We start from the raw sequence: 41,654 nt of genomic DNA on the forward strand, positions 1-41,654 counted from the left end.
GCGCCTGCTCGGCGAGGCGCTGGCCGAGGTGGCCGAGCAGTTCGGCGACTGGCGGTGGAACCACGTCAAGGCGGTGCAGCGGGCGATGGGCGCCAAGGTCGGCAGCGGCGGCTCGGCCGGCCTCGCCTGGTTGCAGCGCAGCATGGCCCGGGTGGTCTTCCCGGAGCTGTGGTCGGCCCGGACGGCGATGTGAACGAGGAGCACGACATGAACACGCAGGACCGGGCCGCGACGCGCCCCTCGGAGCAGGAGGCGCACCGCCTCGACCAGGCCGATCCCGGGCACCGGCAGCTGTTCCACGTGCCGCCGGCCGACGGCGGGCGCTACCCGGAGGCCGCGTACCTGGCCGGCAACTCGCTCGGCCTGCAACCCCGGGCCACCCGGGACGAGCTGCTCGCCGACCTGGACGCGTGGGGCCGGCTCGGCGTCGAGGGGCACCTGGAGGCGGACCGGCCCTGGCTGCCGTACCACGAGCTGTTGACCGGGCCGGTCGCGCGACTGGTCGGCGCCCGGCCCGCGGAGGCCGTGGTGATGAACTCCCTCACGGTCAACCTGCACCTGCTGATGGTCGGCTTCTACCGGCCGGCGGGCAGGCGGACCCGGATCGTCATCGAGGACAGCGCCTTTCCCTCGGACAGCTACGCGGTGCGCAGCCAGGCCCGCCTCCACGGCCTCGACCCCGACACCGCCGTGGTCCGCCTGCGCCCGCGCGACGGCGAGGAGACCCTGCGCACCGCCGACGTGCTGGACTTCCTGGCCGCCGAGGGCGACACCGTCGCGCTGGTGCTGCTCGGTGGGGTCAACTACCTCACCGGCGAGCTGATGGACATCCCCGCGATCACCGCCGCGGGCCGGGCCGCCGGGGCGGTGGTCGGCTGGGACCTGGCGCACGCGGCCGGAAACGTCCCACTGGCGCTGCACGACTGGGACGTCGACTTCGCGGCCTGGTGCTCCTACAAGTACCTCAACTCCGGCCCGGGGGCGCTGGCCGGCGTCTTCGTCCACGAGCGCCACCTCGGCCGGGCCGACCTGATCCGCTTCGAGGGCTGGTGGAGCACCGAGGCGGCCACCCGGTTCGAGATGGCCCCGGTGTCCCGGCCGCCGGCCACCGCGGAGGCGTGGCAGGTCTCCAACCCGCCGATCTTCGCGATGGGCCCGGTGCGGACCTCGCTGGAGCTGTTCGACTCGGTCGGCATGCCGGCGCTGCGGGAGCGCAGCGTGCGGCTCACCGGATACCTGGAGCGGCTGCTCGACGAGGTCACCGCCGACCGGCCGCTGCGGGTGGTCACCCCGCGCGAGCCGGAGCGCCGGGGCTGCCAGCTCTCGGTCCGTATCGGCGCGGGCAGTGCGGGCGAGCTGACCAAGCGGCTGCGGCACGAGCACGGCGTGATCGCCGACGCCCGGGAGCCGGACGTCGTCCGGTTCGCCCCGGTGCCGCTGTATTCGACGTACCACGACTGCTGGCGGGTCGCCGACGCGCTGGCCGCGACCGTGGAGAGGCACACCGGTGAGCGCGAGGAGTGAGCCGGGGTTGCGAGCCCCGCAGTCGCGAACGAAAGGCGGGCTGAGCATGAACGCGGAACGGGACGAGATCGCCGTCGTCGGGGCCGGGCTCGCCGGCTGCCTGCTGGCCTGCTTCCTGGCCCGGCGCGGGTACCGGGTGGCGCTCTACGAGCGGCGGCCCGACCCGCGCACCGGGAAGGCCGAGCGGGGCCGCTCGATCAACCTGGCGCTGTCCGAGCGCGGGCTCGACGCGCTGCGCCGGATCGGCCTGGACGGCCAGGTGATGGCGGACGCGCTGCCGATGCGCGGCCGGATGATCCACCCGGTCGCGGGGGAGCCGCAGTTCCAGTCGTACAGCGCCGCGGGGGACCTGGCGATCAACTCGATCAGCCGGGGCGCGCTGAACAACGCCCTGCTCACCGCCGCCACCACGCTGCCCGGGGTGCGTGTCGCGTTCGACCACCGGCTCGTCGGGCTCGACCCGATCACCGGGGAGATGGCCTTCGAGACGCCGCAGGGCAAGGTCACGGCCACCGCGCCGGTCGTCCTCGGCGCCGACGGGGCCGGCTCGGCGGTGCGCGGGCAACTCCTCGCGTACGGGGCGCTGAGTGAGAGCCTCGACTTCCTCGACTACGGCTACAAGGAGCTGACCATCCCGGCGCTCGGCGGCGAGTTCGCCCTCGACCCGGCGGCGCTGCACATCTGGCCGCGCGGCACCTCGATGATGATCGCCCTGCCCAACCCGGACCGCTCCTTCACCTGCACGCTGTTCTGGCCCACCCACGGCACCGCGAGCTTCGCCTCGCTGAGCAGCCCGGCGGCGATCGAGCGGCACTTCGCCACCCACTACCCGGACCTGGTCCCGCTCGCCCCCAACCTGGTCGACGACTACCAGCACAACCCGATCGGGGTGCTCGGCACGGTCCGCTGCGCCCCGTGGCAGGCGAACGGGCGGGTCGGCCTCGTCGGCGACGCCGCGCACGCCATCGTGCCCTTCTACGGCCAGGGCGCGAACTGCGCCTTCGAGGACGTGGTGGTGCTCGACCGCTGCCTCGACGAGTGCGGCGACGACTGGGCGGCGGCGCTGCCGCTGTTCCAGGCGCGGCGGCAGGACGACACGGAGGCGATCGCCCGGATGGCGCTGACCAACTTCGTGGAGATGCGCGACAAGGTGGCCTCCCCGGTGTTCCAGGCCCGGCGCGGGCTGGACCACACGCTGGAGCGGGCCCTGCCCGGCCGGTACGTCTCGCAGTACGAGCTGGTCTCCTTCTCCACCACCCCGTACGCGCAGGTGCGGCGGCGGGTCCGCCGCCAGCAGGCGGTGCTCGGCGCGGTGGCCGCCACGGCGGCGACGCTGCTGGTCGGCGCGGTCGGCGCGGCACTCGCCCGGGGGTGGCGGCGATGAGCGTGACCTGGGATCCCGGCCTGATGGCCGGGCGGGCGACCCGCGGGCCGGGGCTGCTGCGGCACTTCGTGGGCGGGGAGTTCGTCGCCGCCGGCCGGCGGTTCACCAAGCGGAGTCCCGTGACAGGGGAGCCGGTGTTCGAGGTGGTGGAGGCCGATCGGTCGACGGTGGACGACGCGGTGGCCGCCGCCCGGGCGGCGCTGCGTGGGCCGTGGGGCCGGATGGGTGAGCGGGAGCGCGCCGAGGTGCTGCGTCGGGTCGCCGACGAGTTGGAGCGCCGGTTCGACGACCTGGTGACGGCCGAGGTGGCGGACACGGGTAAGTCGATCTCGCAGGCCCGGACGCTGGACGTTCCGCGTGGGGCGGCGAACTTCCGGGCGTTCGCGGAGATCGTGGCGACGGCGCCGACGGAGTCGTTCACCACGGTCACCCCGTCCGGCGGGCGGGCGTTGAACTACGCGGTGCGAAAGCCGGTGGGTGTGGTCGCGGTGGTGGTGCCGTGGAACCTGCCGCTGCTGTTGCTGACGTGGAAGGTCGCTCCGGCGTTGGCCTGCGGCAACGCGGTGGTGGTCAAGCCGAGTGAGGAGACGCCCGCTTCGGCGACCCTGCTGGCCGAGGTGATGGCGGCGGCTGGGGTGCCGGACGGGGTGTTCAACCTGGTGCACGGGTTCGGCCCGGATTCGGCGGGGGAGTTCCTGACCCGGCACCCGGGGGTGGACGCCATCACCTTCACTGGTGAGTCGTCGACCGGCGGGGCGATCATGCGGGCGGCGGCGGACGGGGTGAAGGCGGTCTCGTTCGAGCTGGGCGGGAAGAACGCCGGCCTGGTCTTCGCCGACGCCGACCTGGACGCGGCGGTCGCGGGTTCGGTGCGGTCGAGCTTCACCAACGGCGGTCAGGTCTGCCTGTGCACGGAACGGATCTACGTGCAGCGCCCGGTGTTCGACGAGTTCGTCGAGCGGTTGGCGAAGGCCGCCGACGGCCTGGCGTACGGGTGGCCGGCGGACGAGGCGACCGTGAACATGCCACTGATCTCCCAACAGCACCGCAGGAAGGTGCTCGGCTACCACGACCTGGCCCGCGCCGAGGGCGCGCAGGTGCTCGCAGGGGGCGGCCGGCCCACGTTCGGCGACGCCCGCGACGGTGGCGCGTACGTGCGGCCGACCGTGCTCACCGGCCTCGGTCCGGATGCCCGGACCAACCGGGAGGAGATCTTCGGGCCGGTGGTGCACGTGGCTCCGTTCGACGTCGAGGAGGAGGCGTACGCGCTGGCCAACGGCTCGGAGTACGGCCTGGCGGCGACGGTGTGGACCCGGGACGTGGGTCGGGCGCACCGGGCGGGGGCACGGCTGGACGCCGGGATCGTCTGGGTCAACACGTGGTTCCTGCGGGACCTGCGCACCCCGTTCGGCGGGGTGAAGGCGTCCGGCATCGGTCGGGAGGGCGGCGTGCACTCCCTGGACTTCTACTCCGAACTCACCAACGTCTGCGTGGACCTGACATGACCGACATCGAGTTGGCCGCCGGCGAGCTGCTCCAGGCACGCGAGTCCGGCAAACCCTGCCCGCCGCTGCGCGGCCGGCTGCTGCCCGAGGGGGACGTCGCCTCGGCGTACCGGGTGCAGCAGCACCAGGTCCGGCGGTGGCTGGACGCCGGGCACCGCCGGACCGGCGCGAAGATCGGCCTGACCTCTCGGGCGGTGCAGGAGAACCTCGGGGTGCACCAGCCCGACTTCGGGGTGCTGCTGGACAGCATGGCGGTGCCCGACGGTGACGAGATCGCGACGGACCGGCTGCTCCAGCCCCGGGTCGAGGCGGAGATCGCCTTCGTGCTCGGTGCGGACCTGCCCGAGGAGCGGGTCACCACCGTCGACGTCATTCGGGCGGTCGACCACCTGCTGCCGGCCATCGAGATCGTCGACTCCCGGGTCGCCGGCTGGGACATCTCCATCGTGGACACCGTCGCCGACAACGCCTCCAGCGGCCTGTTCGTGCTCGGCACCACGCCCCGCCGGCTGGCCGACGTGGACCTGCGGCTGGCCGGCATGGTCCTCGAACACGCCGGGGAACCGGTCTCGGTCGGCGCCGCGGCGGCCTGCATGGGCAACCCGCTGCACGCGGTGGCCTGGCTCGCGCAGACCATGGCCCGATCCGGTGATTCGCTGCGGACCGGGGACGTGGTGCTCTCCGGAGCGCTCGGCCCGATGGTGCCGGTCACTCCCGGCGCCTCGTACGAGGCGCGGATCTCCGGGCTCGGTTCGGTCCGGGCCTGTTTCTCGAAGGGGGACGCGGCATGAGCGTCGGGGTGGCGGTGCTCGGTTCCGGCAACATCGGGACCGACTTGATGATCAAGGTGTTGCGGCGCAGCGGCAGCCCTGACGGGCCGCTGCGGGACTCCGCTTCGCCGCGTTCCGCGCCCTCCCCGGGGAGCCTGCGGATGGTGGCGATGGCCGGTATCGACCCGGACTCCGAGGGGCTGGCCCGGGCCCGCCGGCTCGGCGTGGCGACCACCGCCGAGGGCGTCGACGGCCTGGTGGCGCTGCCCGGGTTCGCGGACGTGGAGTTGGTCTTCGACGCCACGTCGGCCGGCGCGCACCGGCGCCACGACGAGGTGCTGCGCGCCCTCGGCCGGACGGTGGTGGACCTGACCCCGGCGGCGATCGGCCCGTACGTGGTGCCGCCGGTCAACCTGGACGAGCACCTGCACGAACCCAACGTGAACATGGTGACCTGCGGCGGTCAGGCCACCGTGCCGATCGTGGCCGCGGTCGGTCGGGTGACGGCGGTGGCGTACGGCGAGATCGTCGCCTCGATCGCCTCGAAGTCGGCCGGACCGGGCACCCGGGCCAACATCGACGAGTTCACCGAGACGACCGCGCGGGCGATCGAGGTGGTCGGTGGCGCGGGGCGGGGGAAGGCGATCATCGTGCTGAATCCGGCCGACCCGCCGCTGATGATGCGGGACACGGTCTACTGCCTGTGCCCGGACGCCGACGCCGACCGGGATGCGATCGCCGGATCGGTGGCGCAGATGGTGGCGACGGTGCAGGAGTACGTCCCGGGGTACCGGCTCAAGCAGGACGTGCAGTTCGACCCGGTCGACGCGTACGTGCCGGCGCTGGGCCGGCACCTCACCGGGCTCCAGGTGTCGGTGTTCCTGGAGGTGTCCGGGGCCGGGCACCACCTTCCGGCGTACGCCGGGAACCTGGACATCATGACCTCGGCCGCGCTGCGTACCGCCGAGCGGCTGGTCGCCCTGCGCAAGGCGGTGACCGCATGACCGACCTGTACGTGCAGGACGTGACGTTGCGCGACGGCATGCACGCCGTCGCCCACCGGTACACCGTCGACCAGGTGCGCACCATCGCCGCCGCGCTCGACGCGGCCGGGGTGGCCGCGATCGAGGTGGCGCACGGCGACGGGCTGGCCGGGTCCAGCGTCAACTACGGCCACGGCGCGGCCAGCGACGCCGACTGGATCTCCGCCGCCGCCGAGGTGCTGACCAGCGCGCGGCTGACCACCCTGCTGCTGCCCGGGATCGGCACCATCGCCGACCTGAGGGCGGCGAAGGCGCTGGGGGTGACCAGCGTCCGGATCGCCACCCACTGCACCGAGGCCGACATCTCCGCCCAGCACATCTCCTGGGCCCGGGAGAACGGCATGGACGTGTCCGGGTTCCTGATGATGTCGCACATGAACGACCCGGCCGGGCTGGCCGCCCAGGCCAGGCTGATGGAGTCGTACGGCGCGCACTGCGTCTACGTGACCGACTCCGGCGGCCGGTTGCTGATGTCCGACGTGGCCGAGCGGATCGACGCGTACCGGCAGGTCCTCGAACCGGAGACGCAGATCGGCATCCACGCCCACCACAACCTGTCGTTGGGGGTGGCCAACAGCGTGGTCGCCGTCGAGCACGGCCGGATCGCCGGTGCCGCCCCGGCTGGCCCGGACGCCCCGCACGGGCGCACGGTGCGGGTGGACGCGTCCCTGGCCGGGATGGGCGCCGGGGCCGGCAACGCGCCGCTGGAGGTGTTCGTCGCGGTCGCCGAGCTGCACGGCTGGAAGCACGGCTGCGACGTGTTCGCGTTGATGGACGCGGCCGACGAGATCGTCCGGCCGCTCCAGGACCGGCCGGTCCAGGTCGACCGGGAGACGCTCTCCCTCGGGTACGCGGGGGTCTACTCCAGCTTCCTGCGGCACGCCGAGCGTGCCTCGGCGAAGTACGGGGTGGACGTCCGGTCGATCCTGGTGGAGTTGGGCCGGCGGCGGATGGTCGGCGGCCAGGAGGACATGATCGTGGACGTGGCGTTGGACCTCGCGGGCCGGCGTGGGCAGGAGGAGGTCGCGTGATCGGGGTGGACACCGCCGGCGTCGCCGGCCGGCTGGGGACGGCGGCCGACACGGCCACCGCGATACCGCAGCTCGCCGCCGAGATCGGCCTGGACGCCGACGGCGCGTACGCGGTGCAGACCGCGCTCGTGCAGCGCCGGCTGGACCGGGGCGAGCGCCTGGTGGGGCTGAAGATGGGGCTGACCAGCCGGGCGAAGATGGCCCAGGTCGGGGTGGACGAGGTGATCTGGGGCCGGCTCACCGACGTGATGCGGGTCCCCGACGGCGGCGCCGTCGACGTCGCCGACTTCATCCACCCCCGGGTCGAGCCGGAGGTGGCGTTCCTGCTGGACCGGCTGCCCGAGCCGGGCGAGCCGGTCGGCGCGTTCACCGACGCGGTACGCGCGGTGGCCCCGGCGATCGAGCTGATCGACTCCCGGTACGCCGACTTCACCTTCTCCCTGCCCGACGTCATCGCCGACAACGCCTCCGCCGCCGCGTTCACCGTCGGAGCCTGGTCGCCGGTCCCGGACGGGCTGGACAACCTCGGCGTGCTCCTTGAGATCGACGGCCGGGTCGCCCAGGTCGGCTCGACCGCCGCGATCCTCGGCGACCCCCGCCGGACCCTCGACGAGGGGCTCCGCCTCGCCGGCCGGCACGGCGTGCGGCTCCGCTCCGGCTGGGTCTTCCTGGCCGGAGCCGCCACCGCCGCCGTGCCGCTACGCCCCGGCGCCCACGTCCGCGCCGTGGTGGAGAAGCTCGGCACCGCGTCGCTGCGGGCGTCGTCGTGACCGCCCGCGTGGTCGCCGGCAAGGCCGTGCCGCGCGGGGCGTTTCCGCACGTCAAGGTCGCGGGCGGGTTCGTCTTCGTCTCCGGTACGTCGTCCCGGCGGCCGGACAACACCTTCGCCGGCGTGTCGGTGGACGAGTTCGGCACGACCGACCTCGACATCCGGGCGCAGACCCGGGCCGTGATCGGGAACATCCGGGACGTGCTGCGGTCGGTCGGCGCCGACCTGCCCGACCTGGTGCAGGTGACGTCGTACCTGGTCAACATGAACGACTTCGGTGGCTACAACGAGGTGTGGGCGGAGTTCTTCGACGCCACGGGGCCGACCCGGACGACCGTCGCGGTGCACCAGCTTCCGCACCCACACCTGCTCGTCGAGATGCAAGCCGTGGCACTTCTTCCGCCGGGAGGTCAGTCGTGAGTGAGATCGCCGAGCCGTTCAGCTTCCCCGGGTGGGTCGCCGAGAACCAGCACCTGCTGAAGCCGCCGGTGGGCAACCGGGAGATGTTCCCCGGCGGGGACGACTTCATCGTGATGGTGGTGGGCGGGCCGAACCAGCGCACCGACTTCCACGTCGACCCGTACGAGGAGTTCTTCTACCAGGTCAAGGGCAACATGCACATCAACCTGATGACCCCGCAGGGGCCGCGTACGGTGCACGTGCGCGAGGGCCAGATGTGGATGCTGCCGCGCGACACCCCGCACTCGCCGCAGCGTCCCGAGGCCGGCTCGATCGGCGTGGTGGTCGAACGGGTCCGCGAGGAGGGCACGCTGGAGAAGTTCCAGTGGTACTGCCCGGAGTGCGGGCACAAGGTGCACGAGGTGGAGTTGCAGGTCCGCGACATCGCCGCCGACCTGCCCCCGGTGTTCGGCGCGTTCTACGCCGACGAGGCCGCCCGCACCTGCGGCGAGTGCGGCACGCTGCACCCGGGCAAGGGCTGATGGGGGCGTCCGCCGGGCGGCCGGTGGTGGACGTGCACACGCACGTCGTACCGAAGGGGTGGCCGGACCTCGGCGCGGCGTGCGGCGGGTCCGGCTGGCCCTGGCTGCGGGTCGACTCCGAGCGGGCCGCCATGATCATGGTGGGGGAGACGGAGTTCCGGCCGGTCGGCGCGCAGTGCTGGGACGCGCCGACCCGGCTGGCCGACATGGCCGCCGACGGGATCGACGTGCAGGTGGTGTCCCCGACCCCGGTCTTCTTCAGCTACGACCGCCCCGCCGACCAGGCGGTGAAGGTGGCCCGGATCTTCAACGACCTCACCCTGGAGGTCACCGCCGCCGGCGGCGACCGGCTGGTGCCGTTCTGCCAGGTGCCGTTGCAGGACCCGGACGCGGCCTGCGCCGAACTGGACCGCTGTCTCGCGGCCGGGCACGTCGGGGTGGAGATCGGCAACCACGTCGGCGACCGGGACCTCGACGACGCGGGCGTGGTCACCTTCCTCCAGCACTGCGCCGAGGTCGGCGCGCCGGTCTTCGTGCACCCGTGGGACATGCCGGGCGGGCCCCGGCTGGACCGGTGGATGGCCCGCTGGCTGACCGGGATGCCCGCCGAGACGCACCTGTCGGTGCTGGCGCTGATCCTCGGCGGCGTGTTCGACCGGGTGCCGGAGTCGCTGCGGATCTGCTTCGCGCACGGTGGCGGGAGCTTCCCGTTCTGGCTGGGTCGTGCCGACAACGCCTGGCACCGCCGGGGCGACCTGGTCCGGGGCGCGTCCGCCGCGCCGCCCAGCGGGTACGTCGACCGGTTCTGTGTGGACTCGGTGGTGTTCGAACCGGCGGCGCTGCGGCTGCTGGTGGACACCATGGGCGAGGACCGGGTGCTGGTCGGCAGCGACTACCCGTACCCGCTGGGGGAGCGCCCGGCCGGGCGGGTGGTCCGCGAGGCGGACTTCCTCACGGCGCGGCAGCGCGACAAGCTGCTGTCCGCCAACGCCCTGCGCTTCCTCGGCATCGACCGGCGGGTGGCCGCCCGGGAGCTGCCGCCGGTCGGCCGCGACCGGGCCGGCGCGCCCGACGACGACCGGTCCCCGGCGCGCTGACCGGCCGTGTCGGACGGCGCCCGGTGCCCGGACAGGGCAGGATGGCGGGGTGGCTGAGCTGCACGACCTGACCGCGCTGGAGCAGGGCGCCGCGATCGCGCGCGGCGAGCTTTCCAGCCTGGAGCTCGTCGCGCACCACCTCGCCCGGGTCGACGCGCTCGGCGACACCGTCGGCGCGTTCGTCACCGTCACGCCCGAGCTGGCCCGGGACGCGGCGCGGGCCGCCGACGCGGCGCCCGTCGAGGGGCGGGGCCCGCTGCACGGGGTGCCCACGGCGGTCAAGGACCTGACCCTCACCGCCGGGGTGCGTACCACCTTCGGCTCGGCGGCCTTCGCCGACCTGGTGCCCCCGCTCGACGCCGACGTGGTCCGGCTGATGCGCGCCGCCGGGCTGGTCAGCCTCGGTAAGACCACCACCAGCGAGCTGGGCTGCTCGCTGTACTCCGAGGGGCTGGTCGCGCCGCCGGCCCGCAACCCGTGGGACCTGGCGTACACGGCCGGCGGGTCCAGCGGCGGCGCGGCGGCGGCGGTGGCCGCCGGGCTGGTCCCGGTGGCCCAGGGCTCCGACGGCGGCGGCTCCCTGCGCATCCCCGCCTCCCTGTGCGGGCTGGTGGGCTACAAGCCCAGCCGGGGCGCGGTGCCCGGCGGGCCGCTCGGCTTCGGCGCGTTCGGCCTGCCGGTCAACGGGCCGCTGGGGCGCACCGTCGCCGACGTCGCCGCGCTGCTCGACGTCATGGCGGCGCCGGTGCCCGGCGAGCCGTACCTGCCGCCGGCCGCGCCCGACGGCGGCTACCTCGGCGTGGCCCGGCGGGCCGCGCCCGGCCCGCTGCGGATCGGGCGGTTCACCACCCCGATGCTCGCCGACGAGCCGGTGCATCCCGACTGCGTGGCCGCGGTCGACCGGGCCGCCGCGCTGCTCGCCGGGGCCGGCCACGAGGTGGTCGAGGTCCCCGCGCCGTTCGGCCCCGAGGCGTGGCCACTGTTCGAGACCGTCTGGTACGTCCTGGCGCTCACCCCGGTGACGCCGGAGCTGGAGAGTCGACTGCTGCCGCTGACCCGGTTCCTGCGGGCCCGGGGCGCGGCCGTCTCCGCCGGTGCGCTGATGGGCGCCCTCGGCGAGCTACAGGCCCAGGTGCGCCGGGGTGCCCGCCGCACCGCCGGGTGCGACCTGTTGCTCTGCCCGACCCTGGCCGCGCCGCAGGCGCCGGTCGGCTGGTTCACCGCCGACGGCGACCCGGAGCGCGACTTCGACCGGCAGCGGCGGTTCTCGCCGTACTGCGCCGTGTTCAACGTCACGGGCGAACCGTCGGTTTCCCTGCCGCTCGGTCGCACCGCCGGGGGCCTGCCGGTGGGTGTCCTGCTCACCGGCCGGTACGGTGCCGACGCCACTCTGATCGAGGCCGCCGCGCAGCTTGAGCACGCCAGTGACGGGTGGGATCGCCACCCCGCAATCTGGCTGGCCGTCGACTCCGCTAACGTGAATACGAGCGGAGTCGGGCGGTCGGTGTCATGATCGTCCACCCGACCCGGAATTCCTGGTCTCTCTTTCCGCCTGGGGGCGTTGGGATTGTCTGTTACCGAGACGTTGCTGATCTTCGTCGGCATCCCGGCGGCCGTGGTGCTGGTGATCACCGCGCTGGCGTTCGCCGGCGGCCCGGGCAGGGGCGGCGCCGTCCGGCGCTACCGGCCGGGCCGGCCCTTCGACTTCACTCCGGTCTGGTTCCTGGGCCGTCCGGAGCAGCTGGCCGACTCGGCCGGCGCCGTGCTGACCGCGGGCGCGCAGGCGCCGGCGCTGACCAGCCACAAGCTTGAGAAAGCCGGCATCGAGGCGCCGGCCGGGGGAACCGGAGGCGCAAGTGACCGTTGGTGAGATGCAGGCCGGCACGGGAACACCACCCGAGGTGCTCGACGGGCCCTTCTCGACCCGTCAGCTGCTGCGCATCGACGAGGCGCTCCGCCTGGCCGACCAGGGGACCGGGCTGGTCTTCTCGGTCTACGTCGGCGGCCTCGACGAGCCGATCCGCGAGCACGCCCAGCGGCTGCACGGGCAGCTCGCCGACCCCGACCGGTCGGTCCTGATCGCGGTGTCGCCCAACCAGCGCCAGCTGGAGGTCGTCACCGGCCGGCACGCCCGCAAGCGCATCCCCGACACGTACGCCAAGCTGGCCGCGCTCTCCATGGTGGCGGCCTTCGGCGGCGGCGACCTGGCCGGCGGCATCATCAACGGCCTCGACCAGCTCGCCAGCCACGCCGGCAAGGGCTGAGCCGCCGGCCGGGGGCTGAGCGGCAGGGCCGACGCCTGCGCCGCAGGAGCCTGCCCGCACGACGACGACACCCGGTCCGCGACTGGCGGCCCGGGTGTCGGTGCGTTCGGGGGCGGGTCGACCGGAGGGCGCGCTCAGCGCGGCCAGGCGCTCGGGTCGAGCGTCATCGGCCAAGGCTTCGTGAACCGGTCGTGCCGTCGGCTGCTGGGCGACTCCACCTCGACGACGAGCGCCACGTCGGACGGCTCGATCCACATGCCGTCCGCCGGAGCGCCCGGCTTCAACACCGTCAGGTCTGGGATCAGGTTGCTGCCCGGCGCCCTGAGCCCGGCTTCACGGATCACCCGCCACCCCTTCGGGGCCGCGGCGCGCAGTGTCAGCCGGATCTCGTCCGCCAGCTCGTGGTGGGCGTAACCAGCCGGTGGCGTCACGTGCAGGCTCCCGTCGATGATCTCGTAGCGGTTCCCGTCCTCGGGTAGGTCGAACAGGTCCTGCTCGCGCCAACCCCGCTCCGGTGGGTGCCACTCGTACGTCGGCTGTGCCATCACGTCCACCTCCCTGCCCAACCATAACGACCGGGGCCGGCGGGACGGTTCGCCCACGCCGGCCCCGGGCCGGGTAACACTCGCCTCAGGCGCTGTGGGCGTCCCTGGCGCGGGCCCGCAGCGCGCGGACGACGGCGTCGCGGCCCTCGGCGACCAGCCGGCGCAGCGGCGCCGGCTGCCCGCCGGCGGCCAGCCACGCGTCGGTGGCGGCGACGGTCTCCTCGGAGACCTGCTGGTCCGGGTACGCCAGCTGGACGAACTCCTGCGCCGGCTCGCTGTCCCGCTGCGCCCAGATCTGGTCCACCACGGCGAAGTACTTCTCCCCGTACGGGGCGACCAGCTCCGCCTGCACGGACGGGGCGAAGCCCTGCAACAGCGCCCGGTTGCGCCAGTTCGACAGCGCGTCCGGACCGGTGAGCTGGGCCCAGACGGCGGCCTTGTTCTCCTCCGTCGGCACCAGCGCGTGCGCGTACGCGGCCTCCCGCTCGCCGCTGGCGGTGCGGTCGCCGGCCAGCTCGGCCTCGATCTCCTCGGGGCCGGCGGCCCCGTTCGCCACGAGCTGCTGGAGGATCGTCCAGCGCAGCTCGGTGTCGACGGTCAGCCCGGCCGGCACGTCGGTGCCGGACAGCCAGCCCCGCAGCGTCGCCAGGCCCTCGTCGGAGCGGGCCGCCGAGGTGACGGCGCGGGCCCAGGCGAGCTGGAACCCGCTGCCCGGCTCGGCGGCGGCCAGCGTGGCCCTCGCCGTCCGGTACAGCTCGGCCCAGCCGGTCGGCGCCCAGGCCGGGTCGGCGTAGTAGACCAGCGTGGTGGTGGCCTGGCGGAGGGTGGCGGTGACCAGGTTGATGTCGGTCTCCGCGGGCAGCCCGGCCAGCACCAGCGACACGTAGTCGCGGGCCGACAGCTCGGCGTCGCGGACCATGTCCCACGCGGCCGTCCAGCACAGGGCGCGCGACAGCGACGACTCGAAGCCGGCGATGTGCTGCACCACCGTGGCCATCGACCGCTCGTCCAGGCGCAGCTTCGTGTACGTCAGGTCGTCGTCGTTGAGCAGCAGCACGTCGGCCGCCCGCACGCCGTGCAGGTCGGTCAGCTCGGTCAGCTCGCCGGTCACGTCGACCTCGATCCGCTCCCGGCGGACCAGCCGGCCGTCGGTCAGGTCGTACAGGCCCACGCCGATGCGGTGGGTGCGCAGGGTCGGGTGCCCGGCTGGCGCCTCCTGCCGCACCACCACCCGCTGGTAGCCGCCGTCGGCGGCGATCGTCACCTCGGGGCGCAGGGTGTTGACCTGGGCGGTCTCCAGCCACTGGGCGGCGAACTTGCGCAGCTCCCGGCCGGAGGCCGTCTCCAGCTCCGACAGCAGGTCGTCGAAGGTGGCGTTGCCCCAGGCGTGCTTGCCGAAGTAGGCCCGCAGCCCGGCCAGGAACGGCTCCTCGCCGACGTACGCGACGAGCTGCTTGAGCACGCTCGCGCCCTTGGCGTACGTGATGCCGTCGAAGTTGACCTCGACCGCCTCCAGGTCCGGCATCTCGCAGTACACCGGGTGGGTGGAGGAGAGCTGGTCCTGCCGGTAGCCCCAGTTCTTCCGGATGGACAGGAAGGTCGTCCAGGCGTCGGAGAACCGGGTGGCGTTGGCGTTGCACCAGTGGCTGGCCCACTCGGCGAACGACTCGTTCAGCCACAGGTCGTTCCACCAGCGCATGGTGACCAGGTCACCGAACCACATGTGGGCCAGCTCGTGCAGGATCGTGTTGGCCCGCTGCTCGTACTCGAAGTCGGTGACCTGGGAGCGGAAGATGTAGTGCGACTCGGCGTGGGTGACGCAGCCGAAGTTCTCCATCGCGCCGGCGTTGAAGTCCGGCACCCAGAGCTGGTCGTACTTGGGCAGCGGGTAGCGCACCCCGAACTGCTGGTGGAAGAAGTCGAAGCCCTGCTTGGTGATCAGGAACAGGTCGTCCGAGTCGAGGTACTGCGCCATCGAGGCCCGGCAGTAGACGCCCAGGTCGATGCCGTCGTGGCTGTCCCGCACCTCGTGGTACGGGCCGGCGCAGAGCGCGGTGATGTAGGTGCTCATCCGCGCCGAGGGGACGAAGTGGACGGTCTTGAACCCCTCGCCGGCCGGCTCCTCGCGCTCGACCGGCATGTTGGACACCACCCGCCAGTGCTCCGCGACGGTGGCGTGCCAGGTGTAGACGCTCTTCAGGTCGGGCTGGTCGAAGCAGGCGAAGACCTTCTGGGCGTCCGCCGTCTCGAACTGGCTGTAGAGGTAGGTCTCCCCGTCGACCGGGTCGACCGTGCGGTGCAGCCCCTGCCCGCTGTTCGAGTACGCGAAGTCGGCGTCGACCACGAGGATGTTCTCCGCGGCCAGCCCGGTCAGCGTCAGCCCGCGGTCCGCCGACCAGCCGGAGATGTCGACCGGGACGCCGTTGAGCGTCGCCGAGCGCACCGACTCGGCGGCGGCCTCGATGAAGGTGGACGTGCCCGGTTCGGCGCAGCGGAACCGGACCTCGGTCACCGACCGGAAGGTCCGGGCGTCGGCGGCCTGGACGGCGGTCGACAGGTCCAGACTGATGTCGTACCCGGCGATCTCGAGCAGGCGAGCCCGCTCGGTGGCCTCGACCTGGGTCAGGTTGCGCACTCCCGGCACTGTTCGTCTCCATCCCACTCTCGCCCTGCGCCGCCGCGGCGCCAGCCCACCGTCCGCTCGTGACGGCCGGTCGGATCCGAGTCTTCCACGGGCGGGCCCCTCTCGGTGGCCGAGGTCACGCTCTCATTCCGGTACCGGTCGATGCCGGGTGGGGTGGAGGATCGGGGGACGAGGTGCCGGCTTCCCGGCCCTCCCGTCGCGAAGGGAACCGCACCGTGACCGACCGTGCCACCGTCGACATGTGGTTCGACCCGATCTGTCCGTGGGCGTGGATCACCTCCCGTTGGCTGCTGGAGGTGGAGCAGGTCCGCGACGTGACCATCCGCTTCCACGTGATGAGCCTGACGGTGCTCAACGAGGGGCGTGACCTGCCCGAGGAGTACCAGGAACTGATGCGGACCGGCTGGGGCCCGGTGCGGGTCTGCGTCGCGGCCGAGCAGAAGTACGGCCAGGACGCCGTCCGCACGTTGTACACCGCGCTGGGCACCCGGATCCACCTCGGCAAGGAGAACCTGGGCCCGGAACTGTACGCGGCGGCGCTCACCGACGCCGGGCTGGACCCGGAACTGGCCGCCGCCGCCGAGAGCACCGCGTACGACGAGGCCCTGCGGGCCAGCCACGAGGCCGGCATGCGGCCGGTCGGCACCGACGTGGGCACCCCGGTCGTCCACGCCCCCGGCCCGGACGGCACGCCGGTGGCCTTCTTCGGCCCGGTGGTCACCCCGCGCCCGAGGGGGGAGGCCGCCGGCCGGCTCTGGGACGGCGTGCTGCTCGTCGCCGGCACGCCCGGCTTCTACGAGCTGAAGCGCTCCCGCGAGATCGGCCCCACCTTCGACTGAGGGTGGGGAAGGGCCCGCGTCACGCCTGCGACGGACCGGGTTCCCTGCCCGCCGCGCCGCCGGGACCCACGCGGGCCCCGGCGGCGCGCCGTGGGGGCGTCACCGGGCGGCGCGGGAGTCGTTCCACCGGATGTCCCGCCTACGGCCCGCGGGGCCGCACCCGGCAGCTCGTGGAGGCATCCGATGGGTAAGCACCGCCGTACGTCCGACGAGGCGACCGGGGATCCCGGTGCGACGTACTGGTCCGTGGCGGACGCCGGCTGGCCGGCGGTCCGGCCGACGCTGCCGGCCGAGATGGTCGACCTGCTGGCGCCGCCGATCGTGGTCGGCGTCGCCCGGGTGGTGGCCACCTCCCGGGCGACCCCGCCGGGTGCCGCCTTTCAACTGGTGGACCGGGTACGGGGCCCGCTGCGCGGGGTCACCGGGCGGCGGTAGCGTCAGCGGACATGACGGTCGTACATCCGATCGCCCGGGCCTGGATCACCACTGGCGGCACCGGCGCGCAGAACTACGACGAGTTCGCCGACGACGCGGAGATCACCGCGATCATCGGGGCGAACCCGCACAGTGCCCTCGGCATCGAGATGCCGCACCGGGCGCCGGAGAGCCTCGGGAAGTCCTTCCTCGACGCGCTTCCCGACGCCGTGGCCCGTCTCGCCGAGGCCAAGGCCGACGGCAGCTACACCCCGGCCGAGCAGGTGGTGGTCCTCTACCGGATCAGCGCGCCGGGGGAGGAGACCGCGTACGGGCTGTTCGCCATGGTCGACACCGACCAGATCTCCACCAGCGCCGACGAGCCGGGCCTGGTCATCCGCAACGAGGACGTCTTCATCGCGAAGGTCCGCGAGCGGGTCGCCCTCGCCGGGGCGCTCGGCCACCTGCTCTCGCCCGTGCTGCTGCTCCAGACCGGCCGGGGTGACGAACTGCACGCCGCGCTCGCCGCGGCGACCGAGTCGGCCGGGGCGCCCGCCGCGACCGACACCGACCAGGCCGGGCGCACGCACGCCGTCTGGCTGCTCGGCCCCGGCCCGGAGCAGGACGCGCTGACCGCGCTGGCCGGCGGCGGCGAGCTGGTGGTCGCCGACGGCAACCACCGCAGCCTCGCCGCCCAGACCGGTGGCCTGCCCCGCTTCCTGGCCGTGGTGACCACCCCCGCCTCGGTCGCCATCCAGCCGTACAACCGGCTGGTCAGCGAGTTGACCGTCACCCCGGCGGAGCTGGTCGACCGGCTCCGCGCCGCGGGCGCCGAGGTCACCGAGGTCGACGGCCCGGTCGAGGTCCCGACGACCGGCGGCACCGTCGCGCTCCGGCTCCCCGGCCAGGGGTACGTGGTACGCCTGCCGCACGTCGACGGCGGCCGGCTGGAGAACCTCGACCACGCGCTGGTCGAGCGGGTGCTGCTGCGCGACGCGCTCGGCCTCGACCCGGGCGACAAGCGGATCACCTATGTCGGCGGGGACTACCCGGCGAGCTGGCTGACCGGCGAGGTCGAGGCGGGCCGGGCCGAGCTGGCGGTGCTGATCGCCCCGGTGACCGTGGACGACTTCGTCGCGGTCAACCTGGCCCGGGAGAAGATGCCGCGCAAGAGCACCTGGTTCACCCCGAAGGCCCGCGGCGGCCTGGTGGTGGCCGAACTGTCCCGCTGAGCGGCCCGACGCGCCGGCCCGACGCGCCGGGCACCCGCGTGACCTGCATTCCTGTGACGAATCCGGCTCCGCGCCGCCGCCGGCTCGGCGGCGCGGACGGCGGCCTGACAGACTGCGCGGTATGCGCGTCTACCTGGGATCCGACCACGCCGGTTTCGAGCTGAAGGTGCACCTGGCCAGCCACCTCGCCAAGCAGGGGTACGAGGTGGCCGACGTCGGCCCGCACGCCTTCGACCCGGACGACGACTACCCGGCGTTCTGCCTGCACACCGGGGCCCGGGTGGTGGCCGACCCCGGCAGCCTCGGCGTGGTCATCGGCGGCTCCGGCAACGGCGAGCAGATCGCCGCCAACAAGGTCGCGGGGGTCCGGGCGGCGCTGGCCTGGAGCATCGACACCGCCCAGCTCGGCCGGGAGCACAACGACGCCAACGTGGTGGCCGTCGGCGCCCGCCAGCACACCCTGGACGAGGCCACCGCCATCGTCGAGGCGTTCCTGACCACCTCGTTCTCCGGCAACCCCCGGCACGCCCGCCGGATCGACCAGGTCACCGCGTACGAGCAGAGCCGGGAACTGCCCGAGCTGCCCTGAGCCGGCGCGCCGGGGGTCGGCGGGCCGGCCGGGTCAGCGGCCGGAGCGGGGCAGGTCCTCGCGGGGCACCCAGTTGCGCCGGACGACGACCACCCGGGCCTCCGCCTCGGCCAGGTCCTCCTCGGTCGGGCGGGCCGCGTCCCGGGCCCGCAGCGCCGCCAGGGGCCCCACCTGGGAGGAGCCGGGGCCGACCAGGCTGCGCAGGCCCCGCTCGCCGTCGCGCTCCTCGCCCGCCGGACCGCTCCGGCGGCGGGGCGGCGGCTCGGCCACGTCCTGCACCCCGGCCGTGGCCACCGTGGGCACCTCGGCGTCGGGGTGGTGCCTCAGCCGGCGTCGCCGTCGATCCGCGTCACCCATCAGCCGACCGTACCGCCCGCCCCGCCGCCGCGCCCGCCCGGTTACGGATGCCGGCCGGCGGGGCGGGGGCGCTCAGAAGACGCCCATCCCCGCCGGGGCCCGGTGCCAGGCGAAGGCGGGACCGGCGGCGGCCAGCGCGCCGGGGCGCCGCTCGTGGACCCGCCCGGCGTCGGCCAGCGCCGCCAGCCCCGTCCCGCCCAGGTACAGCTCACCGAGCGCCCGCACGTCGCAGGCCAGGTCGGCCGGCCGGTCGGTGCGTCCGCACCGGGCGTCGTCCGGCCCGCCGGTCAGCCGCCAGCGCCCCGAGTTCTCCGGCAGCAACTCGTCGGTGACCTCGACGACGACGTCCACGTCGACGGCGTACCGGCGGGCGGCCAGCGCGGCCGGCACGTCCACCACCCGCACCCAGAGCGCGTCGGAGAGCCGGGCCACCAGCCGGCGCGGCTCGTCGACCAGGCGCAGCAGCGGATCGTCCACCGGCCCCCGGTAGGAGAGCCGGCGGGTCAGGTCGAGCGAGAGCAACAGCCGCCACAGCGCCAGCCGGGCCGCCGGGTCCGCGGCCACCAGCTCCTCGACGATCGTCACGCCGCGCGGGCCGGCGGCGTCGGAGTCCCGGCGCGAGCGCCACAACGCGTACCCGTCGACCTCGCCGTCCGGGCCCTCGTGCAGCACCACCCGGCGCTCGGTCGCGCCGGCGCGCTCGTCGGCCGGGTCAGCCAGCACGTACCGCCACCACCGGTCGTCCCGGTCGGACCAGCCGGGGCGCTCGGCGCGCAGCCGGTCGTACAGCCGGGCCAGGTCGGCCCGCCGCGCCACGGGCCGGTCCAGGCACAGCCGGCCCTCGGCGGCGGTCGGGGCGGGCAGCCGCAACTCGGTGGTGGCGCACTCGACGGCGTACTCCTGTGCGGCGAGGCCGTAGCCGAACCGGGGGTAGATCCGGCCCTCGCTGGCCCAGAGCACGGCCACCGGCTCCCGGCCGGCGTCCCGGACGTCGCGCAACTGCCGGCGCACGAGCCGGGTGAGCAGGCCGCGGCGGCGGTGCGTCGGCAGCACCCCGACCATGGTCACGTGGGCGGCCGGCAGCGTGGCGCCCGGCACGGTCAGCTCCCGGGTGAACGCCGAGACGTGCGCCACGAGATCCGCGCCGTCCCGGATCAGCAGGCTCCGGTCCGGCTCCCAGATGCCCCGTTCGGCCTCGCGGGTCTCCTCGCCGAAGGTGGTGTGGAACGTGATCTCGATCATTCGGGCCATGTCGTCGAAGTCGTCGGGCCGGCCGACCCGGATCGGCGGCGGAGGATTCGTCATCGCCCGTGTCTACCGGACGCGACACGGGCGGGGCGACCGATTTGCCGGCTCGTTACCCTCGGAGATGGGGACCGGCCGGTGCCGGCGCCGACGTCATGGGGAGGACACGAGATGGCAGACCAGACACAGCCGTGGGCGGAGCGGACCGTCGAGGTGTCGCCGCAACCGGGTGTCGGGGTGCCGCCGCAGCGCGACGCCTTCCGCCGGGGAGTGGCCTCCGTGGGGCAGCCGCGCACCCCGCGTACCGAGCAGTTCCCCACCGTCGACCAGGGCGGGCACGACGGGCTCTGGTCCGGCGACGTGCCGGCGCCGCGCCGTCCGCTGAGCTGGCACCTGGCCCGGTTGCGGGTCGGCGGGGAGTGGAGCGCCGCCGGGGGCCTCTTCGCCTTCGTCTGCTGGGGCATCTGGGCCATCTCGGGGCGGGGGGACCTCGGCGCGCCGCTGCTCACCTTCGTGCTGAGCCTGCTGGTGGCGGCCGGCCTGTTCGGGCTGTCCCGGCTGCTCGGCCGGGTGATCTGGGAGCGGCAGCTCGGGCGGGTCCGGCGCAGCGCGCGGGGCGCCCACATCGTGACGGCGATCTTCCTGGTGGGCCTGGGGGTCGCCTACCTCCAGCAGACCGAGTGGGTAATGTCCGCCTGGAACTGGGTCACCGGCAACTGACCCCGGTCGGGCCGGGACCGCACCGGTGCGACGGTGATGCGCCCGGGCGGGGCGGCTCGCCGTCCCGCCCGGGCGTCGGAGTCGCGGTCCGCCGCGACGCCGGCCGTTCCTCACCAGGCGGCTCTGCTTACCCGCCCCGCGGACCTTCATCCGTGGCGGACGCGGGCGTTCGCCAGTCCGGCCCACCGTTCGGCGACCCGGCAGGTGCGTCCGGCGCACCGGAGCGGTCCGGCCGTTCTGCCCGCCGGGCAACACGACGCACCATGGCGGGATGGGCGCGTATCGAGCAGCGTACGAGCGGAGCATCGCCGACCCGACCGCCTTCTGGCGGGACGCGGCGGCGGACATCGACTGGCACCGGCCGCCGGAACGGATCCTCGACGACGGCCGGGCCCCGCTGTACCGCTGGTTCCCCGACGGGGAGCTGAACACCTGCCACAACGCCCTGGACCGGCACGTGGCGGCGGGCCGCGGCGACCAGGCCGCGTTGATCCACGACAGCCCGGTCACCGGCACGACCCGCACGTACACGTACGCCGAGCTGCGCGACGCGACCGCCCGGTTCGCCGGGGCCCTGCGCCGGCTCGGGGTCGGCCGGGGCGACCGGGTGCTGCTCTACCTGGCGATGGTCCCCGAGGCGGTGGTCGCCATGCTGGCCTGCGCCCGGATCGGCGCGGTGCACTCCGTGGTGTTCGGCGGCTTCGCCGCCCACGAGCTGGCGGTCCGCGTCGACGACGCCCGGCCGAAGGTGGTGGTGGCCACCTCGTGCGGGATCGAGGCGGACCGGGTCGTGCCCTACCACCCGATCCTCGACGCGGCGCTGGCGGAGGCCGAGCACGCCCCGGAGCGCTGCGTCATCGTGCAGCGCCCCCAGCACCCCGCGCCGCTCACCCCCGGCCGGGACCTGACCTGGGACGAGGCCCTCGACGGCGCCGAGCCGGCCGACTGCGTCCCGGTCGCCGCCACCGACCCGCTGTACGTCCTCTACACCTCCGGCACGACGGGCCGGCCGAAGGGCGTGGTCCGGGACAACGGCGGCCACGCGGTGGCGCTGCGTTGGTCGATGACCAACGTCTTCGGCATCGGGCCCGGCGACGTGTTCTGGGCCGCCTCCGACGTCGGCTGGGTGGTCGGCCACTCCTACATCGTGTACGGCCCGCTGCTCACCGGGGCGACGACGGTGCTCTACGAGGGCAAGCCGGTCGGCACCCCGGACGCGGGCGCGTTCTGGCGGGTCGTGTCGCAGCACCGGGTCGCCGCCCTGTTCACCGCCCCCACCGCCATCCGGGCGATCCGCCGGCAGGACCCGGACGGCACCCGGATCGGCCGGTACGACCTGTCCAGCCTCCGGACGCTGTTCCTGGCCGGCGAGCGCCTCGACCCGGACACCTTCGCCTGGGCCGGTGCCCGGCTGGGCGTGCCCGTGGTGGACAACTGGTGGCAGACCGAGACCGGCTGGCCGGTGGCGGCGAACCCGCGCGGGCTGGAGCCGCTGCCGATCAAGGCCGGCTCGCCGTCGGTGCCCGTCCCCGGGTACGACGTGCGGGTGGTCGACCCGCGGGGCGCGCAGGTGCCGGCGGGCGTCGACGGCTCGATCGTGATCAGGTTGCCGCTGCCCCCGGGCTGCCTGCCCACCCTCTGGGGCGACGACGAGCGCTACGTCCGGTCCTACCTGAGCACCTTCCCCGGCCACTACCTGACCGGCGACGGCGGCCGGTTCGACGACGACGGCTACCTGTACGTGATGGGCCGCACCGACGACGTGATCAACGTGGCCGGGCACCGGCTCTCCACCGGGGCGATGGAGGAGGTGCTGGCCGGCCACCCGGCGGTGGCCGAGTGCGCCGTCATCGGCGTGTCGGACCAGCTCAAGGGCCAGGTGCCCAGCGGCTACGTGGTGCTCAAGGCGGGCGTCGAGGTGGAGCCGGCCGCCCTCGCCGCCGAACTGGTCGCCCGGGTTCGGGAGCGGATCGGCCCGGTCGCCGCGTTCCGCCGGGTCACCGTCGTGCCGGCCCTGCCGAAGACCCGGTCCGGCAAGATCCTGCGGCGGACGATGCGCGGGCTGGTGGAGGGGCGCGACGAGCCGGTCCCGGCCACCATCGACGACCCCGCGACACTCGGCGTCTTCCGGGACCTGGCCGCCGCCGACTGACGTCCGCCCGGCCCCGACCGCACCGCACCGACGGTCGGGGCCGGGCGGCGCTCGCCGGCCGTGGCGGCTGGGGCAGGGTGTCCGGACCGGTCGGGCGAGAATGGCCGGTCGGGGAGAATGGCCGGTCAGGGCGTGGGGCCGGTCAGGGCGTGGGGGCGAAGCGGTACAGCACGAAGTCCTTCGCCGCGCCGCAGAACAGCACGCTGGTGTTCCACGAGCAGGACTCCCCGCGCACGTCCTTGGCCCGGCCCAGCTCGGCCGGCTCGGGGGAGCCGACCGCCATCCCGGCGACGCTGGGGTCCGACTCGCTGCCGCTCATCCTGTCGGCGAAGACCAGGATGTTGCCGGCGTCCAGCCGGACCGCCACCCCGTCCCGGTCCCGCAGCACCGCCCTGCCCTCCGGGTCGAACAGGGTCGACGTCGGCTCCGGGTACTGGCGCCGCACGAGCAGGTGCTCGCCGACCGGCACCAGGTCCTTCGCCCCCGGTGCCGCCCAGCGCCGGGGGCTCGCGCCCTCGGCGGCCACCACCACCTCCGCGCGGTCCGCGTCGCCGGTCGGCACCTCCAGCACGCACGCCCGATGCTCGCCGCAGGCCACCAGCGCCTCCGCCCGCCGCCCGTCGTCCGTGGCGCTGTGCAGGACCGTCGGCTGGGCCACCCGGGTCAGGTCGTAACCGAGCAGCCGGTACCGGCCGACGGTGGAGTCGTCGACCACGTACAGCCGGTCGTCCCGGGCGACCAGGAGGTCGTCGCGGTCCGCGACCCCGGTCCAGGTGCGCAGCACCGACCCGGTGTCCAGGTCGATCAGCCGGGCCGAGCGGTCCGCGCCGATCTGCACGAGCCGGTCGACCTTCCCGCGCCACGGGTCGCGGGGCGCCCCGTCGGCGTACGCCGGCCCGCCGGCCCCCTCGGCGGTCTCGACGCGCAGCACGGTGCTGCGGGCGTCGTCCGACCCGTCGCGCGGGTTGGGTCGCTCCCACACCTGCGTGCCGTCCCGCATCCGCAGGCCGACCAGCCGGTTGCCGTCCCGGTCGACGAGCACCGCCACATCCTCGCCGAAGAACACCTGGTCGTCGTCCTGGATCGTCCGGGACCACCGCTGCTCGCCGGAGGAGGCGTCGCGCACCATCACCTCGCGGGAGCCGCCGTCGCCGAAGGCGTCGGAGAAGGCCGCCACCGCCCCGGGTACGGCGACGAGCGACCGCCACCGCTGCGACGTCTGCGTCGTCTGCTTGCGCCACCGCTGCGCGCCGGTCGCCGCGTCGACCGCCACGATCTCCAGCCGGTCGTCCGGCAGCGGGTACGCCGCGTAGCCGGTGTCGCCGAGCAGCGCGGTGAAGGTCTCCGCCGGCCGGTCCGTCCCGGCGGGGACGCGCTTGACCTCGGTCAGGGTCTTCTGGAACTCCAGCCCCGGGTAGCGGTCCCGGGTGTACCACAGGGCGCCGCCGCCGGCCACCCCGGCGAGGGCGAGGGCCGCCGCGACCGAGATCCAGAGCGCCCGCCGCCGCCGCGGTGGGGCCGGCGGCGCCGGCGTACCGGAGACGGGTCCGCCCCACGCGGTGGCCGGCATCCCGGGCGACCCGGCGGGCACGGTCGGCGGCGACCCCGGCGGGCCGTCCGCCCGGGTGGGTGGGAGGCCGCCGGCCCCGGCCACCGCCGGCACGGTCGGTGGTACGCCGGCCGGCGCGGCCGGCGACGCCTGATGCGGCGGCCGGGGAGCCGGCAGGTCCGTCAGCGCGCCCTCGGCCACCGGCAGCTCCGGCTGCTCCAGCACGGTCGGCGCGACGCCCAACTCGGCGTGCAGCATCCGGGCCACCAGCGGCATCCGGGTCGGGCCGCCCACCAGGAACAGGCCGGCGAGCCGGTCGGGGGTGAGGCCGGCGGCGGCGATCACCCGCCCGGTCTCGGCCACGGCCCGGGCCAGCAGCGGGGTGGCCACCCGCTCCAGGTCGTCCCGGGTGAGCTGGACGACCTGCTGCGACCCCGGCACGACCACCGGCGCGACCGGGGCCCGGGACAGCATCTCCCGCGCCTCGCGGACGCCCTCCCACAGGCGGTGCCGGTCCCGCCACTGCCCGGCGTCGGCCGGCCGGGTCAGCCGGTCCCACTGCGCCGGATCGGTCGCGGACACCAGCTCGCCGAGCCGGCCCGTCAGGGCGGCGTCCAGGTCGAGCCCGCCGAGGTCGGGCACGCCCCCGGTGACGGTCACGGTGAAGCCGGAGTCGCCCCACGGGTCGGCGCCCTCGTTGCGCAGCACCGCCACGTCGAGGGTGCCCCCGCCCAGGTCGAACACGGCGATCGAGCCGCCGACCGGCACCGGCCGGCGCAGCACCTGGGCGTAGTAGCGGGCGGCGGCGACCGGCTCGCGCAGCAGCCGGGTGCCCAGCGGGGTGGGGCCGGAGAGGGTGTGCTCGGCGGCCTGGGGCCAGCCCGCGCGCAGCAGCGCGTCGGCGAGGACCTCACGCCGGGCGTCGTCCCAGGACGCGGGGCAGGTCAGCACCGCCGGAGGCAGGAAGCCGACCGCGGCCACCGCCGTCTGGCCCACCGCGTGCAGGATCGCGGCCAGCAGGTCGGCGGGGGCGTACTCGCGGTCGCCGAGCGGCACGGCCCGGGAGTCGATCCGGCGCTTCGGGTTCGGCTCGTAGCGGCCCGGGTCGGCCTGCGCCAGCCGCTGGGCGTCCCGGCCGACGTGCAGGCGCCCGTCGGTGTCGGCATACACCCCGGAGGGGACGACCGGCTGCCCGTCGACCAGCAGCGGCCGGGTCCGCCCGTCCGGCCAGCGGAGCACGGCCACGGTGTTGGACGTGCCGAGGTCGACGCCGAGGGCGAAGCCCTCGTGCTGGCCTGCCATCTGCCGCTACCTCCGCCGGGCCGAGGGAATGTCCGGCCCCGCATCGTACGCAGGCGCAACACCCGCCCGGCCGGCACCGTGCGCCGGGGGACCCCTGGCGGGCGTCCGCGCCGGGGCCGACCGAAGGGTCCCGGCCGCCCGCGACCTACTGTCGGCTTTGCGCTTGACGCCGCCGCCGTGGTCCGGCTAGCTGATAGACGGATCATCCGCCGGGCCGCGATTCGACAATGGAGTGTGATGGACGCTGATTTTGTCCAGTCGGTCGCGCGGGTCGGCGACCATGTCGAGGTCCGTCTCATCACCGGCGACCCGTTCGTCGGTCAGCTCGTGGAGCTGACGCTCAACCGGCTCGTACTCCAGCAGCCCGACGGTGGGCGGACCGTCCTGGCCCTCGCGGGCATTCTCGGGCTGCGAACCCTGGTCGGGACGCCCCCGGCCGAGCCGGCCCCGGCGGCGCCGCCGGCCGGTCCCGTCGCGCCGGCCCCGCCGGCCCCGCCGGCCGAGGCCGCTCCGGCGGCGGCCGCTCCGGCCGAGGCCGCTCCGGTGGCTCCGCCGCTGGCCGAGCCGCCGGCACCGGCCCCGCAGCCGCCACCGGCCGCCGACGATCCCGTCCCGGCGGCGGCGGCGGTCGAGCAACCCCCGCAGCCGGCGATGCCCGCGCCCGGGAGTGACCCGCCGGTCGTCCCGGTCGAGGTGCCGGCCGCCTCCACCGCGGTCACCTCGGACCTGGCCCTGCGCGCCGTGGCCTCGTTGCCGGTGGAGGTGTCCTTCGACATCGACGTCCCCCGGGACCAGTACAGCGGCCTGCACGCCGAGTACCAGCGGTACCGCAACGCGGCGAACATCAACGAGCTGGCGCCCAAGTTCGGCCGGCTGGGCCAGATCGCGACGGGCCTGCGCCGGATCCTCACCGCGGACCCGGTCAACGGCGACCTCTACCACCTGATCGGGGTCATCGAGCTGCTCAACGCCGCCCCGGCAACCGCCCAGCAGTACTTCGCCACGGCGGCGGACCTCACCGCCGACCCGGAGAGCTGGCGGCTGCTGGCCGTCGCCGCGGCGAAGCACGCGGACCGCGACGCCGTGGTGTACGCCCTGCTCCGGTACTTCCGGAACATCACCCCGATGATCGATTCGGCGGCCTGGCACGCGTTGCTGGGCGTGCTGGACGCGGCGGGCTCCCGGGCGCCCCTGGGTGACCTGCTCCTCGCCCCCAACCTGCCGCCCATCACCCGGCGGGCGGTGGAGGAGGCCTGCCCCGGCGGCGTGACACCGGAGCCCCGCGCGCGCCCCGAGGGGGCGCAGCCGCGTCCGATCCGGTTCCGGGCCGCGGGCTTCCCACCGGCCGTCCGGCCGGGTGCGCCGGGGCGCCTCGGCACACCCGGCCGGCTCCTGCCCACCCCGCGCGGCACCGTGGAGAAGCCGACCGATCCCGCGCCCCGGGCACCCGCCGCCCCCGCGCGGTCGACCAGCGACCACTTCGCCCGCGCCGACCACCTGAACAAGAAGAAGCGCGACTTCGAGGGGGCGAAGGACGCGTACCGGGAGGAGATCCGGTCGGGCGGGCCGAAGCGCGAGAGCGCGGTGAAGGACCTCGCCTGGCTGACCAAACGGCTCGACGGCGCGGAGGCCGCGCTGCGGATCCTGGAGGTCGAGTTCCCCGGGGTGGTGCCGCCCGGCGACTCCCTGGACAACATCCTGATCGACTTCTACATCGCCGCCGGGAGGTACCGCGACGCGCTGGAGGCGTTGCACCGCCAGCTCGCCTCCCGCGACCCGTCCAGCTCCAAGGGACGGCACCTGCTCCACCAGATCGCGTTCGTGAAGTTCTCCGCCGGGCAGGACTCGATCCCCGAGTGGAAGACGTTGCTCGACGCCACCCCGGCGAACCCCGCAGTCCGCCGCGGCCTGGCGATGGCGTACGTGCAGCAGCGGACCTCGGCGAGCCTGGACGAGGCCGAGAACCTGATCCGCGACGACAGCACGGAGCGGGCGGACGACATCCGCCGCCAGGTCGCCGCGATCCGCCAGGGCAACGAGCTGTCCCTCAGCACGCCCAAGTTCATCGACCGCCTGTTCACCTCGGCCCTGGTGGCCTACGTGATGGACCGGTACTCCGAGCAGGCGGCCGGGATCAAGGACCAGCGCAAGCGGGAGAACAAGCAGCCCATCTTCCGCGACGCGATGCGGCTGGCCGACAACGCCGGGCACTCGCGGGGGTACCAGCGGGAGAACAGCGCCGACGGCTACATCTCCGCCGCCGCCATCCTGCGGGAGTACGGCGCCAACGGGCGCGACGACGACGAGGACCAGCTGCACGGCTGGCTGTGCAGCGGCCTCACCGCGCTGGCCGACCTGGTGCTGGACCGCCAGGCCAGCGAGGCCGCCCGGGACCTGTACTGCGAGGCGCTGGCCGCCTCCGAGCGGCTGCGCAACCCCGCCCGGGGCGGCGACGCCCGGCTGGCCATCGGCCGGTTCTTCCTCTCCCTCGACGGGCGGCCGGCGCTGAGCTGGCGCCGCGACTCCACCCCCGACGGCGCGCCGCTCGACGAGGTCATCGCGCCGATCCTGCGCAAACAGCTCGACCAGCACGGCAACGCCATCTTCCCGCTGGTGGCGCAGCTCGTCGCCCAGACGGACGTGGCGGCCGAGCGGGTCACCGCGGTCATCCACGACGACCCGGAGCTGCGCACCGCCGCGGTCAGGCACCTCGGCGACCGCGGCTACCTCGACGGGGACCTGCTTGAGGACTGGTCCGACGAGCACCCGTCGGGCCGGCCGACCTTCGAGGTGATGCGTGAGGCGTGGCAGCGGTACGGCGCCGCCTGGGGGCGGGAGCAGCGACGGATGGTCGCCGCCCTGGCGCCCCTGCACGAACTGACGATCGCCGAGGACGTCATCAAGACCGCCCTGGTCCGGCTCTCCGAGGTGCGCCCGGAGGTCGACTCGGACAGCGAGAGCCTCAGCCGGATCGAAGACGCCCTGCGCGAGCTGCTCCAGTTCATCTACGCCGAGTCCTTCGAGGAGCGCGACGCCTCGCTGCGCCGGGTGACGGACACCATGAAGGGGGTACGCAGCGAGGTGGCGAAGGCACCCACCAGCTTCGCGGTCGAGGGCGTCGACCCGATCGCCGTCCGCATCGCCTCGCTGGTGGAGCAGGCGCAGGACCACCTGCTGGCCGAGCGCCGCCCCAAGCCCGAACTGGCGCTCGCACTGGCCGAGAGCAACCGCGACCAGCACGGGCTGGTCACGGTGCAGATCGAGATCCGCAACAAGGAGGGCATGGCCCCGCTGGAGTCCGGGGAGCTGCGGATCCGCAGCGAGCCGGACCTGTTCATCCCCCAGGACGAGGTGCTGCGGCTGACCAGCGCGGTCAGCGGCGGGCAGCACCGGGTGCTGGTGGTGAAGCTGCGGGTCAGCGACAGCGGGGTCCGGGCCGGCGCGTTCTCGCTGCCGGTGACCCTCCTCTACCGGTCCCGCTCCGACGACGAGTACGACCAGGTGGAGGCGAGCCTGGCCGTCCAGCTCGCCGACCCGTCGAAGTTCGAGGAGATCCACAACCCGTTCTTCCAGGGCTCCACGGGCGCCCCGGTGCAGGACCCGGAGATGTTCTTCGGCCGGGAGGAACTGCTCGACAACATCGAACGCCGGCTCCGGCTCGCCCCGGTGCCGGGCACCGGCGTGGCGATCTTCGGCCAGAAGCGGGCCGGCAAGTCCTCCATCCGGTTCCGGCTGATCGACCGGCTCAGCGAGCGGCGGGAGTCCAACAACCTCATCGTGGTCGACCTCGGCAACATCGGCAGCTTCAACCCCGAGGTCGGCCACGTCGGCCGCGGCGCGCACGCCCTGCTCGGCGAGCTGCTCTGGGAGATCCTCAACCGGACGGGCCGCAAACTGCTCGAGGACCCGGCCGGCGCCGGCCGGCCCCGCCTGGCCGAGCACATCACCCGGGAACAGTTCGCCGCCAGCCCGCAGCCGGTGGTGGACTTCATCTCCATCATCGAGGACTATTTCGCCACGCTCGACCGGCCACCACACATCGTCGTCCTGATCGACGAGTTCCAGTACTTCGACGAGTGGATCCGCAAGGGCCTGCTGCCGCAGTCGTTCATGCAGGCGCTGAAGGCGATCATCGAGCGGCGCGTCTTCCACCTCGTCGTGGTGGGCCAGGACGCGCTGGAACGGGTGATCCGCGAGCACGCCAACGTCTTCGTGGTGTTCGCCCGGGAGCGGGTCACCTACCTCGACGACATCAACGCCCGGAAACTGATCGAACGACCCATCCTCATCGGGGGCCGGGACGGGCACAGCCGGTACCGGCAACACGCCGTGGACCGGATAGTCGAGCTGACCGGCGGCAGCGCCTTCTACATCCAGAAGTTCTGTTTCTCCCTGGTCGAGCAGATGAACCTCAACCGGGCCCCGCTGGTCACCGAGGCCGACGTGGAACTCGTCCGGGAACAACTGCTGGACTCCCTCGGCGAGGAGGACTTCGACAACCTGGAGACCGCCGGCTACACCGAACCGGACGCCCCCACCGCCGAACACTTCCGCCCCGTCCTGCTGGCCGTGGCGGTCGCCTCCCGCCAGGGACTGGCCACCATCGAACGGGTACAGGCCGGCTACCTCGGCACGGGTAACCTCACCGAGCTGCTCAACGACCTGGTGATCCGGGACGTGGTCCGCAAGGAGGGAGGCGCGTACCGGATCGTCGTCCGTCTCTACCAGGACTGGCTGCTGATGCACCATGTCGGGGCGTCCATCGAGCTGGGGCGCTAGGGTCGGCAGCCATGACGGTCAATCCGTACCTCGGCGTCGGGCAGGTGGCCACCGCCGAACGGTTCGTGGGCCGGCGGGACCTGCTGCGACTGCTGGAGAACTCCTGGCGGGGCCCGCGCCCGGCCAACCTGAGCCTTCAGGGCAACCACCGGATGGGCAAGAGCAGCGTGGTCCGCCGCGCCCAGGAACTGTTCGCGGTCGATCGGCCCGACCTGCTCGTGGTCTACCTCAGCGTCGCCGCGTACGAGAGCGGCGCCGACGTGTTCCGGGCCGTCGTCGCCCGGGTGCGCCAGGAGGCCGAGCGGCTCAACCAGCCGGGGGACGGCGCGGCGCCCGACTGGCTCGCCGGCCTCAACGACATCGAGCTGTCGGTGCACAGCAGCACCGAGTGGCTGGACCTGAAGGAGTGCTTCGAGGCGTTCTTCACCGCCCTGTACCGCGCCGGCGTCGGGGTCGGGGTCATCCTCGACGAGTTCGACCAGGCGGAGGCCTTCCGGCGCGTCGAGTTCCAGCTCCTACGGGACCTGGTCAGCGAGAAGAACTACTCCGCCGGGCTGGTGACCCTGTCCCGCCGGTCGATCAAGTCGATCGAGCTGGCCGCCGTGGCCCACTCGACGCTCGACGGGGTGATGGGGATGCGGCGGCCGGTCGGCCCCTTCCGGGACGACGAGGTCGCCGCGATGCTGGCCCGCGCCGGCGACGCCGGCGTCGACCTCACCGGCCTGCGGACCGAGATCGTCCAGCGGGCCGGGAACCACCCGTACCTGATCGAGTTGTTCTGCCACGAACTCGTGGAGACGCACCTGACCGACCGGCTGGACGTGGGGCTGGCCTGGGAGCAGGTGGAATCGCAGTTCCGCGACCAGTTCACCCGTTCCATCACGAACCTCAACGCCGACACCGGCGGACGCGGGGGAGACCTGCTGTACCAGGTGCTCACCCGGACCTACCTGACGATCGACTCGCAGGACGTCGCGCTGCTGCGCCGGCTGGGCCTGATCCGCCCCGACGGGGCCACGGTGGCGCTGCTGTCCCCGGAATTCGCCCAGCAGGTACGCCGCATGGTGCTGACCGGGACGCTGCACGGCTGGTGGATCGACCGGGACCTGGCGCTGCGCGCCCACGTCCGCGAACGGCTGACCCGCTCGTGGGGTGAGGACTGGGGCGCGGAGCTGAGCCGCCGGACCGGGACCGCCACGGTCGACGCCGGGCGCTGGCACGGCGGGCCGGAGGGCGTCCCGCTCGTCCCGGTCGACCTGCTCGACCCGCTCGACCGCCTCGACACCGCCGAAGTCATCGGACTCGTGCTGCTGAACTGGAACCTGTTCGAGCCCCATCTCGGCGGTGACCCGGCCGCCTGGAAGGAACGCGCGGAAGCGGTGACGCAGGCCCGGCAGGCCGCCGATCGCGGCACTCCGCTGGACGCGGACCTGCGCCGCCGGGCCGAACGCAGCCTCGACGGGCTACCGTCGGCCTGACCGGGCCCGCCGGCCCGGCGAGCGTGCCCTCGTCGCCCTACACGCCCTCGGTGAGCCGCCACAGCGCGGCGGCCTCCGAGTGCCGATTCGCGCGACGGAGTTGCCTGATGTGCTGGCGTAGCGCCTCGGGCTCCTGGTCGACCGCGGCCTCGCGAAGTGCCGCCGCCGCACCCGGGAAGTTGCCCACGCGCTGCAGCAGGCGGGCGCGCTCGGTCGCCGGGACGGCGAGACTCCGGCGGACCGGTCCGCCCCGCCCCGCGTCGTTCCCCTCGACGGGGGCGGCGGCGGGAGCCGACCAGGCCCGGTTGCGGGCCAGGGCCAGGTCCCCGATCGAGTTGCGGCTGCGCTGCTGGGGCACCGGCCAGCGCTTCCCAGCCAGGACCGTGGCGAGGTGTCGGTAGAGCGTGTGCAGGTCGAGCAGCTCGGGACCGTCGGCGACACCGTCCTCCAGGGCGGTGATCAGCTCACCGGTGAAGGCGGTGTACCGCGCGCCGGGCGGCGCCTTCGCCGTCTCCGACTCGGCGCAGGCGGTCAGCACGAAGGCGCCGTTGACCTCGGTGAGTTCGGCCACGTCGGTGTGGTCCGGCGCCGGTCCCATGTCACCGGCCAGGGCCAGCGCCGAGTAGCAGCAGTCCAGGACGACCACCCGGCGGGTGGCGGCCAGGGTGGGGTCCGTGAGCCCGCGCCGGATTTGGTCGAAGAGCAGCACCCGCCAGTACCGGTCGAGGTCCTCGGCGCCGGGCAGGGCGAGGATGAGCTCCCCGGTCAGGGGGTTCGTCAGGCCGTGACCGGCGTAGTAGACGAGCAGGGTGTCCGTGGCCTCCCTGGCGGCCGAGCGCAGCCCGCCCAGCACGGCGTCGAGCGGGTCCGGCCCGGACAGGTCCGGCACGAGAATGTTCTCGGTGGGCAACCCCCACACCGCCGGGTCGGCGAGCAGCCGGCGCAGCGCGCTGACGTTCTCGCCCACGGCCGGCAGGGGCGGCAGCGAGCGGTACTCCGGCACTCCCACCAGAACGGCGCGGGAGGCGGTCGGATCAGCGAGCGTCGCCATCGGAGGCCACCCCGGCCGCGGCGGGATCCGCCGCGTCGAGCAGTTCGCCCACGTCCTCGGCCGTGGAGTCGTCGTCGATGGCGACGGACCTGCCCGGCCGCTCCAGCAACACGACGATCGGGTTCCCGGAGCTGTCCCGCTGCTGCTTCTGCGCCTTGCGGAACGCCACGATCGAGGTGATCAGGCTGGCCAGTGCGATGCTGTTGGAGAGAACGACGTTGATCGTTTCCAACGAGCCGCCGGTCATCTCCCCGTCCGCCGGTTCCCCGGTGGCCGGCGAGAGCCGCACGTTCCGGGCGAGTTGCCGGTCGCGGGCGAGCCAACGATAGAGCGTTGTCGCCGCGGTCCCGGCCGGATCGTTGTCGATTCTGAGCCACAGTTCCATCGCGCCTCCCGGCTTCGACCACGTGTGATCCAGGCTAGCCGAGGCCGACCAACGGTGGCAGTTCCGAAGGCCGCGCAGGACCGGGCCGAGTGACTGATCTCCGACTCTCGTCGCGTCGGTTGCGGCGCGCCGAGAAGAAGAGCCTTCGGCCGCCGCGTTCCGACGAACAACGATGTGGGTCGAGTATGGAACGGGCGACAGGAGTCGAACCCGGACCTGGACCTGCCCAGGTGTTCGTTTGTTCCGGTCGAGAAATCGCCGGTCGCTGTGCCCGAGGCGACGTGCGCGGCTGTCACCACGCTGCCCCCGACGACGACGGGGGCAGCGACCAAGGCGAGTCGGGTGGCCCGCGGTGACAGCCGCGATGGTGGCGAGTCGGCCGCTGAGGGCCGTGCCGTCAGAAAGTGACGCTGACTCCGGCGGCCTTGCAGGCGGCAGTGATGTCCGCGCCGGCCTTCTCGAAGGCGGGGTTGTCGGCGGCGTCCGCCGGGTTCGTGGCCGATGCCGCCTTGGCGGCCTCCGCACCGAACTTCCTCAGCGCGATGGCCACCTTGCTGTCGCCCCCGGTGGAGGCCAACGCGGTCACCTTCTCGTCCAGAGCGGTCAGGATCTTCTTGAACATGGCCGGCGACGGTTCGTTGCCGGACTTCAAGGCGGCGACGAGCTCCGCCTTCATGTCGTCCCCGGCCTTCTTCGCGGCCTCGCAGAGCTTCTTGTCGCTCGCGCCGCCCGTGGTGCCGGCCGCAGCAGTGGAGGACGGCGCCGAGGAGACGGAGGTGGCCGCAGAGGAGGCTGCCGTGGAGGCGGACGGCGCGGACCCGGCCGTGCTCGCGGTGTCCTCCCCGCCACAGGCGGCGAGAGCCAGCAGGGAGGCGCAGGTCAACAGAGCGGAGGTAGCCCGAAAACGCTTCACGAGCGCGCACGCTAGCCGATGCCCGAATCGTGACCAACTTCGAGTCGACGGCCGGCGAAGCCGTGCTGGATCGAGGTGGCCCGGCAGGCGCTGAGCAGCGCGGGAGGAAACACGACGACGCGACGGTGGTTGACTTCGAACCGGCCCGTACCGCGGCAGGGGAATAGCTGGCCGGTGCTGATCAGCAGGCGGCCTCGCACCAGTCGTAGTCGCTTGGCCGCGGCGATCCGGCGGGAAGCTCACCGCCCTGGACGCCGAATCGTGGTGCGCGCCTGCGTGACCCTAGGGCACGTGACGCAAACCCGGCCGCGGTCACCCATTCGCCCTACCCACCTGAGCAGGAGAGGCCCGGCGATCACGCCGCTGACCTGGGCCGGAAGGTGTGGAGCGGGCGACGGGAATCGAACCCGCACCGTCAGTTTGGAAGACTGAAGCTCTGCCATTGAGCTACGCCCGCGTGCGCCCCGGTGTACGTGGCGCGCCGACAGCCTACCCGGTGCCCGAGCCCGCCGCGCATCCGTATCTCACCGCCCGCCCAGGCTGGCCCCGCTCGCCCGCCGCGATCCCGCGCCAAGATCCGCGCAGATCCGCGGAATGTGTGGCCATCCGGCGCGGCATGGCCACACATTCCGGGAATTTGTCCCCACCCGGCCCCGGGGGTGCGCGCGGACGTGTCCCGCTCCCGGTCTCCGGGACGTTTGACGTGTCACGTCAGCGGGGCGCGTTGACGTGTTCGGCTGCGTTGCTGGTCGGGTCTCGGCGGGACACCACGGGACGGCGGTTCTCGCCTGCGGCACGGCGGCACGGCGGCCAGCCGGGGCGCCGGGTGGCGGGTGGTGGGTGGCGGACGTCCGATCGGGGTGCCGGTGGCACGTCGGGGTGGTTCGGGGTGTCGGGTGACGCCCCGGCACTCCGGGCAGGCGGCCAAGGCATACACTTCTCGTCGCCACGGGGTGTGGCGCAGCTTGGTAGCGCACTCGCTTTGGGAGCGAGGGGCCGTGGGTTCAAATCCCGCCACCCCGACTGTCGTCCGCGGCCGGGGCGCCCCGGGAGCCGCCGTATTCCGCGCGGTCCCCCGGGCGCTGCCGGAGGGCCGCGCCGGCTCGCCTACACTCGATGGGCTGAATCACGCCCAGACTCAACTGAGATCCGTCAAGGAGTACGCCTGTGAAGAGCACCGTCGAGACTCTGAGCCCGACGCGCGTGCGGCTCGCCATCGAGGTGCCGTTCGTCGAGCTCGAGCCGAGCCTCAAGAAGGCGTACCGGGAGATCGGTTCGCAGGTGCAGGTGCCCGGCTTCCGCCGGGGCAAGGTGCCGGCCGCCGTGATCGACCAGCGGGTGGGCCGGGGCACCGTCCTCAACGAGGCGGTGCAGGAGGCGATCCCGCAGAACATCCTCGCCGCCGTCCGTGAGCACGACCTGAAGACCCTCGGCCGCCCCGAGGTCGAGATCACCGAGTTCAACGACGGTGACTCGCTGAACTTCACCGCCGAGGTCGACGTCCGGCCCGAGATCACCCTGCCGGACCTGGACACCGTCGAGGTCACCGTCGACGAGCTCCAGATCGACGACAGCGAGATCGACGAGCAGGTGAAGAACCTGCGCGAGCGGTTCGCCACCCTGAAGACCGTGGAGCGGGCCGCCCAGGAGGGCGACTACGTCCAGATCGACCTGAACGCCACCGTCGACGGCGAGGACGTCCCGGGCGGTTCGGCGACCAACATCTCCCACGAGGTCGGCAGCAAGCAGCTCCTGCCGGGCCTGGACGAGGCCGTCGTCGGCCTCGCCGCCGGCGAGAGCACCACCTTCACCACCCAGCTCGTCGGCGGCGACTTCGCCGGCCGGGACGCCGAGGTGGCGGTGACCGTGCGCACGGTCAAGGAGAAGGAGCTGCCCGAGCTCGACGACGACTTCGCGCAGCTGGCGAGCGAGTTCGACACCATCCAGGAGCTGCGCGACGACCTGCGCGAGAAGGTCACCCGGGGCAAGCGCGTCGAGCAGATCTACGCGGCCCGGGACAAGGCCCTCGAGCAGCTCGTCGAGGCCGCCGAGGTGCCGGCGCCGGAGGGCGTCATCCGCGAGGAGGTCGAGAGCCGCAAACAGGCCATGATCGACCAGCTCGAGCGGATCGGCGCCTCCCTGGAGGAGTACCTCGCCGCCGAGGAGAAGACCGAGGAGCAGATCGACGCCGAGCTGAACGAGGCGGCGACCGACGGGGTCAAGATCCAACTGCTGCTGGACACCCTGGCCGACGCCGAGGACGTCCAGGTCTCCGACGACGAGTTCGGCCACGAGATCGTCCACCGCGCCCAGCGCGCCGGGATGGCCCCGCAGCAGTACTACGACCAGCTCGTCCGCTCCGGCGCGGCGGGTGCCGTCTTCGGCGACGTGCGGCGGGGCAAGGCGCTGGCCTCGGTGATGGAGCGCATCAAGATCAAGGACTCGGCGGGCAACGAGGTGAGCCTCGACGCGATCCGCGCGGAGAGCGACGGGGCGCACGACCACGACCACGAGCACTGATCGTCGGGTGAGGCCGCCGTCCACCGGTCCCGGTGGGCGGCGGCCGAAACCCTTTTCCGGGTACGTCTGCGAGGGGCTGCGCTGAGAGCGAAAAGCGCCCCGACCGGGACTATGCCACCCGGGCGAGCGGTTAGTGTCGGTGAAGACGGTACGGAGAGCGAAGGGCTGCCATGACCGACATGCACATCCCAGCGAAGCCGCTCCGGGCGATCGAGGCCCGCGGTGGCGACAACATTGGCAACCTCGACGACTCGGTCTACAACCGGTTGCTCAAGGAGCGGATCATCTTCCTGGGCAGCGAGGTGACCGACCAGGTCGCCAACCGCATCTGCGCGCAGCTGCTGCTGCTCGCCGCGGAGGACCCGGACCGCGACATCAACCTCTGGATCAACTCGCCGGGTGGCTCGGTCTACTCCGGCATGGCGATCTACGACACCATGCAGTTCATCGACAACGACGTGTCGACCGTGGCGATGGGCATGGCGGCCTCGATGGGCCAGCTGCTGCTCTGCGCGGGCACCAAGGGCAAGCGGTACGCCCTGCCCCACGCGCGGATCATGATGCACCAGCCGTCCGGCGGCATGGGCGGCACCGCCTCCGACATCGCCATCCAGGCGGAGCAGATGCTCTACACCAAGCGGATGTTCCAGGAGCGGGTCGCGCACCACACCGGCCAGACCCAGGCGCAGATCGAGTCGGACTCGGACCGCGACCGCTGGTTCACCGCCCAGGAGGCCATGGACTACGGCTTCATCGACAAGGTGATCACCGGGGCCACGCAGGTTCCGGAAGGCGCCGGGACCCTGAGCTGAGCGAGGAGCTGACGATGACCGACCTGAGCCTGCCGCCCCAGTTCGCGGCCGTGCACAACCGCTACGTCCTGCCGTCGTTCGTCGAGCGCACGTCGTACGGGGTGAAGGAGTCCAACCCGTACAACAAGCTCTTCGAGGACCGGATCATCTTCCTCGGCGTCCAGGTGGACGACGCGTCCGCCAACGACGTGATGGCGCAGCTGCTGACGCTTGAGGGCACCGATCCGGACCGCGACATCATCATGTACATCAACTCGCCCGGTGGCTCGTTCACCGCCATGACGGCGATCTACGACACCATGCAGTACGTCCGGCCGGACATCCAGACGGTCTGCCTCGGCCAGGCCGCCAGCGCGGCCGCCGTGCTGCTGTCCGCCGGTACGCCGGGCAAGCGGATGGCGCTGCCGAACTCGCGGATCATCATCCACCAGCCGGCCACCGAGGGCGGCTACGGGCAGGGCTCGGACATCGAGATCCAGGCCCGGGAGATCCTGCGGATGCGGACGCAGCTGGAGGACATGCTCTCCCGGCACTGCAACCAGCCGGTCGACAAGGTTCGCAAGGACATCGACCGTGACAAGATCATGACGGCCGAGGAGTCCCGCGAGTACGGGCTGGTCGACACGATCCTCACCAGCCGCAAGAAGGGCCTGCTGGCCGCCAACGCGGCCGGCTGAGGCCAGCATCGGGGTCGGAGGCCGGCCGGGCGGGTTCCCGGCCGGCCTCTGACACGCCCGTTTTGGGGGTCGGAGAAACCCCCGCCAGCGGGTAACGTCGGATCGGTACCGCTGCGTCGGGTCGGTCCGGCGGGCGAACAGAGACGGACGGAGCGCAGCGTCCGCAAGTCATGGCCGGTGCACCGGCCGATGAGTGCAGGGAGAACGTAGGTGGCACGGATCGGTGACGGCGGCGACCTACTCAAATGCTCCTTCTGCGGCAAGTCGCAGAAGCAGGTCAAGAAGCTCATCGCGGGCCCAGGGGTCTACATCTGCGACGAGTGCATCGATCTCTGCAACGAGATCATCGAGGAGGAGCTGGCCGAGTCCGGCGAGGTGAAGTGGGAAGAGCTTCCCAAGCCGATGGAGATCTGCCAGTTCCTCGACAACTACGTGGTCGGCCAGGACCAGGCCAAGAAGGCGCTCGCGGTCGCGGTCTACAACCACTACAAGCGCATCCAGGCCGAGGCGGCCGGCGCGCCGGGCTCCGGCAGCGACGCCGTCGAGTTGGCCAAGTCGAACATCCTGCTGCTCGGGCCGACCGGCTGCGGCAAGACCCACCTGGCACAGACCCTCGCGCGGATGCTGAACGTCCCCTTCGCCATCGCGGACGCCACCGCGCTGACCGAGGCCGGCTACGTCGGCGAGGACGTGGAGAACATCCTCCTCAAGCTGATCCAGGCCGCCGACTACGACATCAAGCGCGCCGAGACCGGCATCATCTACATTGACGAGGTCGACAAGATCGCCCGTAAGTCGGAGAACCCGTCGATCACCCGGGACGTCTCCGGCGAGGGCGTCCAGCAGGCCCTGCTGAAGATGCTGGAGGGCACGGTGGCCAACGTGCCGCCGCAGGGCGGCCGGAAGCACCCGCACCAGGAGTTCATCCAGATCGACACCACCAACGTGCTGTTCATCTGCGGTGGCGCCTTCGCCGGTCTCGACCAGATCATCGAGGCCCGCACCGGCCACGGCGGCACCGGCTTCGGCGCCCGGCTTCGGTCGATCTCCGACCGGTCGACCGACGACATCTTCAGCCAGGTGATGCCGGAGGACATGCTGAAGTTCGGGCTGATCCCCGAGTTCGTCGGCCGGCTTCCGGTGATCACGAACGTGCGCAGCCTCGACCGGACGGCCCTGGTGCGGATCCTCACCGAGCCGCGCAACGCCCTGGTCAAGCAGTACCAGCGCCTCTTCGAGCTGGACGGCGTCGAGCTGGAGTTCGACGAGCCGGCCCTGGAGGCGATCGCCGACCAGGCGATGCTGCGCGGCACCGGCGCCCGTGGCCTACGCGCCATCATCGAGGAGGTTCTGCTCTCCGCGATGTACGAGGTGCCGAGCAACCCCGACGCCGCCCGGGTGCTGATCACCCGCGAGGTGGTCCTGGAGAACGTCAACCCGACGATCGTGCCGCGGGAGTTCAACGGCCGCCGGGCCCGGCGGGACCGCGGGGACCGCGAGGAGAAGTCCGCCTGACCCATCCTCCCCCGGATCGGGGGAGCGGCGTTCCCGCGGCGGCCCCGGAGCAGTCCGAGGCTGTCGCGGGGGCTCTTCCGGCCGTACGCTGAGGGCCATGCGTGTCGCCGTCTGCCAGCTCAACGCCCGCGACGACCGGGCGGCCAACCTCGCGGCGGCGGAGGCCCTGCTGGTCCGCGCCGCAGCGGCCGGCGCGGACCTGGCCGTCCTCCCGGAGTACGTCGACTACCTGGGCCCCGCCGCCGGTCTGCCCGCGCCGGAGCCGGTCGACGGCACGGTGGGCCGGTTCTTCGCCGACGTGGCCCGCCGGCTCGGGATCTGGCTGGTCGCGGGGTCCTTCCACGAGGTGGGCCCGGATCCGGAACACACCTTCAACACGTCGCTGGTCTTCGACCGGTCCGGCACGCTGGTCGCCGGCTACCGAAAGATCCACCTGTACGACGTGGAGATTCCCGGGCGGGTCTCCTATCTGGAGTCGGCGACGGTCGCACCCGGAGAGAAGCCCGTGGTGGTCGACGTCGAGGGCGTCCGGGTCGGCCTGTCGATCTGCTACGACCTGCGCTTCCCCGAGCTCTACCGGCAACTGGTCACGGACGGGGACGCGCAGCTGCTGGTACTGCCGGCGGCGTTCATGCTGCACACGGGGCGGGACCACTGGGAGGTCCTGCTGCGGGCCCGGGCCATCGAGAACCAGTGCTTCGTGGCGGCGGCCGGTCAGACCGGCGACCACGAGCCGGGGCGCACCTGCTTCGGCCGCAGCATGGTGGTCGACCCGTGGGGAACGGTCCTCGGCCAGGTGCCGGACGGCCCCGGCCTGACCGTCGTCGACCTCGACCTGGAACGGCTCCGGACGATCCGGGCCGAGCTGCCGAGCCTGGCCAACCGCCGCCTCTGACGGCAGTTCCAGGGCGGCCGGGGCCTGTCCGGTGGTCAGCCCTGGAGCAGGACGCCGATCACGGTGAGGCCGGCGATGGCGGCGGCGGTGACCAGGAGAGCGGTGGTCATCCGGGACCTTCCCCGACGGGCCAGCCGACCGACCGACACCAGGATGACGACCAGTACGACGGCGCCGATGACCAGTTGCCAGAAGGGCATCAGCAGGCCGAGCAGTGCCTCCTCGGCGAGCGTGGTCGCCGGGAGGGCGGGAGCGTCATCCATGCCAGACACTCTGGCACGCCGGTGCCTGGTGTGCGGGGGAGCCGTTCGGACGGTCCCCGGCGAGGCGACCTCGCCGCGAGATCGACGGGGACTGATTTGCCTTCCGTTGGCCGTACGCGTAACTTTCTCTCTGCAAGCGGGAGGCCGGACAAACCGGCCGAGAGCGGGCACCAGGCTCGGGGCGGAGACGCCGAGCGAGGCTGGAAACCTGGGTGGTGCACGCAACACCGGTGAGACGGAGTTGCGATCGCGAAGCCGGCCGGGTAGAGTGCTGAAGCCGGCAGGAGCCGGTCGGATGGCCGCGAAGCGGCGATCGGCCGGTCTGCGGCTTCCCACGACAGCAACGACCGCCGGTCTCGGCGTGCGTCGACGTGGGGTCGATCGAATCGGCAAAGAAACTTCGGCAACGAGGTTGACTGCGAAGAATCGATCGGGTAAGTTGGAGAGGTT

Annotated in this window: 36 protein-coding genes and 2 tRNA genes (1 of these 38 cut by a window edge); 28 read left to right on the forward strand and 10 right to left on the reverse strand. The window is 73.3% G+C overall.

Annotation, left to right across the window (positions count from 1 at the left end; translation table 11 throughout):
• From C5N14_RS24105 to C5N14_RS24170, 14 genes are all read left to right on the forward strand, one after another.
• Positions 1-193, forward strand: the final stretch of a protein-coding gene (locus C5N14_RS24105) for a tryptophan 2,3-dioxygenase (protein WP_117670907.1). 710 nt of this gene lie to the left of the window's left edge; only the last 193 of its 903 coding nucleotides appear in the window; its start codon lies off the left edge, out of view; its stop codon occupies positions 191-193.
• Between the two features lie 14 nt (positions 194-207).
• Positions 208-1,524: a kynureninase gene (gene kynU / locus C5N14_RS24110; RefSeq protein ID WP_117670993.1), complete on the forward strand. Its 1,317-nt coding sequence runs from the start codon at positions 208-210 to the stop codon at positions 1,522-1,524.
• Positions 1,525-1,570: 46 nt separating this feature from the next.
• Positions 1,571-2,908: an NAD(P)/FAD-dependent oxidoreductase gene (locus C5N14_RS24115; RefSeq protein ID WP_117670909.1), complete on the forward strand. Its 1,338-nt coding sequence runs from the start codon at positions 1,571-1,573 to the stop codon at positions 2,906-2,908.
• Between the two features lie 23 nt (positions 2,909-2,931).
• A complete protein-coding gene (locus C5N14_RS24120; protein ID WP_117670995.1) occupies positions 2,932-4,413 on the forward strand; it encodes a 2-hydroxymuconic semialdehyde dehydrogenase in 1,482 nt (493 codons plus the stop codon).
• Entirely contained in the window at positions 4,410-5,204 is a 795-nt protein-coding gene (locus C5N14_RS24125) for a 2-keto-4-pentenoate hydratase (protein ID WP_117670910.1), read from the forward strand. The genes C5N14_RS24120 and C5N14_RS24125 overlap by 4 nt, the downstream gene beginning before the upstream one ends.
• Positions 5,201-6,187, forward strand: coding sequence for an acetaldehyde dehydrogenase (acetylating) (locus C5N14_RS24130; RefSeq protein ID WP_117670912.1), 987 nt, complete (start codon positions 5,201-5,203; stop codon positions 6,185-6,187). Before C5N14_RS24125 ends, C5N14_RS24130 begins: the two co-directional genes overlap by 4 nt.
• The gene (gene dmpG, locus C5N14_RS24135; protein WP_117670914.1) at positions 6,184-7,257 is read left to right on the forward strand and encodes a 4-hydroxy-2-oxovalerate aldolase; all 1,074 of its coding nucleotides are present in this window, start codon (positions 6,184-6,186) and stop codon (positions 7,255-7,257) included. Before C5N14_RS24130 ends, dmpG begins: the two co-directional genes overlap by 4 nt.
• Positions 7,254-8,027: a 2-keto-4-pentenoate hydratase gene (locus tag C5N14_RS24140; RefSeq protein ID WP_117670916.1), complete on the forward strand. Its 774-nt coding sequence runs from the start codon at positions 7,254-7,256 to the stop codon at positions 8,025-8,027. The genes dmpG and C5N14_RS24140 overlap by 4 nt, the downstream gene beginning before the upstream one ends.
• Complete coding sequence (locus C5N14_RS24145) at positions 8,024-8,446, forward strand: RidA family protein (RefSeq protein WP_117670918.1); 423 nt, start codon at positions 8,024-8,026, stop codon at positions 8,444-8,446. Before C5N14_RS24140 ends, C5N14_RS24145 begins: the two co-directional genes overlap by 4 nt.
• Complete coding sequence (locus C5N14_RS24150; protein WP_117670920.1) at positions 8,443-8,967, forward strand: 3-hydroxyanthranilate 3,4-dioxygenase; 525 nt, start codon at positions 8,443-8,445, stop codon at positions 8,965-8,967. The genes C5N14_RS24145 and C5N14_RS24150 overlap by 4 nt, the downstream gene beginning before the upstream one ends.
• Positions 8,967-10,064 (forward strand): amidohydrolase family protein, encoded by a 1,098-nt coding sequence (locus tag C5N14_RS24155; protein ID WP_243639990.1) that lies wholly within the window; start codon positions 8,967-8,969, stop codon positions 10,062-10,064. Before C5N14_RS24150 ends, C5N14_RS24155 begins: the two co-directional genes overlap by 1 nt.
• 49 nt (positions 10,065-10,113) lie before the next feature.
• Complete coding sequence (locus tag C5N14_RS24160; RefSeq protein ID WP_117670922.1) at positions 10,114-11,577, forward strand: amidase; 1,464 nt, start codon at positions 10,114-10,116, stop codon at positions 11,575-11,577.
• 72 nt (positions 11,578-11,649) lie between these two features.
• Positions 11,650-11,934 carry a hypothetical protein gene (locus C5N14_RS24165; protein ID WP_117670924.1) on the forward strand — a complete coding sequence of 95 codons (285 nt, stop codon included), beginning with the start codon at positions 11,650-11,652 and terminating at the stop codon, positions 11,932-11,934.
• On the forward strand, positions 11,921-12,328 hold the full coding sequence (locus C5N14_RS24170) for a DUF5130 family protein (RefSeq protein ID WP_117670926.1): 408 nt from the start codon (positions 11,921-11,923) through the stop codon (positions 12,326-12,328). The genes C5N14_RS24165 and C5N14_RS24170 overlap by 14 nt, the downstream gene beginning before the upstream one ends.
• A gap of 134 nt (positions 12,329-12,462) precedes the next feature.
• On the opposite strand, the gene C5N14_RS24175 is transcribed toward C5N14_RS24170, so the two are convergent.
• Together C5N14_RS24175 and pepN are read right to left on the reverse strand one after the other, a co-directional pair.
• Positions 12,463-12,873 (reverse strand): Uma2 family endonuclease, encoded by a 411-nt coding sequence (locus tag C5N14_RS24175; RefSeq protein ID WP_117670997.1) that lies wholly within the window; start codon positions 12,871-12,873, stop codon positions 12,463-12,465.
• Between the two features lie 85 nt (positions 12,874-12,958).
• Positions 12,959-15,508 (reverse strand): aminopeptidase N, encoded by a 2,550-nt coding sequence (pepN, locus tag C5N14_RS24180; RefSeq protein WP_117670928.1) that lies wholly within the window; start codon positions 15,506-15,508, stop codon positions 12,959-12,961.
• Between the two features lie 248 nt (positions 15,509-15,756).
• On the opposite strand from pepN, the gene C5N14_RS24185 reads away from it, so the two are divergent.
• The 4 genes from C5N14_RS24185 (at position 15,757) to C5N14_RS24200 (ending at position 18,591) form a co-directional block, all read left to right on the forward strand.
• The gene (locus C5N14_RS24185) at positions 15,757-16,356 is read left to right on the forward strand and encodes a disulfide bond formation protein DsbA (protein WP_371685897.1); all 600 of its coding nucleotides are present in this window, start codon (positions 15,757-15,759) and stop codon (positions 16,354-16,356) included.
• 183 nt (positions 16,357-16,539) lie between these two features.
• Positions 16,540-16,791: a hypothetical protein gene (locus tag C5N14_RS24190; protein ID WP_243639992.1), complete on the forward strand. Its 252-nt coding sequence runs from the start codon at positions 16,540-16,542 to the stop codon at positions 16,789-16,791.
• Positions 16,792-16,802: 11 nt separating this feature from the next.
• Positions 16,803-18,002 (forward strand): DUF1015 family protein, encoded by a 1,200-nt coding sequence (locus tag C5N14_RS24195; RefSeq protein ID WP_117670932.1) that lies wholly within the window; start codon positions 16,803-16,805, stop codon positions 18,000-18,002.
• Between the two features lie 121 nt (positions 18,003-18,123).
• Positions 18,124-18,591 carry a ribose-5-phosphate isomerase gene (locus C5N14_RS24200; protein WP_117670934.1) on the forward strand — a complete coding sequence of 156 codons (468 nt, stop codon included), beginning with the start codon at positions 18,124-18,126 and terminating at the stop codon, positions 18,589-18,591.
• 33 nt (positions 18,592-18,624) lie between these two features.
• Here C5N14_RS24200 and C5N14_RS24205 read toward each other — a convergent pair whose 3' ends face one another.
• Both C5N14_RS24205 and C5N14_RS24210 read right to left on the reverse strand, forming a co-directional pair.
• Positions 18,625-18,948: a hypothetical protein gene (locus C5N14_RS24205; protein ID WP_117670936.1), complete on the reverse strand. Its 324-nt coding sequence runs from the start codon at positions 18,946-18,948 to the stop codon at positions 18,625-18,627.
• 72 nt (positions 18,949-19,020) lie between these two features.
• Positions 19,021-20,253, reverse strand: a complete 1,233-nt coding sequence (locus tag C5N14_RS24210; protein WP_117670938.1) for a GNAT family N-acetyltransferase — start codon at positions 20,251-20,253, stop codon at positions 19,021-19,023.
• A gap of 111 nt (positions 20,254-20,364) precedes the next feature.
• Between C5N14_RS24210 and C5N14_RS24215 the strand changes: the two genes are divergently transcribed.
• Together C5N14_RS24215 and C5N14_RS24220 are read left to right on the forward strand one after the other, a co-directional pair.
• On the forward strand, positions 20,365-20,913 hold the full coding sequence (locus C5N14_RS24215; protein WP_117670940.1) for a hypothetical protein: 549 nt from the start codon (positions 20,365-20,367) through the stop codon (positions 20,911-20,913).
• Positions 20,914-21,184: 271 nt separating this feature from the next.
• Positions 21,185-23,065, forward strand: coding sequence for a propionyl-CoA synthetase (locus C5N14_RS24220; RefSeq protein WP_117670942.1), 1,881 nt, complete (start codon positions 21,185-21,187; stop codon positions 23,063-23,065).
• Positions 23,066-23,207: 142 nt separating this feature from the next.
• Here the strand turns inward: C5N14_RS24220 and C5N14_RS24225 are convergent, their stop codons facing one another.
• Positions 23,208-25,916, reverse strand: coding sequence for an Hsp70 family protein (locus C5N14_RS24225; RefSeq protein WP_117670944.1), 2,709 nt, complete (start codon positions 25,914-25,916; stop codon positions 23,208-23,210).
• A gap of 237 nt (positions 25,917-26,153) precedes the next feature.
• Here C5N14_RS24225 and C5N14_RS24230 point away from each other — a divergent pair, with 237 nt between their 5' ends.
• The gene (locus C5N14_RS24230; RefSeq protein ID WP_117670946.1) at positions 26,154-30,695 is read left to right on the forward strand and encodes a hypothetical protein; all 4,542 of its coding nucleotides are present in this window, start codon (positions 26,154-26,156) and stop codon (positions 30,693-30,695) included.
• An 11-nt stretch (positions 30,696-30,706) separates the two neighbouring features.
• The gene (locus C5N14_RS24235) at positions 30,707-32,173 is read left to right on the forward strand and encodes an ATP-binding protein (protein ID WP_117670948.1); all 1,467 of its coding nucleotides are present in this window, start codon (positions 30,707-30,709) and stop codon (positions 32,171-32,173) included.
• 37 nt (positions 32,174-32,210) lie between these two features.
• Here the strand turns inward: C5N14_RS24235 and C5N14_RS24240 are convergent, their stop codons facing one another.
• The 4 genes from C5N14_RS24240 to C5N14_RS24255 all read right to left on the reverse strand — a co-directional run bounded on the left by C5N14_RS24240 (position 32,211) and on the right by C5N14_RS24255 (position 34,979).
• The gene (locus tag C5N14_RS24240) at positions 32,211-33,224 is read right to left on the reverse strand and encodes a caspase family protein (protein ID WP_117670950.1); all 1,014 of its coding nucleotides are present in this window, start codon (positions 33,222-33,224) and stop codon (positions 32,211-32,213) included.
• Positions 33,208-33,609 carry a hypothetical protein gene (locus C5N14_RS32365; protein ID WP_165878212.1) on the reverse strand — a complete coding sequence of 134 codons (402 nt, stop codon included), beginning with the start codon at positions 33,607-33,609 and terminating at the stop codon, positions 33,208-33,210. Before C5N14_RS32365 ends, C5N14_RS24240 begins: the two co-directional genes overlap by 17 nt.
• Before the next feature lie 397 nt (positions 33,610-34,006).
• A complete protein-coding gene (locus tag C5N14_RS24250; RefSeq protein WP_117670952.1) occupies positions 34,007-34,522 on the reverse strand; it encodes a hypothetical protein in 516 nt (171 codons plus the stop codon).
• A 383-nt stretch (positions 34,523-34,905) separates the two neighbouring features.
• Positions 34,906-34,979: transfer RNA gene (locus C5N14_RS24255), tRNA-Gly, on the reverse strand.
• Positions 34,980-35,471: 492 nt separating this feature from the next.
• Here C5N14_RS24255 and C5N14_RS24260 point away from each other — a divergent pair.
• From C5N14_RS24260 to C5N14_RS24285, 6 genes are all read left to right on the forward strand, one after another.
• Positions 35,472-35,545: transfer RNA gene (locus tag C5N14_RS24260), tRNA-Pro, on the forward strand.
• A gap of 144 nt (positions 35,546-35,689) precedes the next feature.
• A complete protein-coding gene (tig, locus tag C5N14_RS24265; protein WP_117670954.1) occupies positions 35,690-37,042 on the forward strand; it encodes a trigger factor in 1,353 nt (450 codons plus the stop codon).
• A 170-nt stretch (positions 37,043-37,212) separates the two neighbouring features.
• Positions 37,213-37,854 (forward strand): ATP-dependent Clp protease proteolytic subunit, encoded by a 642-nt coding sequence (locus C5N14_RS24270; protein ID WP_117670956.1) that lies wholly within the window; start codon positions 37,213-37,215, stop codon positions 37,852-37,854.
• 14 nt (positions 37,855-37,868) lie between these two features.
• Complete coding sequence (locus tag C5N14_RS24275; RefSeq protein WP_117670958.1) at positions 37,869-38,531, forward strand: ATP-dependent Clp protease proteolytic subunit; 663 nt, start codon at positions 37,869-37,871, stop codon at positions 38,529-38,531.
• Between the two features lie 210 nt (positions 38,532-38,741).
• Positions 38,742-40,046 (forward strand): ATP-dependent Clp protease ATP-binding subunit ClpX, encoded by a 1,305-nt coding sequence (gene clpX, locus C5N14_RS24280; RefSeq protein ID WP_117670959.1) that lies wholly within the window; start codon positions 38,742-38,744, stop codon positions 40,044-40,046.
• Positions 40,047-40,143: 97 nt separating this feature from the next.
• The gene (locus C5N14_RS24285) at positions 40,144-40,941 is read left to right on the forward strand and encodes a carbon-nitrogen hydrolase family protein (RefSeq protein ID WP_117670962.1); all 798 of its coding nucleotides are present in this window, start codon (positions 40,144-40,146) and stop codon (positions 40,939-40,941) included.
• A gap of 35 nt (positions 40,942-40,976) precedes the next feature.
• Here the strand turns inward: C5N14_RS24285 and C5N14_RS24290 are convergent, their stop codons facing one another.
• Entirely contained in the window at positions 40,977-41,204 is a 228-nt protein-coding gene (locus C5N14_RS24290; protein WP_117670964.1) for a hypothetical protein, read from the reverse strand.
• Positions 41,205-41,654 lie beyond the last annotated feature (450 nt).

It is taken from the genome of Micromonospora sp. MW-13, assembly GCF_003434305.1.
In the GTDB taxonomy this organism is placed as follows: domain Bacteria; phylum Actinomycetota; class Actinomycetes; order Mycobacteriales; family Micromonosporaceae; genus Micromonospora.

What these genes read in the sequence shown, in the direction of transcription:
- kynU (WP_117670993.1), top strand. Translation starts at nt 208, where the DNA reads ATGAACACGCAGGACCGGGCCGCGACGCGCCCCTCGGAGCAGGAGGCG.
- C5N14_RS24115 (WP_117670909.1), top strand. Translation starts at nt 1,571, where the DNA reads ATGAACGCGGAACGGGACGAGATCGCCGTCGTCGGGGCCGGGCTCGCC.
- C5N14_RS24120 (WP_117670995.1), top strand. Translation starts at nt 2,932, where the DNA reads ATGGCCGGGCGGGCGACCCGCGGGCCGGGGCTGCTGCGGCACTTCGTG.
- C5N14_RS24125 (WP_117670910.1), top strand. Translation starts at nt 4,410, where the DNA reads ATGACCGACATCGAGTTGGCCGCCGGCGAGCTGCTCCAGGCACGCGAG.
- C5N14_RS24130 (WP_117670912.1), top strand. Translation starts at nt 5,201, where the DNA reads ATGAGCGTCGGGGTGGCGGTGCTCGGTTCCGGCAACATCGGGACCGAC.
- dmpG (WP_117670914.1), top strand. Translation starts at nt 6,184, where the DNA reads ATGACCGACCTGTACGTGCAGGACGTGACGTTGCGCGACGGCATGCAC.
- C5N14_RS24155 (WP_243639990.1), top strand. Translation starts at nt 8,967, where the DNA reads ATGGGGGCGTCCGCCGGGCGGCCGGTGGTGGACGTGCACACGCACGTC.
- C5N14_RS24175 (WP_117670997.1), bottom strand. Translation starts at nt 12,873, where the DNA reads ATGGCACAGCCGACGTACGAGTGGCACCCACCGGAGCGGGGTTGGCGC.
- C5N14_RS24185 (WP_371685897.1), top strand. Translation starts at nt 15,757, where the DNA reads ATGTGGTTCGACCCGATCTGTCCGTGGGCGTGGATCACCTCCCGTTGG.
- C5N14_RS24190 (WP_243639992.1), top strand. Translation starts at nt 16,540, where the DNA reads ATGGGTAAGCACCGCCGTACGTCCGACGAGGCGACCGGGGATCCCGGT.
- C5N14_RS24195 (WP_117670932.1), top strand. Translation starts at nt 16,803, where the DNA reads ATGACGGTCGTACATCCGATCGCCCGGGCCTGGATCACCACTGGCGGC.
- C5N14_RS24200 (WP_117670934.1), top strand. Translation starts at nt 18,124, where the DNA reads ATGCGCGTCTACCTGGGATCCGACCACGCCGGTTTCGAGCTGAAGGTG.
- C5N14_RS24205 (WP_117670936.1), bottom strand. Translation starts at nt 18,948, where the DNA reads ATGGGTGACGCGGATCGACGGCGACGCCGGCTGAGGCACCACCCCGAC.
- C5N14_RS24210 (WP_117670938.1), bottom strand. Translation starts at nt 20,253, where the DNA reads ATGACGAATCCTCCGCCGCCGATCCGGGTCGGCCGGCCCGACGACTTC.
- C5N14_RS24215 (WP_117670940.1), top strand. Translation starts at nt 20,365, where the DNA reads ATGGCAGACCAGACACAGCCGTGGGCGGAGCGGACCGTCGAGGTGTCG.
- C5N14_RS24220 (WP_117670942.1), top strand. Translation starts at nt 21,185, where the DNA reads ATGGGCGCGTATCGAGCAGCGTACGAGCGGAGCATCGCCGACCCGACC.
- C5N14_RS24225 (WP_117670944.1), bottom strand. Translation starts at nt 25,916, where the DNA reads ATGGCAGGCCAGCACGAGGGCTTCGCCCTCGGCGTCGACCTCGGCACG.
- C5N14_RS24230 (WP_117670946.1), top strand. Translation starts at nt 26,154, where the DNA reads ATGGACGCTGATTTTGTCCAGTCGGTCGCGCGGGTCGGCGACCATGTC.
- C5N14_RS24235 (WP_117670948.1), top strand. Translation starts at nt 30,707, where the DNA reads ATGACGGTCAATCCGTACCTCGGCGTCGGGCAGGTGGCCACCGCCGAA.
- C5N14_RS24240 (WP_117670950.1), bottom strand. Translation starts at nt 33,224, where the DNA reads ATGGCGACGCTCGCTGATCCGACCGCCTCCCGCGCCGTTCTGGTGGGA.
- C5N14_RS32365 (WP_165878212.1), bottom strand. Translation starts at nt 33,609, where the DNA reads ATGGAACTGTGGCTCAGAATCGACAACGATCCGGCCGGGACCGCGGCG.
- C5N14_RS24270 (WP_117670956.1), top strand. Translation starts at nt 37,213, where the DNA reads ATGACCGACATGCACATCCCAGCGAAGCCGCTCCGGGCGATCGAGGCC.
- C5N14_RS24275 (WP_117670958.1), top strand. Translation starts at nt 37,869, where the DNA reads ATGACCGACCTGAGCCTGCCGCCCCAGTTCGCGGCCGTGCACAACCGC.
- C5N14_RS24285 (WP_117670962.1), top strand. Translation starts at nt 40,144, where the DNA reads ATGCGTGTCGCCGTCTGCCAGCTCAACGCCCGCGACGACCGGGCGGCC.
- C5N14_RS24290 (WP_117670964.1), bottom strand. Translation starts at nt 41,204, where the DNA reads ATGGATGACGCTCCCGCCCTCCCGGCGACCACGCTCGCCGAGGAGGCA.